At 44.7% G+C, this 57671-nt stretch carries 55 protein-coding genes and 4 tRNA genes (1 of these 59 cut by a window edge); 24 read left to right on the forward strand and 35 right to left on the reverse strand.

Annotated elements, in window-relative coordinates:
• The first annotated feature begins 188 nt into the window (after positions 1 to 188).
• Positions 189 to 647 (forward strand): META domain-containing protein, encoded by a 459-nt coding sequence (locus AB4405_RS08675; RefSeq protein ID WP_372060455.1) that lies wholly within the window; start codon positions 189 to 191, stop codon positions 645 to 647.
• 66 nt (positions 648 to 713) lie between these two features.
• Here AB4405_RS08675 and AB4405_RS08680 read toward each other — a convergent pair whose 3' ends face one another.
• From AB4405_RS08680 to AB4405_RS08690, 3 genes are all read right to left on the reverse strand, one after another.
• Positions 714 to 1661: a class I SAM-dependent methyltransferase gene (locus AB4405_RS08680; protein WP_102470699.1), complete on the reverse strand. Its 948-nt coding sequence runs from the start codon at positions 1659 to 1661 to the stop codon at positions 714 to 716.
• Positions 1662 to 1693: 32 nt separating this feature from the next.
• Positions 1694 to 2383, reverse strand: a complete 690-nt coding sequence (locus AB4405_RS08685; RefSeq protein ID WP_372060456.1) for a TIGR01621 family pseudouridine synthase — start codon at positions 2381 to 2383, stop codon at positions 1694 to 1696.
• Positions 2384 to 2581: 198 nt separating this feature from the next.
• Positions 2582 to 3925, reverse strand: coding sequence for a sodium-dependent transporter (locus AB4405_RS08690; protein ID WP_102470528.1), 1344 nt, complete (start codon positions 3923 to 3925; stop codon positions 2582 to 2584).
• 561 nt (positions 3926 to 4486) lie between these two features.
• Here AB4405_RS08690 and cls point away from each other — a divergent pair.
• The 4 genes from cls (at position 4487) to AB4405_RS08710 (ending at position 8654) form a co-directional block, all read left to right on the forward strand.
• A complete protein-coding gene (cls, locus tag AB4405_RS08695) occupies positions 4487 to 5941 on the forward strand; it encodes a cardiolipin synthase (protein ID WP_102470527.1) in 1455 nt (484 codons plus the stop codon).
• 339 nt (positions 5942 to 6280) lie between these two features.
• Positions 6281 to 7483: a cystathionine beta-lyase gene (locus AB4405_RS08700; RefSeq protein WP_372060457.1), complete on the forward strand. Its 1203-nt coding sequence runs from the start codon at positions 6281 to 6283 to the stop codon at positions 7481 to 7483.
• A 190-nt stretch (positions 7484 to 7673) separates the two neighbouring features.
• A complete protein-coding gene (locus AB4405_RS08705; RefSeq protein ID WP_372060458.1) occupies positions 7674 to 7988 on the forward strand; it encodes a DUF6693 family protein in 315 nt (104 codons plus the stop codon).
• A gap of 45 nt (positions 7989 to 8033) precedes the next feature.
• The gene (locus tag AB4405_RS08710) at positions 8034 to 8654 is read left to right on the forward strand and encodes a DsbA family protein (protein ID WP_372060459.1); all 621 of its coding nucleotides are present in this window, start codon (positions 8034 to 8036) and stop codon (positions 8652 to 8654) included.
• A 135-nt stretch (positions 8655 to 8789) separates the two neighbouring features.
• Here the strand turns inward: AB4405_RS08710 and AB4405_RS08715 are convergent, their stop codons facing one another.
• The 6 genes from AB4405_RS08715 to AB4405_RS08740 form a co-directional block, all read right to left on the reverse strand.
• On the reverse strand, positions 8790 to 9377 hold the full coding sequence (locus AB4405_RS08715; RefSeq protein WP_372060460.1) for a 4Fe-4S binding protein: 588 nt from the start codon (positions 9375 to 9377) through the stop codon (positions 8790 to 8792).
• Positions 9377 to 10024, reverse strand: a complete 648-nt coding sequence (locus AB4405_RS08720) for a molecular chaperone TorD family protein (RefSeq protein WP_372060461.1) — start codon at positions 10022 to 10024, stop codon at positions 9377 to 9379. The genes AB4405_RS08715 and AB4405_RS08720 overlap by 1 nt, the downstream gene beginning before the upstream one ends.
• Before the next feature lie 156 nt (positions 10025 to 10180).
• Positions 10181 to 11023 (reverse strand): dimethyl sulfoxide reductase anchor subunit family protein, encoded by an 843-nt coding sequence (locus AB4405_RS08725; RefSeq protein WP_372060462.1) that lies wholly within the window; start codon positions 11021 to 11023, stop codon positions 10181 to 10183.
• Between the two features lies 1 nt (position 11024).
• Positions 11025 to 11642 (reverse strand): DMSO/selenate family reductase complex B subunit, encoded by a 618-nt coding sequence (locus AB4405_RS08730; RefSeq protein WP_408063638.1) that lies wholly within the window; start codon positions 11640 to 11642, stop codon positions 11025 to 11027.
• A 7-nt stretch (positions 11643 to 11649) separates the two neighbouring features.
• Entirely contained in the window at positions 11650 to 14100 is a 2451-nt protein-coding gene (locus AB4405_RS08735; RefSeq protein ID WP_102470521.1) for a DmsA/YnfE/YnfF family dimethyl sulfoxide reductase, read from the reverse strand.
• Positions 14101 to 14402: 302 nt separating this feature from the next.
• The gene (locus AB4405_RS08740; protein WP_372060464.1) at positions 14403 to 15236 is read right to left on the reverse strand and encodes a LysR family transcriptional regulator; all 834 of its coding nucleotides are present in this window, start codon (positions 15234 to 15236) and stop codon (positions 14403 to 14405) included.
• A gap of 133 nt (positions 15237 to 15369) precedes the next feature.
• On the opposite strand from AB4405_RS08740, the gene AB4405_RS08745 reads away from it, so the two are divergent.
• From AB4405_RS08745 to AB4405_RS08770, 6 genes are all read left to right on the forward strand, one after another.
• Complete coding sequence (locus tag AB4405_RS08745; protein ID WP_372060465.1) at positions 15370 to 16017, forward strand: glutathione S-transferase family protein; 648 nt, start codon at positions 15370 to 15372, stop codon at positions 16015 to 16017.
• A gap of 325 nt (positions 16018 to 16342) precedes the next feature.
• Positions 16343 to 16762: a bleomycin resistance protein gene (locus AB4405_RS08750; RefSeq protein ID WP_372060466.1), complete on the forward strand. Its 420-nt coding sequence runs from the start codon at positions 16343 to 16345 to the stop codon at positions 16760 to 16762.
• A gap of 86 nt (positions 16763 to 16848) precedes the next feature.
• Positions 16849 to 17289, forward strand: coding sequence for a GNAT family N-acetyltransferase (locus AB4405_RS08755; RefSeq protein WP_372060467.1), 441 nt, complete (start codon positions 16849 to 16851; stop codon positions 17287 to 17289).
• A gap of 170 nt (positions 17290 to 17459) precedes the next feature.
• Positions 17460 to 17702 carry a hypothetical protein gene (locus AB4405_RS08760; RefSeq protein ID WP_372060468.1) on the forward strand — a complete coding sequence of 81 codons (243 nt, stop codon included), beginning with the start codon at positions 17460 to 17462 and terminating at the stop codon, positions 17700 to 17702.
• A 35-nt stretch (positions 17703 to 17737) separates the two neighbouring features.
• A complete protein-coding gene (locus tag AB4405_RS08765) occupies positions 17738 to 18268 on the forward strand; it encodes a GNAT family N-acetyltransferase (RefSeq protein ID WP_372060469.1) in 531 nt (176 codons plus the stop codon).
• Between the two features lie 140 nt (positions 18269 to 18408).
• Positions 18409 to 18759: a putative quinol monooxygenase gene (locus tag AB4405_RS08770; RefSeq protein WP_102470514.1), complete on the forward strand. Its 351-nt coding sequence runs from the start codon at positions 18409 to 18411 to the stop codon at positions 18757 to 18759.
• Positions 18760 to 18942: 183 nt separating this feature from the next.
• Here the strand turns inward: AB4405_RS08770 and AB4405_RS08775 are convergent, their stop codons facing one another.
• Positions 18943 to 19842, reverse strand: a complete 900-nt coding sequence (locus AB4405_RS08775; protein WP_372060470.1) for a LysR family transcriptional regulator — start codon at positions 19840 to 19842, stop codon at positions 18943 to 18945.
• Positions 19843 to 20000: 158 nt separating this feature from the next.
• On the opposite strand from AB4405_RS08775, the gene AB4405_RS08780 reads away from it, so the two are divergent.
• Positions 20001 to 20675 (forward strand): type 1 glutamine amidotransferase domain-containing protein, encoded by a 675-nt coding sequence (locus AB4405_RS08780; RefSeq protein ID WP_102532862.1) that lies wholly within the window; start codon positions 20001 to 20003, stop codon positions 20673 to 20675.
• Between the two features lie 41 nt (positions 20676 to 20716).
• Here the strand turns inward: AB4405_RS08780 and AB4405_RS08785 are convergent, their stop codons facing one another.
• The gene (locus tag AB4405_RS08785) at positions 20717 to 21214 is read right to left on the reverse strand and encodes a hypothetical protein (RefSeq protein ID WP_102470511.1); all 498 of its coding nucleotides are present in this window, start codon (positions 21212 to 21214) and stop codon (positions 20717 to 20719) included.
• Between the two features lie 204 nt (positions 21215 to 21418).
• Here AB4405_RS08785 and AB4405_RS08790 point away from each other — a divergent pair, with 204 nt between their 5' ends.
• Both AB4405_RS08790 and AB4405_RS08795 read left to right on the forward strand, forming a co-directional pair.
• Positions 21419 to 21925: a hypothetical protein gene (locus tag AB4405_RS08790; RefSeq protein WP_372060471.1), complete on the forward strand. Its 507-nt coding sequence runs from the start codon at positions 21419 to 21421 to the stop codon at positions 21923 to 21925.
• An 87-nt stretch (positions 21926 to 22012) separates the two neighbouring features.
• Positions 22013 to 22300, forward strand: a complete 288-nt coding sequence (locus AB4405_RS08795) for a Rho-binding antiterminator (RefSeq protein ID WP_102470509.1) — start codon at positions 22013 to 22015, stop codon at positions 22298 to 22300.
• 90 nt (positions 22301 to 22390) lie between these two features.
• Here the strand turns inward: AB4405_RS08795 and AB4405_RS08800 are convergent, their stop codons facing one another.
• The 12 genes from AB4405_RS08800 to uvrY form a co-directional block, all read right to left on the reverse strand.
• Positions 22391 to 22882 (reverse strand): peptidylprolyl isomerase, encoded by a 492-nt coding sequence (locus AB4405_RS08800; RefSeq protein WP_102470508.1) that lies wholly within the window; start codon positions 22880 to 22882, stop codon positions 22391 to 22393.
• A 121-nt stretch (positions 22883 to 23003) separates the two neighbouring features.
• Positions 23004 to 24137 (reverse strand): carboxynorspermidine decarboxylase, encoded by a 1134-nt coding sequence (gene nspC, locus AB4405_RS08805; protein WP_372060472.1) that lies wholly within the window; start codon positions 24135 to 24137, stop codon positions 23004 to 23006.
• Positions 24138 to 24269: 132 nt separating this feature from the next.
• Entirely contained in the window at positions 24270 to 25514 is a 1245-nt protein-coding gene (locus tag AB4405_RS08810) for a carboxynorspermidine synthase (RefSeq protein ID WP_372060473.1), read from the reverse strand.
• Positions 25514 to 28417, reverse strand: coding sequence for a pyridoxal phosphate-dependent class III aminotransferase (locus AB4405_RS08815; protein WP_372060474.1), 2904 nt, complete (start codon positions 28415 to 28417; stop codon positions 25514 to 25516). The genes AB4405_RS08810 and AB4405_RS08815 overlap by 1 nt, the downstream gene beginning before the upstream one ends.
• Before the next feature lie 512 nt (positions 28418 to 28929).
• Entirely contained in the window at positions 28930 to 29646 is a 717-nt protein-coding gene (locus tag AB4405_RS08820) for a riboflavin synthase subunit alpha (protein ID WP_102470504.1), read from the reverse strand.
• A gap of 144 nt (positions 29647 to 29790) precedes the next feature.
• A tRNA-Gly gene (locus tag AB4405_RS08825) sits at positions 29791 to 29866 on the reverse strand.
• A 32-nt stretch (positions 29867 to 29898) separates the two neighbouring features.
• A tRNA-Leu gene (locus tag AB4405_RS08830) sits at positions 29899 to 29985 on the reverse strand.
• A gap of 97 nt (positions 29986 to 30082) precedes the next feature.
• Positions 30083 to 30158, reverse strand: a tRNA-Gly gene (locus AB4405_RS08835).
• 37 nt (positions 30159 to 30195) lie between these two features.
• Positions 30196 to 30269 (reverse strand) — tRNA-Cys (locus AB4405_RS08840).
• A 314-nt stretch (positions 30270 to 30583) separates the two neighbouring features.
• On the reverse strand, positions 30584 to 31138 hold the full coding sequence (gene pgsA / locus AB4405_RS08845; RefSeq protein WP_102470503.1) for a CDP-diacylglycerol--glycerol-3-phosphate 3-phosphatidyltransferase: 555 nt from the start codon (positions 31136 to 31138) through the stop codon (positions 30584 to 30586).
• 48 nt (positions 31139 to 31186) lie between these two features.
• Positions 31187 to 33022, reverse strand: a complete 1836-nt coding sequence (gene uvrC, locus AB4405_RS08850; protein ID WP_372060475.1) for an excinuclease ABC subunit UvrC — start codon at positions 33020 to 33022, stop codon at positions 31187 to 31189.
• A complete protein-coding gene (gene uvrY, locus AB4405_RS08855; RefSeq protein ID WP_102470501.1) occupies positions 33022 to 33666 on the reverse strand; it encodes a UvrY/SirA/GacA family response regulator transcription factor in 645 nt (214 codons plus the stop codon). The genes uvrC and uvrY overlap by 1 nt, the downstream gene beginning before the upstream one ends.
• 474 nt (positions 33667 to 34140) lie before the next feature.
• Between uvrY and AB4405_RS08860 the strand changes: the two genes are divergently transcribed.
• Entirely contained in the window at positions 34141 to 36519 is a 2379-nt protein-coding gene (locus AB4405_RS08860) for a DNA polymerase II (protein ID WP_372060476.1), read from the forward strand.
• Between the two features lie 32 nt (positions 36520 to 36551).
• Here AB4405_RS08860 and AB4405_RS08865 read toward each other — a convergent pair whose 3' ends face one another.
• Positions 36552 to 37331, reverse strand: coding sequence for a nucleotidyltransferase domain-containing protein (locus tag AB4405_RS08865; protein ID WP_372060477.1), 780 nt, complete (start codon positions 37329 to 37331; stop codon positions 36552 to 36554).
• A gap of 205 nt (positions 37332 to 37536) precedes the next feature.
• On the opposite strand from AB4405_RS08865, the gene yeiP reads away from it, so the two are divergent.
• Both yeiP and AB4405_RS08875 read left to right on the forward strand, forming a co-directional pair.
• Positions 37537 to 38103, forward strand: coding sequence for an elongation factor P-like protein YeiP (yeiP, locus tag AB4405_RS08870; protein WP_372060478.1), 567 nt, complete (start codon positions 37537 to 37539; stop codon positions 38101 to 38103).
• Positions 38104 to 38107: 4 nt separating this feature from the next.
• Positions 38108 to 38425 (forward strand): HI1450 family dsDNA-mimic protein, encoded by a 318-nt coding sequence (locus tag AB4405_RS08875; protein ID WP_102470497.1) that lies wholly within the window; start codon positions 38108 to 38110, stop codon positions 38423 to 38425.
• A gap of 152 nt (positions 38426 to 38577) precedes the next feature.
• Here the strand turns inward: AB4405_RS08875 and AB4405_RS08880 are convergent, their stop codons facing one another.
• Both AB4405_RS08880 and AB4405_RS08885 read right to left on the reverse strand, forming a co-directional pair.
• Entirely contained in the window at positions 38578 to 38964 is a 387-nt protein-coding gene (locus tag AB4405_RS08880) for a DUF2750 domain-containing protein (RefSeq protein WP_102470496.1), read from the reverse strand.
• Positions 38965 to 39102: 138 nt separating this feature from the next.
• Positions 39103 to 40008: a manganese-dependent inorganic pyrophosphatase gene (locus AB4405_RS08885; RefSeq protein WP_372060479.1), complete on the reverse strand. Its 906-nt coding sequence runs from the start codon at positions 40006 to 40008 to the stop codon at positions 39103 to 39105.
• A 207-nt stretch (positions 40009 to 40215) separates the two neighbouring features.
• Here AB4405_RS08885 and AB4405_RS08890 point away from each other — a divergent pair, with 207 nt between their 5' ends.
• Positions 40216 to 41520 carry a putative manganese transporter gene (locus AB4405_RS08890; protein WP_372060480.1) on the forward strand — a complete coding sequence of 435 codons (1305 nt, stop codon included), beginning with the start codon at positions 40216 to 40218 and terminating at the stop codon, positions 41518 to 41520.
• A gap of 97 nt (positions 41521 to 41617) precedes the next feature.
• Here the strand turns inward: AB4405_RS08890 and AB4405_RS08895 are convergent, their stop codons facing one another.
• The 4 genes from AB4405_RS08895 to torE all read right to left on the reverse strand — a co-directional run bounded on the left by AB4405_RS08895 (position 41618) and on the right by torE (position 47373).
• A complete protein-coding gene (locus AB4405_RS08895) occupies positions 41618 to 43369 on the reverse strand; it encodes a glycoside hydrolase family 36 protein (RefSeq protein ID WP_372060481.1) in 1752 nt (583 codons plus the stop codon).
• Positions 43370 to 43484: 115 nt separating this feature from the next.
• A complete protein-coding gene (torA, locus tag AB4405_RS08900; RefSeq protein ID WP_102470492.1) occupies positions 43485 to 45947 on the reverse strand; it encodes a trimethylamine-N-oxide reductase TorA in 2463 nt (820 codons plus the stop codon).
• Between the two features lie 23 nt (positions 45948 to 45970).
• Positions 45971 to 47152: a pentaheme c-type cytochrome TorC gene (gene torC / locus AB4405_RS08905; RefSeq protein ID WP_372060482.1), complete on the reverse strand. Its 1182-nt coding sequence runs from the start codon at positions 47150 to 47152 to the stop codon at positions 45971 to 45973.
• 44 nt (positions 47153 to 47196) lie between these two features.
• Positions 47197 to 47373 carry a trimethylamine N-oxide reductase system protein TorE gene (gene torE / locus AB4405_RS08910; protein WP_372060483.1) on the reverse strand — a complete coding sequence of 59 codons (177 nt, stop codon included), beginning with the start codon at positions 47371 to 47373 and terminating at the stop codon, positions 47197 to 47199.
• Between the two features lie 445 nt (positions 47374 to 47818).
• Between torE and AB4405_RS08915 the strand changes: the two genes are divergently transcribed.
• A complete protein-coding gene (locus AB4405_RS08915; protein ID WP_372060484.1) occupies positions 47819 to 48613 on the forward strand; it encodes an ABC transporter permease in 795 nt (264 codons plus the stop codon).
• A 517-nt stretch (positions 48614 to 49130) separates the two neighbouring features.
• Here the strand turns inward: AB4405_RS08915 and focA are convergent.
• Together focA and AB4405_RS08925 are read right to left on the reverse strand one after the other, a co-directional pair.
• The gene (gene focA / locus AB4405_RS08920) at positions 49131 to 49973 is read right to left on the reverse strand and encodes a formate transporter FocA (RefSeq protein WP_102470488.1); all 843 of its coding nucleotides are present in this window, start codon (positions 49971 to 49973) and stop codon (positions 49131 to 49133) included.
• Positions 49974 to 50252: 279 nt separating this feature from the next.
• On the reverse strand, positions 50253 to 51443 hold the full coding sequence (locus tag AB4405_RS08925) for a hypothetical protein (protein WP_372060485.1): 1191 nt from the start codon (positions 51441 to 51443) through the stop codon (positions 50253 to 50255).
• Positions 51444 to 51706: 263 nt separating this feature from the next.
• Here AB4405_RS08925 and AB4405_RS08930 point away from each other — a divergent pair, with 263 nt between their 5' ends.
• Entirely contained in the window at positions 51707 to 51946 is a 240-nt protein-coding gene (locus AB4405_RS08930; protein ID WP_102470486.1) for a TIGR02647 family protein, read from the forward strand.
• 111 nt (positions 51947 to 52057) lie between these two features.
• Here AB4405_RS08930 and AB4405_RS08935 read toward each other — a convergent pair whose 3' ends face one another.
• Positions 52058 to 52474: a PACE efflux transporter gene (locus AB4405_RS08935; RefSeq protein WP_372060486.1), complete on the reverse strand. Its 417-nt coding sequence runs from the start codon at positions 52472 to 52474 to the stop codon at positions 52058 to 52060.
• 89 nt (positions 52475 to 52563) lie between these two features.
• On the opposite strand from AB4405_RS08935, the gene AB4405_RS08940 reads away from it, so the two are divergent.
• Together AB4405_RS08940 and AB4405_RS08945 are read left to right on the forward strand one after the other, a co-directional pair.
• On the forward strand, positions 52564 to 53448 hold the full coding sequence (locus AB4405_RS08940; protein WP_102470485.1) for a LysR family transcriptional regulator: 885 nt from the start codon (positions 52564 to 52566) through the stop codon (positions 53446 to 53448).
• Between the two features lies 1 nt (position 53449).
• Positions 53450 to 54307, forward strand: coding sequence for an NAD-dependent epimerase/dehydratase family protein (locus AB4405_RS08945; RefSeq protein ID WP_372060487.1), 858 nt, complete (start codon positions 53450 to 53452; stop codon positions 54305 to 54307).
• A gap of 88 nt (positions 54308 to 54395) precedes the next feature.
• On the opposite strand, the gene AB4405_RS08950 is transcribed toward AB4405_RS08945, so the two are convergent.
• Together AB4405_RS08950 and cysS are read right to left on the reverse strand one after the other, a co-directional pair.
• Complete coding sequence (locus tag AB4405_RS08950) at positions 54396 to 54974, reverse strand: thymidine kinase (RefSeq protein ID WP_102470483.1); 579 nt, start codon at positions 54972 to 54974, stop codon at positions 54396 to 54398.
• Positions 54975 to 55057: 83 nt separating this feature from the next.
• Positions 55058 to 56440: a cysteine--tRNA ligase gene (gene cysS, locus AB4405_RS08955; protein WP_372060488.1), complete on the reverse strand. Its 1383-nt coding sequence runs from the start codon at positions 56438 to 56440 to the stop codon at positions 55058 to 55060.
• A gap of 241 nt (positions 56441 to 56681) precedes the next feature.
• On the opposite strand from cysS, the gene AB4405_RS08960 reads away from it, so the two are divergent.
• The gene (locus tag AB4405_RS08960) at positions 56682 to 57176 is read left to right on the forward strand and encodes a peptidylprolyl isomerase (protein ID WP_102470481.1); all 495 of its coding nucleotides are present in this window, start codon (positions 56682 to 56684) and stop codon (positions 57174 to 57176) included.
• Positions 57177 to 57213: 37 nt separating this feature from the next.
• A protein-coding gene (lpxH, locus tag AB4405_RS08965; protein ID WP_372060489.1) for a UDP-2,3-diacylglucosamine diphosphatase crosses the window boundary here: on the forward strand, positions 57214 to 57671 show its 5' portion. Its footprint extends 289 nt past the window's final position; the window shows 458 of its 747 coding nt (coding positions 1-458); the start codon lies at positions 57214 to 57216; its stop codon lies off the right edge, out of view.

Raw genomic sequence — 57671 nt, forward strand, 5'->3', positions numbered from 1 at the left:
CTTTCCAATAAACTCAAGTAAGAATAGTCTTAAATTAGACTATTTTCGTATTCATACCCGTTAAATCCATCGCATATCATTTATGCCCATCAAAAAACCACTATACTAAAGCTAACGTACACTTGACAAAAAACAGTGTTTTATTAATTAAACTTATCAATAATTTCATTCAGTTGGAGATACATAATATGAAGATTTTTTCAAAGACGCTACTTGCTGCACTTGCGGTTCCTGTTTTGATGACAGCTTGTACGACTGCTAACAACAGCGCAGAAGAACCAATGGCAGCCGTAACGGCTCAGGATCTTCAACACCATAACTGGAACCTAGTCCAAATCGATGGCAAAGCGATTCAAGTCGACGAGCAAGTACAGCAGCCTCGCTTGGAAATTGGCGAGAAAATGACTGCAAATGGTAGCGCTGGATGCAACAACTTTTTTGGGCAAGGCGAGCTTAAAGACGGACAATTTCGTATCGAGAAAATGGGCATGACCATGAAAATGTGTGGTGACAATGCGATGAATATTGAAATGACCATGTCAAAATCACTTTCTGATTGGAGTGATATTCAACTGACAAAAGAAAACTTGGTACTGAAAGGTGCTGAACATACACTGACGTTTGAGTTGAAAGATTGGGTCAACTAATTCTTGCATAATCTGATCGACATCTATGACTTAAAAACGGCACTTTACGTGCCGTTTTTTTATCGTTTATTGTTGCTGTTTGGTTCTAAACAACAACACCTTTAAGCTTGCGTCGTGATCAACGTCTGCAAACTCAGCGGGATTAGCCAAACGTTCCACAAACTCAAAACCTGGTGCTTCTTCTGCCATGCTATCGATCAAGAAATCAGGTGTCACCATTGGTGAGTTCACACATGCGATGACTTCCCCGTTCTCCGTCATTAATTCGGGTAATCGGCGGAGTATCTTTTTATAGTCTTTCGTTAGAGCGAAGCTACCCTTTTGAAATGATGGCGGGTCAATGATAACCAGTTCATAAGGGCCACACTTTTTGATTTTTCCCCATGACTTAAAAATATCGTATCCTAAGAAAGTAACCTTGGAAAGATCATGAGCGTTTTCTCGATGATTTTCTCGTCCTTTATTTAATGACGAGCGAGCCATGTCCACGTTGACGACGGCGGCTGCACCGCCTTCCATTGCCGCGACTGAAAACCCGCAGGTATAGGCAAAAAGATTCAGTACACGTTTATTATTGGCATTGGCTTTGACCCAGTCTCGACCTAAGCGCATATCAAGAAACAGACCAAAATTTTGATTACGCCCGATATCTAACTGATATTTACACCCTGACTCCATAACAACCGGGCGGGCATCAAGCTCTCCCCAAACGACCGTCATAGGGGCGCCATCAAGATAACGGTGTTGCAGCGCCACACATTGTCCATCCTTGGTACGCCACAACTCACTCTCAACCAACTGATTGAGTCCATTCGTCAGTTCAACAATAAATTCATCATCAACCTGCTTAAAAATATTCACAAGTAATTGGCTATTTACCCAATCGCAAGTCAACTGTTCAAGCCCAGGCCAGCGCTTACCTCGGCCATGGAATAAACGACGCACTTCGTTTGGTGCTAGAGTTAGCTGCTGAGTCACTTCTTTGAAAAAACTCGGCAAATGATCTTTTTGCATAGATTCACCTTCGCGACACATCGCGCTTTCTTTTATTTTTTCGGCCATAACAATGCCCACGGCGTAGACCAACCATCAATAACTTGACCTATCGTTTCTGTGTGCCATTTAGCACCAAAAATAGGATTGATACGAGGATCGCAGACAAACTCATAAGGCACACCCGACAACTCAAAGCGAATGGCAAAGGCGTGCAAGTAACCACGATCAGACGCTGAACTAGAGTGATAGATTGGATCGCCTAAAATCGCAGAACCCAAGGATTTTAACGCGACGCGGATCTGGTGTGTCTTGCCCGTTAGCGGACGACATAAAAAGACACGTTCTCCATTGTCGCCGGCCTTCGAAAAAAACTGCGTGGTTGCTGGGTTCATTTTAGTTGGCATCAACTTCCACATAGAACGGCGAGAGCGCTCCATGTCACCAGAGATAAGGCCTTGTTTCTTTTTTGGTTTTTTGTCGCCAATCGCGAGGTAAAATTTTTCAATATTTTTATCAGCAAACAATTGCGACAGACTCGCCGCCGTGGTGGCATTTTTAGCAAGCAATAATATCCCAGATGTCATCTTATCAAGACGATGCACTAGGTAGAGCTTTGTTGATTGGCTCGCTTTGGCAACCTCTTCGACTAACATCGTATCGCCATCGTCTTTATGGACACTGACGCCAGGATGTTTATTGATGACCAAAAATTCATCATTTTCAAACTGAATATCAAACATATGGATCACAGGGTGCAGAATTATTGTGGCTGATCATACACAAACACACGGCGATGGGTAGCGATTATGACGGTTTCCCTTCTCCTAGACTGCGCGGTTCACAGCATTGATTGCCTTTTCAAAACCATAATGCCAATCGGAGTAAACCCGACTGGCATTATGGTTGTCATAGAACGACATTATGTTCGTTATCCGTTTTTACAAAAACGGGTAGGCAAATACCGTCAAAATAGCCACTGGGCACACAAATTTAACGTACCAAGGCCAGATTTTCCAAAACCACGTTGTTTCAATCTCAGGGTGGCCCTGCTTAATCTCTTGCAATAAGGCATTACGATGCCATACCCAACCAATGACCACCGCCCACACCACACCAAGTAATGGTTGCATGTACATCGTTGAGGCCGTGGCAACCCAATCGAACAATTGACCAAAGTTAGCCGCGATAATGACACTGAAGATCAGAATTACGCCACCTAATATGAGTGCGGCTTTGTCTCGTTTGATGTTCAACTCTTCGTGCAAGCATGATACTGGCACTTCCAGCATTGCGATCGAAGAGGTCAACGCCGCTATAACCATTAGGGAGAAAAAAGCGACACTCAACACTTCTCCTGTCAAACCCATCGTATCGAATAGGCTCGGTAACACTATAAATACAAGATTGCCTGAACTGATCAGTTCCCCGACTTCATTAAAGATTTGCACGCCATTGGCTTTCGCTACAAACATGGCAGGAATAATAAGCAAGCCCGCCGATAACGCAACACCGGTATCAATGATGGCCACTTGCCCTGCTGTCTTAGGAATATTGACATCTTTCTTCAGATAAGAGCCATAAACCATCATGGCTCCAACCCCTAGCGAAAGAGAAAAGAACGCCTGCCCCATGGCATTGACCACAAGTCCGGCATTGACATGGCTCCAATCTGGGATTAGGTACATTTTCAGACCTGTCATCGCACCATCTTGAGTCAGAATGTAGATGATTAGTAGTAAAAACAAGCCGAAAAGCAATGGCATCAATCTTGACGACCATTTCTCAATACCGTCCGACACGCCTCGACGAACCACATAGACAGTCAATGACATAAAGATAACTGTCAGCAACACATTGCGTCCTATGCCAAACGTCACCAACCACTCAGCGACGGTATTTAATCCGATCAACTGCAAAATAGGCTCTGCGCCAAACCCTATTAGCCATCCAGCTAAAATGGCATAAAAACTGAGGATCATGGAAGCGGTAAGCAAAGCGATACTGCCAAACGCCACCGCTAGAAATTTGCTTTTGGACCAGATTTTACGCAATGAAGCAATCGGATTTGACTGGCCAAATCGACCAATTGTCAATTCAGCGACCAACATCGGATACGCTAAGAGCGCCATCATTAACAAATAAATAAGAAGGAAGGCGGCACCGCCATTGCTAGCAGTTTGAGTAGGAAAACCCCACACATTACCTAGGCCAACAGCAGAGCCTGCTGCTGCCATGATAAAACCAAAGCGTGAAGAAAATTGTCCGCGGGTAGAGCTTGTCATTATTGATACCAATCTCGCCATACACGGCGATATTATGGTGGCTTTCCATGTAACGAATCACAACACGATTGCCTATCCAAACGTCAGTTTAGGCATGTCCATATGTTGCTCATTGAATTTAATTTGGATCTAACACGATTATTATCGCGTTGCTTATCTAGAACCCCTCTGGGCTCGTATGCAGAATGGCAGCCCAATAGGTTGTAAACTAATTATTACAACCTAGATAAATATTACTGCTTAATCATGGGTAGCAATTAAAACACCTCAACATTATAATTGAAAGCCCCGACGCTATAAACACCTAATATAAGCCATGTTGTAGCAACTGTTCGCCTACTAAATAATCAATTATTGGTCTGTTGTTTTATTATTTTGAAAATAATAAAACTATCAACTGCTGTTCAATACTGCTCTACAACAACACGTCTACTTAAAAGTGTGACCAATAACGTATCATTGACATCTTTCCATGCAGTTAACACATTGACAGTACCGCAAGTATTCCAAATACTTGATTCTGAGATTGTTTCTAATTTACCAATTGTCTATCGAGGCTCAATGGATAAGCTCTATCACTTTCTAACACTAGCAGGCATTGGCCTGTACTGGGTGCTGGTCGCCGGTGTCACGCTGCGTGTAGTGCTGAAGCGCCGAGCGGTCAGCGTTTCGCTAGCATGGCTAATGGTTATCTACATTATCCCTGTTGTTGGCGTCATTTGTTATTTCATGTTTGGCGAGCTCAATCTTGGTCGTAAACGGGCGGAACGAGCACGAGACATGTTCCATCCATTTGGAGACTGGTTTCACCAACTCAATGATTGCAAAGCGCACACCCAAGATGGTTTGGGGACCCAAATTTCAAAGATAGACAACCTTTGTAACAATAGAATGGGTATTCCCGCTCTATGTGGCAATACACTCCAACTTCACAAGACCCCTGAAGACAGCTTACTGTCGGTCATCAAAGATATCGAACAGGCTAAACACAGTATTCGTATGGTGTTTTATATTTGGCACCCTGGCGGACTAGCCGATTCGGTTGCCGCTGCTCTTATACAAGCAGCCAAACGCGGTGTTGATGTAAAAGTGCTGTTAGACTCTGCAGGCAGTTCAACGTTCTTTCGTAGTCACTGGGCGAAAATGCTAAGGGACGGGGGCATTGAGCTGGTTGAAGGGCTTGAGGTTTCTCCTTGGCGGATTTTCTTACGACGCCTTGATCTCAGACAACATCGCAAGATCATCGCGATCGATGATGAAGTGGCATACACTGGCTCGATGAACATGGTTGATCCTGCGTTCTTCAAACAAAACTCTGGTGTGGGTCAATGGATCGATATCATGGTTCGTATTGAAGGCCCTACCGTGAATGTCTTATCCGCCATCCATTGTTGGGACTGGGAAGTGGAAACCGGCGATCGTGAACTTCCCGTTCACCCAGATTGCCAAATTGATATCCCTCAGGATTCAAAGCCAATCCAAGTGGTGCCGTCGGGGCCCGGCATGCCCGATCAGTTAATTGGTCAAGTTTTGACGCTAGCGATGCATCAAGCCGAACGCTCAGTGACCATCACGACGCCTTATTTCGTACCGAGCGCCGATTTGCTTGAGACCATAAAAACAACGGCGCAACGTGGTGTGACCGTAGAGCTTATCATTCCTAAAAAGAATGACTCCATGATGGTACAGTGGGCGTCGCGTGCGTTCTACACCGATTTACTTAGCTCAGGGGTTAATATTTATGAGTTTGACGGCGGATTATTGCATACTAAATCAGTCGTAATTGATGAGCTTTTTTGCCTAGTTGGCACGGTCAACATGGATATGCGAAGCTTGTGGCTCAACTTTGAGGTCACACTGGCGGTCGAAGATCCTATTTTTACCGAAGAAATGCACCAACTCCAAAACAGCTACATCTCAAAATCTGAGATGATTGATTATTCTGTCTGGAAACAACGCAGTTTATATCACCGCTTTTTCGAACGATTGTTCTACCTGTTCAATCCATTGCTATAACGCATTCCAAGGCTAACGGGCCGTAAGATTTTGCTTCCAACCGGCTTATCCTAGGTTATTCATCCCCTGCTTCGTTTCTAATCGTAAAAACCGAAGGCTAAAGACTTGAAACTCTTTAGCCTTCGTGTTTTATTGCTAAGTAAACTCATCTCCGTTCACTGTACTGATCACAGAACAAACCTTCGCTCCCTTGGAGCGTATGTTCATGATTCAATAGTCGTTGATTCGTATCCATGTGGATTTTGATATGCGTAAACTTGCGTGTAAAAAAATTCTAATACGTAATAAAAGGCAAACAAACCAGTGGGCGAGCGATAAATAATCAGACAGGGATTCTTGATGTCAGAAAGTAAAACCACCAAATTCGTCACCGCTGGACGTGATAAAAAATGGACCAACGGCGTGGTCAACCCACCAGTGCAACGCGCATCAACGGTTGTATTTAACACGGTTGCTGAGAAAACTCACGCCACCGTCAATCGAGCGAAGCAAACGCTATTTTATGGCCGCCGAGGCACCAATACACACTTTGCTTTCCAAGATGCCATGACTGAAATAGAAGGTGGCGCGGGTTGCGCGCTCTTCCCTTGCGGCACCGCAGCCATCTCTAATGCGATCCTGTCCTTTGTTGAAACGGGCGATCACATCCTGATGGTCGACACCTGTTACGAGCCCACTCGAGATTTTTGTGACAAGATCATGAAAAAGATGGGCGTAGACACCACCTACTACGATCCGATGATTGGTGCAGGTATTCGAGATCTTATTCAACCGAATACCAAAATTTTGTTCTTGGAATCACCGGGCTCTATCACGATGGAAGTACAAGACGTACCAACCATGGCTGAGATTGCTCACGAGCAAGACATCATCGTAATGCTTGATAACACCTGGGGTGCAGGGGTTAACTTTGCCCCTTTCGAATTCGGTGTCGACATTTCTATCCAAGCCGCAACCAAATATATTGTTGGTCATTCCGACGTCATGATGGGGACCGCGGTCGCCTCAGAAAAATATTGGGATCAATTACGCGAACAAAGTTATTTGATGGGGCAATGCGTGTCTCCCGATGATGCCTATCTAGCGTTGCGAGGTATTCGTACACTTGATGTGCGTTTGCGTCAGCACGCCGTCAACAGTATCAAGGTTGCTCAATGGTTAGCACAACGTCCAGAGGTTGATCATGTTCGCCATCCCGCCCTAGAAACTTGTCCAGGGAGCGAGTTTTTTCACCGTGACTTTACCGGGGGTAATGGCTTATTCTCGTTCGTACTTACTACTTCATACCCACGCGCCACCACCGCCTTTCTTGATGGAATGACTCATTTTAGTATGGGTTACTCATGGGGTGGTTTTGAGAGCCTAGTGTTAGCCAACGAACCAAAAAGCTTCAATGCATTACGCACTGTCGCTAACCCTAACTTTTCCGGTACCTTGATACGTCTACACATTGGCCTAGAAGACGTCGATGATCTTATTGCCGATCTGGATGCCGCTTTCAAGCGCTATAATACCGTGATACAAGAAGCACCCATGAGTTAGCTTCGTATCTAGGTCGCACAAGCTCCAATATTATGTTGATAATGGTAGGTTGTGCGCCTATTTTTGCCTACGTTTTCTACAAGCATTTTGTGTATGTATCGCGCCCCCATATAAGCCTATGCTCGCGCAAGCTTCTATATACTGAAAGTCTATATACAGAAAGTCCATCAACACCATAAGGAGTATCACTATGAGATTAAAAGCGGACGTTGCCATATTTGATATTATTGGTCACTTAGTACTTTGGCTGCTCTTGTGCATTGTGACCTTCGGCATCGCAATGTTCTTTTTCCCCTATTCTTTCTCAAAATTCATCATTAACCGTACATACCTCGTCGACGAGCACGGTGTCGAAAGAAAAATGCGATGTGATATCGACCTTTTCAGCGATCTTGGTCATGTATTGCTCTGGTTTGTTATTTCGATCCTCACACTAGGCATCGGCTACATCTTCTACTTCTATCGTGTATGGAATTACGCCCTAAATCACACTCAAGTCGACTAACTATTCTTATCGACTTTATACGAGACCGCCACAGGAAGGCTTATTTTGACAACCACTACAACAGCAACGCTTTACTACGTCTATGACCCAATGTGCTCATGGTGCTGGGGCTTTAAACCGACATGGGATTTGATTCAAGAGTCATTGGCCGACGAGATCACTATTGAATTCGTGCTTGGAGGGCTGGCCCCCGATACAGACCAACCGATGCCTGATGCCATGCAACAACAAATTGCTTCTTATTGGCAGAAAATCGAACACCAGTTAGGGACTCAATTTAACTATGATTTTTGGACCCAGAATACCCCAAGAAGGGCAACCTACCCGGCTTGTCGAGCCATTTTAGCCGCGCGGGTGCAAGGCGCTGAAGTCGCGATGAATAATGCCATCCAAAAAGGGTATTATTTAGAAGCCAAGAACCCGAGTGACAACGACCGTCTGCTCGAATTTGCTCACGACATTGGGTTAGATATGACTCGGTTTGAGCGTGACTTAGTGGCGGCCGAAACACAATCACAATTACTCAACGAGCTTCAGTTTGCACGCTCTATAGGCGGAAACAGCTTCCCGTCATTATTTCTTGCTAAACAAGGGCGTATCACTGAACTGCCCATTGATTACAAAAATGCAGCCGCTACTATTCAGCGCGTACGTGAGCTGTACTAACAAGCAAATAAATGGGGGATTTTGCCAGCGGACACCATGCCTCTATACATCTATGCATCTATACATCTATGCATCTATGCATCTATGCATCTATGCATCTATGCTAGTGCACTCCATTGTTAATGCGCATCATTGTTAATGCTCAACATTAAGGTTGAGCTCAATGGATGCAAAAGGACAGGCTTGTTTACATCGGCCACACCCATCACAGCTTTTCTCATCTACAACAGGGCTCGTATTAGGTACGATAGAAATTGAGCTGGAAGGACATTGCTCGGCACATAATGTGCACTCTCCAAATAGGGCATTTTGACAGGCGCTCAAAAATTTAGGTCGCAACTGTATATCGTTGTTTTGTGCGTGCAATGCTCCGGTCGGACAAGCCTGCTGGCATACTCCACATTGAGCGCAGTAGCCATAATCGAGGTTCAACTCGGCAAGCCCATTGTTCATCAATATCACTTGTTCAGGACATTTCGCCGCACAATCACCGCATTCATTACAAATTTGTTGAAATAAAAACTCTTCCACAGCGCCTGGAGGGCGTGCTACTGAGCGAATGACCACCGATGAATCAAGTTCATGGTGTGATGACCTTATTGCACGTGAGCTCTGTGACGTTGAACGCTTGGCGCCACCAGATAGCGCACGGAACAACCCACGGCGACTGATCGTGTTATGTTCCATGTAGGCCTTGTAATAGCGTTCATCCTTGTCTGGCATTATCGATAAAGCTTCTTATCTGTTGGCTGTATCGCTAACAGCTCTTGAACCGCTGCACACCATGAACTGGCCACTAATGCGAGCTGTTTGTAGCTTTCCGTTTGAGCATGCTCTACCACCAGCTCTAAGTAGCGATAGCACCAGGTGAGTAAATGCTCAGACAACAAACACTGTATTGACGAAAGCGGCAGACCTTCTTCAATAAATTGACTCACTGCAAATAACATCAATCCAAATTGGTCTTCCGGCTCTCGCATTCCCGTATCGAGCTCAACACCATTTTCACGTAAAAACTGACGGTAAGCGACGGTTGTTGCACCGAAAATCACTTCTTCTTTATCTAGGTACACTGACCCCCAAGGCGGTGCGTACATAGCTTCGCCCCCCTCAAACAGAAGAAAGAAATCTTGATTTAGTACGTCACTGCCTTCACTTTTAACGACTTGAGCCCATTGGTAAAACGCCGAATCATCGCCTTGTTGTTCACTTGCCAACGCTGTGATTAGTGCCTGATTGTTTTCATCCGTCAGCGGAAAATAAAACAAAGAACCCAATACTTTAGCCAAAGCATTTAGGTTCTCAAGATCAATGCTATCTTGTGGCTCAACCTTTTTGTTTGCGACGTCTTGTGGTGATCTATCTTGCATACAACGATCTCTAATCGATTGTGAATAAATAGGGGCAAGTGACTCACTTGCCCCGTTGTGCCTAGCAATCAAAGCCAGGTCATACTCATGGTTTTCTGTATGAGCCATTTTGGCATTGATTGAGCTAGCGACTAAGTGGTTATATCAACTCAGTCATTACATACCAGACGTCATATGTAGACCGAAAAATACACTTCGGCCTATCAACTCAGCGACAACAACTAATGCCAAGCCAGATACAGCAAACGGCAAGGCGTTGCTTTGTTTACGCAATGACAATACCCAAAGTGCAACACCGACAAAAATCAACGCAAAGCGTGAGTTTTGAACCATCGCCATGTTAGGCACCAGGTCACTCGCCGCAACAATAGACGATTCAATACCGCTCAACGACGTCACCATTGCCATTGTTGTGAGCACCGCTGCTGCTGTAGCGATAATCACAATGCCTCCAGCTACTCGGTTATAACCAGAACACTCGAAACGTGCTCCTTTGAGCAATACATGTGACAACATTACGCCACATAGCACAGCCGTAATCGCAAACGAATATGTGGTGAACGGCGTATCCCATGTTGGTACCGTATTGATCAGGTAAACATTTGTCATGGCAAACATGAAGACAACGCCCATGATCATGCCAGCGACCAATACCCCTTTGCGGATTGCCAAAGTGCCTTTATTAAGGACGTCTAACAACCAGAACAGGCCACCAAAGGCGAAGAACGCAGAGCCAAACAGGATCTCACGCGAGAGCCAAGAGGTGCCCACTTGATTTAAGGCGTTCATGGCACGCATAGGACTGCCTAAGTGTGCGGTAGAAGCCATAAAGCCCAGAGCCATAAAGACCCAAATGAAAAACATATTACGATTGATGCGTGCCTTCACATCATCACTTGCTTTGCCAAATAGATTAAGACAACCCAATACAATAAACGCACCGACTGCGGTCTGTGCAAAGACTGTAAAGATAATCAGAGGCCATTCATGCCATCCCATGTTAAACCTCCTTAGGGTTTGCTAGGTGACCAGTAGTGTCATTCGTTGGACGAGCATGACGGTTTGGTTTGATCACAATATTTGGTTTCGTCAATGAAGATGAAGGCAACGGCGCGACGTCCGCGTTTGTGCCATACTTTTCTCTCAGTTCAGAAATTGGGCCAAACTCAAGTGCGCGTAATGGACATGAGCCCACACAGATAGGTTCAAATCCATCGGCAACACGCTCAAAACAACCATCACACTTGGTCATGTGACCTTTTTCAGCGTTGTATTGCGGCGCACCATAAGGACACGCGTTAGCACAATGCTTACACCCAATGCAGACTTTTTCGTCCACGACAACAAAGCCATCTTCACGTTTGTGCATCGCACCTGATGGGCACACTTTCGCACAGGCAGGTTCATCGCAATGATTACAGGCAATAGACGTGTAATAAGCAAAGACGTCTTGACGGTAAGTGCCATTTTCTTCTACCCAATTGCCACCGGCATACTCGTACACTCGACGGTAGCTTCTATCAACACCTAAATCTTTAAAATCTTTGCACGATAACTGACATGTCTTGCAGCCAGTGCATTTGCTTGAATCGATATAAAAACCGTATTGCTTCATGATTCAGTCCTTACGCCTTGGTTGCTAGTTGAACTTCAACCAGATTGGTATGTTGAGGGTTACCTTTCGCCAATGGGCTTGGGCGTTGAGAAGTCAGTACGTTAATCGAACCGTTATGATCCACTTTGTTACCGTCCGGTGCGTACCACGCACCTTCGCCGAGCGCAACAACACCTGGCATCATACGCGGCGTAACTTTGGCATAAATGCGCACCTCACCTCGGTCATTGAAGATACGAATACGGTCACCGTTCTTAATGTCACGACGCTTGGCGTCGATAGGGTTGATCCACATTTCTTGTTGAGCAGCTTGCTTCAACACGTCAACATTGCCGTATGTTGAGTGGCAACGTGCTTTGTAGTGGAAACCGGTAAGTTGAAGTGGGTATTTATCACGTAGCGGTGAGTCCCACCCTTCCGATGTACTCGCGTAGATAGGCAATGGATGGATAATATCGCCTTCCGGCAATTCCCATTCTGCTGCAATTTTTGCCAGCGCTTCAGAATAAATCTCAACCTTACCCGATGGCGTATTCAAAGGGTTGTTCACGGGATCTTCACGGAATGTTTGATACGCCACATAATGACCATTTGGATCGCTGCGTTTAACAATGCCTTGCTTACGGACCGTTTCGAAATCTGGCAATGTTGGGTCGAGCTTAAGTGTTTCAGCATATAGATGGCGAAGCCAACCTTCTTGATCTCGACCTTCAGTAAAGGCTTGGCCAACGCCAAGACGTTCTGCAAGATCAGCACAAATTTGGTAAATGCCACGCGCTTCAAACTGAGGTTCAATCGCCTTGTCAGCAAAGATGAAATACGGCATGTTCGCCGCCTTACCATCCATACAGAAATCCGCCTGCTCTGAGGTCGTTAAATCAGGTAGGATGATATCGGCATACTTCGCAGATGACGTCATGTGGTTGTCTATGACCACAATCATTTCGCAGGCTTTGTCATCTTGCAAAATATCATGGGTACGGTTGATATCTGAGTGTTGGTTAATCAGACAGTTGCCTGCATAGTTCCAGATAAATTTAATTGGCACATCCAGCTTATCTTTGCCTCGCACACCGTCTCGTGTTGCCGTCATCTCTGGACCACGAACAATCGCATCGGTCCATAAAAACATAGAGATAGAGGTATCTACTGGATTTTTCAGTGTAGGGAAACGAACAAACGGAATATTGTAATCTGACTCGCGCGCACCAGAGCCTCCACCGTGAATACCTAAATTACCGGTTAGCAGCGCCAACATGGCGATAGCACGGGAGGCAATTTCACCGTTTTGTGTACGCTGCAAACCCCAGCCTTGGTAGATCGCACACGGTTTTGTTGAGCCAATTTCGCGCGCTGTTTGGATAATAATATCCGTTGGGATGCCCGTGATGGTCGATGCCCATGCAGGCGTTTTCTCCACGCCATCGTCACCCAATCCTAGAATGTAAGATTTATAGTCACTGTTTGCTGGCGCAGAGGCAGGCAATGTTTTTTCATCATAGCCCACACAATATTTATCTAGAAATGGCTGGTCAACCAAGTCTTCTTTGATCATGACATGCGCCATCGCAGAGATAAATGCCGCATCAGTACCCGGTTTGATTGGGATCCACTGGTCTTCTCGTCCTGCAGCCGTATCGTTGTAGCGAGGATCGATCATGATCATTCGAGCATTCGACTTGGCTTTGCTCTCTATAAGGTGATGAATCAAACCACCACCTGACATGCGTGTTTCTGCCGGGTTATTACCAAACTGAACAATCAACTTACTATTTTCAGTATCAGAAAATGAATTACCGTTTGCCCAACCACCGTAGGTGTAGCTCAATCCTTTGGCGATCTGCGCTGTCGAATAATCGCCGTAATGATTCAGATAACCACCGGTCAGGTTCATCAAACGTGCAATTAAGGTTGAACCAGGGGGCCATGATTTGGTGACCGTACCACCCAGCGTACCTGTCCCGTAGTTCAAATAAAACGCTTCATTGCCATATTCTTCTTTGATTGACGTAATGCTGTTTGCGATCTCGCTATACGCTTCATCCCAAGAAATGCGTTTGAATTTCCCTTCACCGCGCTTACCTACCCGTTTCATTGGGTATTTTAGACGGTCTGGGTTATAGACACGACGACGCATTGAACGACCACGTAAACACGCGCGTACTTGTACGTCTTTATTAGCGTAGTTATCCGTACCGGTATTGTCGGCATCTACCCACTTAATTTCACCGTCTGATACATGCATTCTCAGAGGACAGCGGCTACCGCAGTTAACTGTGCATGCACTCCACACGACTTTTTCTTCCGTCGGAATAACGTCGCTGGCGTTGGCTTTAGAGGATTTGAATGGAAGAGAAATTGCACTCGTCGCAGCTGCAAGACCACCCATCACCGAAGAGGTTTTGAGGAAGCCCCTTCGAGTGAGCGATGGCGTCAATAATTGCTTCAGTTTATTAGTCATGGCGAATTGCTCATTTATATTTATGTTTTTACTGTGCTACATAATACAAACGAACCTATTCTTCACTTTGATTCGAATCAAAGATACTACTTAAGGGGTAATAACTTTACACTGCTCGGTTATTTGTTCTTCTACAAATAAATATTCTGCCAAACAAACTCATAAAATGTGATTGTTTTGAATAAATAAAAGATAACGATATATATTATCATTGCGATAATAGTTGTCACTTCACTATGATAATGGTTATCACCTCGCCAAGATTATTGCATCAAGCGGAACGATGACTTTGAGAGTAACGGCTATTTATTCATAGCCTGCGTTAATTTCTGCAGCAAACTTTGATTTAGCAATGGGTGAGGTTTAGCGCCAACAGATAAGACAATATCAACCGTAGGGAGCGCAGGCATCTCATCAAGAATAGCGACTCCGTCCATTACGCTTAATTGCCCCATCGCGCCAATTGCCAGCCCTGCACGGACTAAGCCAAGTTGAGCGGATGCCGTGTTGCAACACGCTAAAAGCTGAAACGCTTGTCCTTGTTTAGTTAAGCCATCGATGGCAGCCGCATGGTATTTGCAATCGGCCTGGAATAACGCAAGCGGCAATGGTTGTGCGGCAGCAATGGCATAATTCGGAGACGCAATCCAAACGCCTTGATCGGCGGTTAACCAGTGTCCCTCTTCACTATCAGGAGCGCGAGTCAAAATGGCCGCATCGATTTTTCCAGTATCTAACCAATCCCTCAAGGTCGCACTTGGCTCACTAAAAACCTGTATAGAGCACGTTGGAGAAGAAGCCTGTAGGCATGAAATCAATATAGGTAGCAACGATTGATTGTAGTCTTCTGGGCAGCCTAATTTTAAGGAGCGTTTATTTTGATAGCTTTTTAGCTGGCTCACCGCATGGTCATGCATCGTGACCAGCTGATTGGCATGGACGTGTAAACTCAGCCCCGCTTCGCTCAAGCCAAGGTTGCGACCTTCTTTTACGAATAGACTTTCTCCCAATTCTGATTCCAATTTTCTCATTTGGGCGCTAAACGCTGACTGGGTTCTATTTATTTGGCGAGCGGCTCTAGTGAAACTGCCGGTTTCAACAAAAGCTAAAAAGCTGCGTAGTGCGTCAATATCCATATGTCATGCCTTATGCTGCTTAAACGAATAACGATCCCATCGCTTTCATTAATGGTAGGTATCAAAACTATCCGTTAGTTGCCCACAAAACAATCCTTTATTATAGATAGCACTTCAAACAAGGAGGTCCCGAATGAAGCTTTATATTGGAAATCAAAACTATTCGAGTTGGTCATTACGAGCGTGGCTCATTTTTGCTCAGCAAGATGTCTCCGCAGACATCATTAAACTACCATTGTTCAGCGAGACATTTTATCAAACGCTCCGTCCTCTGACACCGACGGCCAAGGTCCCTTTACTGGTTGATAAAGAGGTCACGGTTTGGGATTCATTGGCAATACTCGAATACATCAATGAACGCTATCTTCATAATACCTGTTGGCCTCAAGATAGTGCGACACGAGCGAAAGCTCGAGCTGTCGCTGCTGAAATGCATTCCGGTTTTATGGCATTACGCAATGAGATGCCAATGAACTGTCGTGCTATTCGAAATATCAACTTGTCCACGGAGGCACATCGAGATATTGAGCGCATCGATCAATTGTGGTCAGAACAAATGAAACACAATCCCGGTCAATGGTTATTCGGCGAATGGTCAATTGCCGATGCTATGTTTGCGCCTGTTGCTTTGCGTTTTATGACCTACCAAATACCATTATCCAAGGCAGCAAAGCAATATCAGAACACCGTCTTAGAAAGTGCAGCTATCAAGCAATGGATTGGACAAGCTCTTACCGAATCAGACATCGTTGAGGAAGACGAAGCCGGCACCCCTGTATAACCGACACGAGTGATGGGCGACGCGAGTGATGGACAGGTACCATAATTGGTATTTGATTTAACTGCCCTTTCACACTCAGTCATATGAGCAGAGCCCTCTTTTGCTCATATGACGAACCTAATCTCGATGGATCATAAACAAATTGTCTTAAACACACTGGCTCATCCTATTATCCAGTATGAATAAAATGAGATATGCCCCATATATTCGCATTCTTCCTCGCCATAAAACGCAACAATTTAGATCAAATCTCATCAACATCACAATACTTACCGCCCATATTTTGTAACATAACTTTCATATTATTAAAGGCTTGGATGAAAAAATGAGAGTAGTTCCAGAGTTGTATTGCTTTGACATTCAGCGCAGCAAAGACTTTTACGTCAATATACTTGGTTTTCGAGTCAAATATGAACGCCCGAGTGAAGCGTTTGTGTTTCTTACGCGCTATGGCGTAGATCTCATGCTGGAGGGCCTAAATAGTGACGGGAGACGATGGATAACCGGAGCTCTAGAATACCCGTTAGGACGAGGAGTAAACTTGCAATGGGACACCAGCGATATTGATTTGTTGTTTTCCCACGTTAAGTCGCATGCCCCTGATAGTATTTATCTCACTATCGAGCGCAAAGAATATGCTTGCGATGGAGAGAGCGTCATACAGAAACAGTTCGTCGTACAAGACCCAAACGGTTATCTGATTCGTTTTTGTGAAAATGAGACCGAAAGCCTAACCCCTGCCTAGCGGCCTAAATGGTTGGCTTTACTCATACGCCTTTGTGTCTTAACAAGAAGGTCACCACATCCGTAACGTAATACAGTCAAACTCATATGTTGAATTTAACTCAGTCGAAATCTGATCACTCTTTTCACATTGCAGAACTATATCAATGGTTTAACCATGAGTGGCAAGACGTTGAGCCACTCATCACCATGAAGAGCGGACTCATTGTGCCCACGCCAATTCTGGCGCTGGAAAATGAGTGCCTGCTTGGTGGATTAGTGTTCACCCGCTTTTTATCACCATTGACGAATGCCCACGCACTTTGGATAAACGCCGTGTTCGTTAAACCTGAGTATCGCCATCGTGGCATTGGCTCACGCTTAATCCGTTTTGCGGAAACGGTTATGTTAAAACAGCAAGAGCCAGAATTGCTCGTTTACACACACATCCCAGCACTTTATGAAAAACTCGGCTGGACACACGTAGAAAAGAATGACGATCATGTGGTTATGCAAAGCGCGCGTCTAGCTCTAAGCTCTAAGCTCTAAGCTCTAAGGAAAATATACATCTTAAACTGACAACCGCTTATATACATTAAGTTGCATTAGTAAGTTAAGAATAGCTCACACCAAAGTCATACAACTTATCGAATCAATAGACCGATTTCATCTACTCTGTAAGTATCGGTGAAATTAATCCTTAAGATAAGTGTTGGTATATGCGTAAACTGACCATAGAAACATTCAACGTTCGCGACGATACGATAGAAGAAACCATTAGTTTTCCGCTCGGTATCGCTCGCTCATTATTGTCGTTGCTTCCAAAAGACTTCATTGCGCGATTTGATGAGAATGGCGTACAGCTGGACGCGCTTTTAGAAGCCGCCCTCGATCCTGAGACCCAAGGCATTATCATGGAAGTGGCAGACCAACATGAGAGAATCGTTATATCGGTTGTATAAAAGCCCCACCTTCCCGTTCTTAAAAAGAGAGACCTATGTTCCAACTTGTAATCGACAATGAAATTAGCCTTGCGCTCGTGCAACCTTCTTTTGCTTCTTGTTATTTAGCTCTGGTTGCAGAAGAACGAACAGAGCTGAGTCAGTGGCTAGCGTGGCCACCTCATGCGACTAACGATGCCTTTTTCCTTTCGTTCATAAAGCATTCCCTTCACGACTATGCCGATAACAAGTCTATGACGTGTGCCATTCTCTACAAAGGCTCCATCTCGGGTAACATAAGCTTCAACGCTATAAATCATGACACAAAATGTGCCGAAATTGGTTATTGGCTAAGTAAACACTATCGCGGTAATGGCATTGTTACCCGCTCAGTTAAAGCTCTCACGGAGTACGCGTTTTGTCATTTAGATATGCACAAAGTGCAGATTTCAGCAGCCGTAGACAATCACCAAAGCCGAGCCGTGTGTGAAAGACTCGGAATGTCACTTGAAGGAATAATTACGAATAAAGAAAGCCTGAACGGTCGTATTCTCGATCATGCGATCTACGGCTATTACCGTTCTTAACATTGATGAACGGATAATGACAATAATGTAAATAGTTCTCTCGCATCTCTGATGAGTTTAGTTTATTGTGCTTGCGCCTCGACCTATCAATGGCAACCAAGGCATTCACACCAGCTATAACTCAACACAGAGGATTTACGATGACAAGTCGAGTTTATGTATTAGCGCAATTCAAACCCAAGACAGGCAAAGAAGCTGAGTTATTCGAAGTATTAAAAGCACTAGAGCCCGATTCATACCGTGAGGAGGGTTGTATTCAGTATACGGTCACTCGTCAGATCAAGCACCCAAGTGCCACTAACAACGATTTCTCAATCGTATTCAATGAAGTCTGGCGAGATGCTGAAGCATGGGCGGCACATGGGCGCAGACAGCAAATTCAACACTTCTTTGAAAGCCAAGTTCAAAGTGAAACAGGATTAGTCGCCGACGTGATGGTCACTGCATACAGCGACGAAGGTCATAACTTCGACCAACCTATTTTCAAATAAGGCGTAGAGTCAAGTTTGATCACATCCAAGGGCAGTACTCATCAGTCTGCCTTTGTTCCATTCCTAAGCTTCCGTTACCCACATTTATGTTAAGTTCATTGCATTATTTATCTCACTGCACGGCCTTTACAACCGCCTCGCTAGCCTTGCCAAATTCTGCTATTAAACTCCACCTTGCCGGTTTTAACGCTTTGGTTCGAGTTCTTGCCATTGCGAAAAATGCTCGAGTAGGTAATCAATCGCTAAACGCGCTCGCATTGGCAAGAACCGTCGATTTTGATAAACAATCCAACTGCTTAATCCCTTGCCCCAATAGGGTTGTAACACCGGGACTAACAAACCGTCATCGATCGAGTTGGTAAATGTACTTTTCGGCATGTAGGCGATGCCTAATCCTTGCTCACAGGCTTTTACCACCGCCTCTGCATTATTGCTTTTCCACCTTCCCTGTACTCGAATCGCCTCTAACGGCTCGCCTTCATGTGTGAAAGTCCAATGATCATTGTTAGCCACAATACAACTGTGTCGTTTAAGTTGTTGAGGGTGTTGTGGGATACCATGCGCCGCTAAGTAAGCGGGACTTGCGACAGAAGCCATTGGGCGGTCGAGCAGTTTTCGCGCGACCAAACCGGAGTCAGAGAGCTTGCCATAACGAATAGCAAAATCGATCCCATCTTCGATAAAGTTCACCATCCGGCTGTTAAAGTCCATATCTATGGTTAGATCGGGATATTGTTTAGCAAATTCCATTAACGCTGGGGCCACATATTTTTCAGCAAATGCACCAGCCGCGCTAACACGCAGTGTGCCATTGAGTTGGATCTGCTGTGAGCTCACTTGTTCATTCGCTTGCTGCAGCCCTACGACCAGGTCTTTACAGTGTTGATAATACGCCTGTCCTGTTTGTGTCAGACTGACCAACCTAGTAGAGCGAGCAAACAATGCCGTACCCAATCGCTCTTCTAGTCGCGATACTTGCCTACTGACATGACTAGTACTGCACCCCAATTGTTTTGCCGCGGCAGAAAAACCCTGGCTTTCCGCGACTGCAACAAACTCGTTAATCCCCTCAAAACTGTCCATCGTTCTCTACCAACTTGCTTTAGCCCATATCAACGTAATCGATATTATTGCTAAATAGCAATAATATTTTTCCATTAACAGATATTATCATTAAAGCGACTTACTATTAGTATTAACTCAACGGCAAAAGACCGACCCAAAGTCAAAAGGACAATAAAATGAAGAAAGTACTTATACCAGTAACGAACCATGCCACACTTGGCGATACTCAGGACGCGAACGGTACCTATGCACCAGAGCTGACTCATGCGCTACATGTGTTGCTGGAAGCAGGCTTTGATTACGACATCGCTTCAATTCATGGTGGCAAAGCGCCACTTTATGGTACCGATATGGAAGGTGATGACGTCAATACTGCAATGCTTAACAATGACGATCTTCAAAACAGCATCAACAACACCATCCCTGTAGGACAGATTAACGTTGCTGATTATGACGCTATTTTCTATCCTGGCGGGTTTGGTTTGCTTTCAGACCTTGCAAGCAATGATGATTTTGCTCGTATCGCAGCCACGCATTATGAAAATGGTGGCCTCTTAGCGGCAGTATGTCATGGCCCTGCTGCACTCTTGCCTATCACTTTGAGTAACGGCGAAAAGCTGCTTGCGTCAAAATCTGTGACTGGATTTACTCGTGAAGAAGAAGTCGATTTTGGCACTATCGATAAAATTCCGTTCTTGCTTGAAGACTCCCTAGCACGTACTGCGGCTCGCTATTCAAAAGTTCAGCCTTGGGGTGAACTCGTATTGACCGATAACCGAGTGATTACCGGCCAGAACCCAACGAGCGCGCACGCTGTGGGTAAAGCTATCGTTGAGGCGCTCGCAAAGTAAGCAATAACGAATCCGCTTACTGAACAAGATATTAAGCGGAGTTAAAAACCACCAGCCCACGCATCGAAGCTATTGATATTGTCTATCTCAGCTTTAGTTCGCGGGGCTGGATAATAAGGCAAAGCAAGCAGCTTGTCCGACGGAAGCAACTGCCAAGTTGCCTCAATTTTTAAGCGTTTCAACTCCCCGTGAGCGCGAACGTACATATAGTATCCGCCTTGGTGCGTGTTGGCGTAGCTAGCAATGGTCACTACCTCGTTAGTGGGTAATTTCACCTTGCGCCCTAAGGGAAATAGCTGATGAAGCGAAAAGCTCACTTTTTCATCTTCCAGCACACCTTGCTGAAAGCGTTCAAGCCCAATAGCGGTTGAGGTTTGTCTCACACTCCAGCCAGCAAGGAATAACCCTGATAAACGATCGGAAAACGGTTTTCCTTTCGCTACTCCCTCATTTGAAATGAACTGAACACGGACATGATCGTCTGTCTGTTGCAAAATACTAAGAAATTGCTCACCGGTTCTATCTACCAATAATTGCATACGTACTCAACTGCGAAACATGACATCTATAGCGATGACTTTAAATGAGACGGTACTGAACCGCAATAGACAACAGAGATTCGCCCCCAGCTGTTACGTCCAAGTTTGTCAGCTTTGTTACTGTTAAGGTAACACTTGGTCAGCCTGACTATTTATTGATATTTTCTTGCGGCATACTCAATTTTTCTTCACAGGAATCACCCTATGATGCGTGCATTCATTATCGGAATGAGTTTGTTGTCCCTTGCTGGTTGCGTGGCTTACCCTACCCAGAGAACTTACTTTAAACCCATTAAAGACAATCATGAATTAGTCAAAAGCCGAAGTTGTGGATACCATAAAACCGAATTGGATGGCCTGTCGGCATACACCGCTCGCTATCGTTTACAGGTTTTCCCTAATACGCCAACCGCCCAAAACCTTGTCGTTGTGGTGACGTTAGAGTCAAAAGATCTCGCTCCAGCCTCGTCTGAATGGCAACACCTTGGTCAAGTTCAGCTATCGACACCAAACGCACCAACACCACAGTCACCGACTTCATTTAAGATCACTCAACGATATCAGCAGACCCTGTGGTATCGCATTGAGTTTGATACAATGCCGACCAAACAATTTTCTTTAGACATCAACGTCGAAAAGTCAAAGCCGCTTCGGTTCAATTTTCATTTCGCAAACGAATCTGACTTTTACTACGCTTCTATAAACTGTTGATGTTCCAAGCACTAAATCCATAGCGCTACACCCATAGCGCTACACCCATAGCGATAAATAAGTGGTACACTAAACGGAGTTCACATCATGTTGTCTTGCGCGCACTACGACCAAATTGAGTTATTGTGTTTGTATCGTTTCCCGATTCGTATTGCTCTCAACATACAAACACAAAATAGTAGTCACTTTAGTGGCAATGAACCAAGCAAGGATGTTATTGAAGGCATCGCGATAGATACCCAAAGAAATGAAGGTAAAGAAGAGTGCCTGAGGTTACAGTGCGATGAAGAGATGCGCCTTATTGTTTTGACTGACATTAAAACAATCGACGTGCTCATTGATAATCCACACGTCATGACCGTCGTCATGACGTAACGGCCACGTCGTCAAAGTAATATAGTCATCGCAGTATAAGTAACATGAAGCACTATGACTTAAATTAAGGCGTAAGAAATAATTGATGAGTTACTGAACGGAGACGCGCTCGATGACAATCACGTCTTGCGGAACGTCATCGTGGCCAAGCTTCGAGGTCGTTTTGACCTTAGCAATAGCATTCACTACATCCATCCCCGCAGTCACCTTTCCAAATACCGCATAACCCCAACCGTTGTTTGTGGTCGCAGTATGGTCGAGAAAATCGTTGTCATCCAAATTGATGAAGAATTGAGCCGTCGCAGAATGTGGCGCATCTGTTCTTGCCATCGCGATGCTACCGATTACATTCTTTAAGCCTCGATTCGCTTCATTAACAATTGGTGCTCGAGTCGATTTTTCTGTCATTTTGTCATCAAGGCCGCCGCCTTGAATCATAAATCCATCGATGACACGATGGAAAATAGTGCCGTCATAAAAGCCTTCTTGGCAATATCTTAAGAAGTTTTTAGCACTCACTGGTGCCTTTTCAAGATTGAGTTCGATCTCGATATCACCGACATTGGTTGAGATAATTACCATGTTCATCACTCTAAATTAGGTTAAGTTGCAGCATTCGTACAGTCTCGCGACTGTAACGAATGTGCTTAATGATCTCAATCACTTGGGCAACTAAGGCCAAAAGATATGGACTACGCCGTCGCTAATTGATACGCCATTGAGATAGAGAGCGCTTAAAATCACCATAATCAAATTCATTGAGCTTTTGAATCCGTCCATCCGTTCGTTGACAGAAGATAGACGGCATTTTTAAGCCATTAAACCAATTGAGTTTGACCATGGTATAACCGGCGCTGTCCATAATATGAAGCTTCTGACCAACATGTAGTGGTTCATCAAAATTGGCGACACAAAATTGATCTCCCGCTAAACATGAACACGATCCAATCACATACTCATGTTCACCATCGACACTTGCTTCTCGAATAGACGCAGGTTCATCATAGATTAAGGTATCGAGTCGATGCGCTTCTGTTGCTGAATTGACGATCGCCGTTTTCAACCCATTTTCAACAATATCAACCACCGTCACGACAAGATCGGTCGTTTGAGTGATAATGGCTTCACCGGGCTCAAGGTACATCTGTACTCCATGCTTGTCAGCAAATGCTTTCAATGCCGCACTGAGTTTATCGATGTCATAATCAGGCCATGTAAAGAAGACTCCGCCGCCCATGCTCACCCAGTCGAGTTTGTCTAAGTGCGTACCAAATTGCTCAGAAATCGCCGCTAACAATCCAATAAATGCATCAACATCTTTGTTTTCGCAATTCATGTGGAACATCACACCGTCGATCGAATCGAAGACATTAAGATCGATGTGATCAGCTTGAACACCAAGGCGAGAATATTGTCTCGCTGGGTTGGCTAAGTCTTGACCGGCATAACTCACGCCTGGATTAAGACGCAAGCCAATCGATGCTTTACCTTCAACAATATGGCAATAAGCCGCAAGTTGAGACTGCGAGTTAAAGATCATCTTGTCACAAATATCGACAACCTCACGAACGTCATCTTCCGTGTAGCCTACGCTATAAGCATGAGTTTCACCGCCAAAGGTTTCATTGCCGAGCCTGACTTCATAAGGTCCGCTGCTTGTCGTGCCATCTAAATAGGGCTTGATCACATCAAACACGCCCCAAGTGGAAAAACACTTGAGCGCAAGTACTAGCTTCACGCCTGATTGTTCTTTCAGGTACTTGGCTTTCTCAAGATTCGCGATCAACTTTTCTTCGTTGATCATAAAATACGGCGTTTTTGGTTCACTGTTTTGCATCGTTTTATCACTCAAAAAGAACTCACTAAGCCGATGCTAAAAGCATCGGCTTAGTGTTTTTACTGAATCCTTACCGCAAAATGCGCCAGCTCATCATCGATGAGTCACGCATTTTTCGATCAGCAACCCTGATTATTTTAGGATATGAATATCCGGCTGACCGACTTCAAGCTCTTGAACGTGCCAATCAAGACCAATCTCAGGCATTGTTGCCAAGAATGGGTCCGGATTCAGTTGCTCCATATTAAATACGCCAGCATCCGCCCATTCACCACGGAAGTATTGAAGTGCAGCCGTTATAGCCGGTACACCGGTGGTGTAAGAAATCGCCTGATGTTCAACATCTTCATACGCGACTTCGTGGTCGGCATTATTGTAGATAAAGACACTGCGCGCCTTACCGTCTTTGGTCCCTTGCACCCAAGTACCAATACAAGTCTTGCCAGTGTAGCCTGGAGCCAGTGACGTCGGATCAGGTAGCAGGGCTTTTAATACGTGCAACGGGTGAACTTCCGTACCATCATGCAGCGTAACAGGATCAGGGCTAAGCAATCCAATATCACGCATACAGTTAAAGTAATTGAGATAGCTATCACCAAAACCCATCCAAAATTCGATACGTTTTGCTGGGATGAATTCCTGCATAGAGCGAACTTCATCGTGCGCCATTGAATAGACTTTATGCTTACCTACTAATGGGAAATCAAACTCAAGCATACGAGAATGACAGCCAACTTGTTTCCACTCGCCATTTTCCCAGTAGAAAGAATCCCCTTGAATCTCAAGCATGTTCGTTTCAGGATCAAAGTTGGTAGCAAATTTCTTACCATGATCGCCTGCATTCACATCCATCACATCAATAGTATCTATCTCATCGAACAGATGCTTGACAGCGTAAGCGGCAAATACACTCACGACGCCTGGATCAAAACCAGCACCGAGAATGCCGGTAATACCCGCGTCTTTGAATTTGTCGCGGAAGCCCCACTGCCAATCATAGGCTTGTGGTACTTGCTGGCCTTCTGAGCACAGATCAACCGCTACCGACGTATCAAGATAGGAGACCTTCGCTTGCAAGCAGGCTTCCATAATGGTGATGTTTACCCACGGAGGGCCCGCATTAATAACAAGATCAGGTTGTACGTCTTTAATTAGTGCAACTAAAGCCTCAACGTCATCAGCGTTGACAGAGCGCGCTACCAGCTTTTTACTCGCATCTTGAAGGTTATTTTTGCCCTTGATGGATTCAATGATTTTTTCACACTTCGCGACCGTGCGTGATGCAATCGTAATATCACCCAACACCTGGTTGTTTTGCGCGGCTTTATGAGCAATAACCCATCCAACACCACCTGCGCCGATTTGTAAAACTGCCATTATTTGTTTCCTTTTGTCACTAGCTCAAGGGCTAATTGATTAATATTATTGAGTAACGTTTCAAAATGAGAAAGGGTTAAACACGGGTTAAGTATTGTGAACTTAAGGGCTGATTGCCCCTTTACAACGGTTTCCCCTAGAACCACAACACCTCGAGTGAGCGCTTCTAATCTGATGATTTTATTCAGTTGGTCAAGATCCTCGACCTCATGATGTGCCGCTCGGAACAAAACCGTCGACAACGATGGCGTCGCAAGCAGTTCAAAGTTCCCATGCTGTTTAACAAGTTGAGCAACGTCTTGAGCCTGCTCAATGAGATGATCAACCATCTCACCTAACGCTGCGGGACCGACGCTTTGCATGGTCATAAAGACCTTCAATGCATCAAAGCGCTTAGTTGTCGTGATCGATTTATCGACAAGGTTAGGTAACTCATCATGCTCTCGGTTAAGGTAATCAGCATGGTGCAAAAGATACTTAAAGTTGCTTCGATCTTTGATCAAAAGCGAACCACAACTGATGGTTTGATAAAATAGTTTATGGAAATCAACGCTGACCGAATCTGCTTTTTCAATGCCTAGCAATTTGGCTTTGTGTCCACTTAAAATCAGCGCGCCGCCGTAAGCACCATCAACATGAAACCACATATCGTGAGCGGTCGAGATCTGCGACAACGCTTCAAGGTCATCAATCGCCCCATGATCCGTGGTGCCTGCCGTTCCAACTAACGCAAAGGGGATTAGTCCTTGTGTGATCAGCTGCTCGATATCCGCTTTCAACGCATCAACTTGAATCGTACCATCTTCGTTGGTCGCAACGCAGTGCACCGCCTTTTCACCCAAGCCAAGCAAAGATGCCGACTTTTGTACCGTAAAATGGGATTTGTCTGAACAGACGATACGCAGCTTATCCGCATAGTGCGGTAAGCCTTGTTTTTGTATCGAGTGATCATTGATCACATCAGTAATACGGTCGCGCGCGAGCAGCAAGCCCATAAGGTTACTTTGCGTCCCGCCACTTGTGAAGATACCGTCGGCTTGCTCGCCCAGCGAGTATCGTTCACAGAGCCAGTTCAATACCTTCTGCTCGACATAGGTTGCCGAAGACGCTTGATCCCAAGAGTCCATAGATTGATTCAACGCCGCAATCATAGATTCAGCGGCAATCGCCGGCATCAAGGGTGGGGTGTGAAGGTGAGCGATACAATCAGGGTGCTGGGTAAAAATAGAATGGCGAGCAACAAGATCGGCCGTATCATCGACAACGGCTTGAAGGTTGTGATTATAGCCATCCAAATTGACGGCGTTGATCGCCGCTTCCAATTGCTGAGGGTCAAGCGCTGAATACGGGGCGTGAGTTTGCTCAAAGACTTCTTTCATTGCCTGAGTAGTATGATTCATCACTTGAGAAAACTCAGTGCTGCCATTTGACCCGGTATGAACAAAGTGTTTCTTCCAAGTTTGGCGCTTGGCTTCTTGCTCACTCTTTTGTCCGCCGCCTGCAACAATGATCGCTTCTTCAATCACCCGCAAAGCAAAATCTATCTGTTCGTAACTGATAATTAAAGGAGGGAGCAATCGAATGACCGATCCATCACGGCCGCCCTTCTCTACCATCAAGCCTCGCTCTAGCGCCGCACGTTGAATGGCTAGAGTCAATTCGCCATCCGCACACGGCTCATCAAATTTATTGCGCTCACCCGTTGGTCGAACAATCTCCAAGCCAAGCATCAGGCCTTTACCGCGAACCTCTGCTATACAGTTGACGCGACTTTGAATGCGCTCTAGGCCCATACGTAAGTATTCGCCGGCGACATTGGCATGTTCAACCAAGTTGTCTCGCTCAATGATCTCAAGTGCCTTCGCGCCCGATACCATCGCGAGTTGATTACCTCGAAATGTCCCGGTGTGTTCACCCGCTTGCCACGTATCAATCTTTTTATTAAAGACCAAAAGTGACATAGGCAGACCACCACCAATCGCCTTAGAGAGACATAATATATCAGGCGAAATACCGGATTCTTCAAACGCGAACCGATAGCCTGTTTTGCCCACACCGCATTGGATCTCATCGAGAATCAATAAAATATCGTGTTCATCACAAATGCGTCGTAGCGCTTTAAGCCAAAACGCAGGCGCTGGAATCACACCACCCTCACCTTGCACAGGTTCAACAATGATCGCAGCAGGCTTCATGATACCGGCTTCGTCATCGTTAAGAAGTCGCTCAATATAGCGAATGCTCTGCTTCGCTCCAGCATCCCCTCCCAAACCAAACGGACAGCGTAAGTTGTATGGGAATGGCATAAAATGTACATCCGACATTAAGCCAGTGCGGCGGGCCTTTGTCCCCAAGTTCCCCATCATTCCCATCGTACCGTTGGTCATACCATGATAAGCCCCTCTAAAGGCAAACATGGTGTTTCGGCCTGTGGTTTGCTTTGCCAGTTTTATTGCCGCCTCAACGGCGTCTGCGCCAGAGGGGCCGCAAAACTGAATCACTGAATTGTGAGCAAAATCAGAAGGAAGGAAGGATTTCACCCGCTTAATAAACGTGTCTTTCGCGACGGTGGTAATGTCGAGCGTTTGGTATGGAAGGCCAGAATCAAGCTGCGCCTTAAGCGCCTGGTTGATCTCTGGATGGTTATATCCCATTGCTAAGGTGCCCGCACCCGCTAGGCAGTCGAGAAAGATTTGTCCTCGAGTATCTTCAACGAGCGCACCATGTGCACGTTTAATGGCAATGGGAAGACGTCTCGGATATGAACGAACATCAGACTCATGCTCGGCCTGATCAAGTAATACCTGATCAGGGGAGAGATCATAAAGGCCGTCAAGATGGGGCACGTGCGCTAATATTGACGCGGCGAATTCTGTAGATTCGATTTCGAATGCTGTACTCATTTGTGTAACCTTGATATTGCGTGGGTTCTATTCCCAACAAAATAGATAGCAAAATACGCCCCATCTGAACCTTCAGATGTGACAAAGCGCTAAACGGATAATTCGGTTTAGGCGAATTTTTACTCTATAAGATCAAGGCTCTGTAATATTGCTGTTTGCGCGTACGACACAAATAGGAAACAAACACTGTACGAATACAGTATGAGAGAAGGAGTGAGAGTTAATAAGTTTCAATGTTGGGTTTCCCTTAAACATGCCGCTTGGCGACAACAGTATCCCGTCTATTGATTGTATGGATAATCAATACCTACCCTACGTAATCCCGTTATTTGAACGGCACGACGCGTATCCCCCAGAATCGCTCCGAGATTGCGCAGAAAAATACCATAAAACTGATTCTGCTCGCAACCGTTTATTGATGTATTGAATAGTTAGCAGTCCAGGAAATGAAACCGATAGAATAACGCCGTAACCTGCTTGTTACGGCGTTATTGGTAACACGATGCATTGGTTTATTTTTTGTTAGAAAGGCTTTGCGTAGTATGTTGGCCAATTACGTCAACGTCGACGCCTTGTTGTTCAAGAAATTGTTCAAACATCGGCAATAGTGGCCCAAGCGTTTCTTTAATGGTATCCCGAACGGTGTCGACAATCACCTGAGTGCCACGCTCAATCTCGATGTTAACGCAGTCATTGGCTCCTTTATGTCCAAACGTCGTCATTCGCAATGTTTCAGGGATCAACCAAACGTCAAACCAGTTGTCTTTCTTATCCACCTCAGACACCGTCAAACTAGCGCCATTAATGGCAATATAACCTTTAGGAAACACATAAGGCTTCCATTGCTCGGGCAAGCCAAAGCGAATGCGATAGTTGTCTTCTTGCTTAAGTATGTCTACAAGCTCCGTTTTAAAATCAACGTGACCAGATAAAGGATGACCGCCAATTTCTGCCCCATCTTTTGCTGCACGCTCAACATTAATACGCTGCCCTTGCGTGAAATCACTCAAGGTCGTGATTGCCAAGCTTTGTAGCATCACATCGAAACTTGCTCTGTTCTCATTAATTAACTGCGTCACCGTTAAACAGACTCCATCTACCGCAACACTAGCTCCAATTTCCAGATCAATGCAAAAGCCGGGCGCAAAGCCAATCTCAAACGTGCGGATACCGTTGAGGTCTGTAATTTTTTCGATAGTGGCGACAGATTGAATGATACCTGTAAACATGGATACTCCCTGGCGAATAAAAAGCGGATTGGTGCGGGACATAATTGCAAAAAGAATCGAGAAGATAAAGAAAGATTTAGACGTAGATTCAGATGATAATTAAAAACCAAAAAGCCCTAGCATTTCTGCTAGGGCTTTTTAAAATGGAGCGATACATCGGGTTCGAACCGATGACCTCAACCTTGGCAAGGTTGCGCTCTACCAACTGAGCTAGTATCGCATTGCTGTAATCACTATACAGACTTTAATAGATGGTGCCCCGGGCCGGACTTGAACCGGCACAACGCGAACGTCGAGGGATTTTAAATCCCTTGTGTCTACCAATTCCACCACCAGGGCACGCAATTTCTTGCGATGCGCCAACCAATGTACTCTTTTAATAAAGAGTGGTTAAACACCATCTGTGTCTTATCGCTTTCGCCATAAGATTTTAATTTGGAGCGATACATCGGGTTCGAACCGATGACCTCAACCTTGGCAAGGTTGCGCTCTACCAACTGAGCTAGTATCGCTTTTTCATTCTTCTAGCTCATCAACTGAGAAAGAGAATGGAGGCGCCTCCCGGAGTCGAACCGAGGTCCACGGATTTGCAATCCGCTGCATAGCCACTCTGCCAAGGCGCCTTTTTAACTTCTACTCTTAAGGTTGCTTTGAGCAGTTCCTCTTGAGTACGGGATGCATTTTACGTAATCGGACAAATGAGTCAATAGTATTTTTTTATATTTTGAATCGTTTGCCTAATAAACATTCAAAAAAGGTCGATTTGCTCAATTTAGTAGCATAAACATGCAGATTATTTACTATTTAACTTTGATTTCAATTGAGACAAAGTAAGAGCCTGCAAGGTATCGCTTACTTAAAATCCAAATTAGTTGATGCTCATCGCTTCTACGTATATTTCAGGCATGAAAAAGGCGAGCACTTGGCTCGCCTTTTTCTAATCTTCGGAATTCAACAAATCATCTTTTGCAGCAGACAGGTATTGCATCATTGACCAGTAGGTAAGAATCGTTGCAATGTACAACGCAACATAACCGACCCAAATCATCCAGTCATCATAACGCCAAACCAACACCCACAACGCAAACATCTGCATCACTGTTTTTACCTTACCGACCCAAGACACTGCGACACTTGCACGCTTGCCTATTTCAGCCATCCACTCTCTTAATGCTGAGATGATAATTTCTCGTGCAATCATGGTCACCGCGGGAATGGTAATCCAAATGCTATGATAATGCTCAGTGATCAATATCAGGGCCGTCGCCACGAGAACTTTATCCGCAACGGGGTCGATAAAGGCACCAAAACGAGACGTTTGGTTTAGTTTCCTCGCCAGCATCCCATCCAACCAGTCAGTAAAACCAGCGACCCAAAATATCATAGCGGCGGCAAAAGGCGCCCAACTATAGGGCAAGTAAAACGCCACGACGAATACAGGGATGAGAAACAATCTCAACAAAGACAAAATGTTAGGTATATTTAAACGCATATAATTATCAGCTCTTTTCTACTGCATCTTTATGTTGCGGGATTTTTACTAGTGTTTCAATGCTTGATGAATGTTTTCTGCCAAAGAAATGCTAATTCCCGGTACTTTGGCGATTTCTTCAACAGTTGCTCGCTTCAATTCTTGTAATCCCCCCATATACTTAAGCAGGGCTTGCCGACGTTTAGGTCCAACCCCTTCAATTCCTTCAAGTGGGCTGGTTCTTCTCGCTTTTCCGCGTTTAGCGCGATGACCTGCAATGGCATGATTATGGCTTTCATCACGAATGTGTTGAATCAAATGCAGCGCTGGCGCATCACTTGGTAGATTAAATTCGTTACCTTGCGGTGTAATTAGGGTTTCTAAACCTGGCTTACGGGTGACGCCTTTCGCGATACCAATCAGCAATGGTAGCTTCGGCCACTCCCCCCAATATTTAGAGACAATATCCACGGCTCGATTGAGTTGTCCTTTGCCACCATCAATAAAAATAATATCCGGTATCTTATCGACATCTATTTGCTTTGAATAGCGACGTTCTAGCACTTGCCCCATAGCAGCATAGTCATCACCTCCGGTGATGCCAGTAATATTGTAACGGCGATACTCTTGCTTTACCGGCCCTTCTTGATTAAAGACAACGCACGAAGCAATGGTGTTTTCTCCCATCGTATGGCTGATATCAAAACATTCCATGCGGGTAATACTGTCGAGTTTAAAGACTTTTTGCAGCGCTTTAAAACGCTGGTTGATCGTCATTTTATGGTTAATTTTGGTGGTAATAGCGGTTAATGCATTGGTATTGGAAAGTTTTAAATACTGACCTCGAGATCCTGATGGTTCAATATTGAAGGTGACTTTTCTACCGGCTATTTCTGATAATGCACGTTGCAGTTCATTTACCTCTTCCACTAACCCATCATTTAGGATGATCCGAGTTGGGATGGTGCGAGATTCACTTTGATTCAGGTAGTACTGACTCAAGAAGCTATAAAAGACCTCTCGCTTGTCAGTGTTATTCGGTATTTTAGGAAAATGGCTGCGACTGCCTAGAATTTTTCCTTGTCGAATCATTAAAATATGAATACAAGCGACGCCATTTTCTTGAGCATAACCCAGCACATCCATATCATCGTCACTGTCTTCAGATACAAATTGCTGCTCTTGCACGCGACGAATAGCTTGGATCTGATCGCGATATTTAGCCGCATCTTCAAATTTGAGCGCACGGCTGGCTTCATCCATTTTATCAACCAAAATTTGAAGCACATGCTTGTCTTTCCCTTTGAGGAATAAACGGACATATTCAACAAGCTCTTGATACTCTTCATCAGAAATAATGCTACTGACACAGGGCGCAGCACAACGGCCAATCTGATACATCAAACACGGCCTGCTCCGGTTCGCATAGACCGAATCCTCACACTGACGTACCGGAAATATCTTTTGGATAAGATGTAGCGTCTGTCTGACTGCCCCAGAATCTGGATAAGGGCCAAAGTACTCTCCCTTTCGTCGCCGAGCACCACGGTGAAGCGACAATCTGGGATGTTTGTGATTTGAGATGAGGATGTAAGGATAAGACTTATCATCACGCAGTAATACATTGTATTTGGGTAAATACTGCTTGATATAATTGTGTTCGAGGATGAGGGCTTCTGTTTCTGTATGCGTTACCGTCACATCAATTTTGGCGATATGGCTCACCAAGGCTCGCGTTTTTTCGCGATCGACCTTTTTGCGAAAATAGCTCGCGAGGCGCTTTTTAAGGTCTTTTGCCTTACCCACATAGATCACAACCGACTCAGCGTCGTACATACGGTAGACGCCGGGTTGGTTAGTGACTGTTTTTAGAAAAGATGCTGAATCAAAAATGGGTTCTGACACTACAAGGTCTCAGTATCTAACATTCCATGTCGAATCGCTAAGTGAGTCAGTTCAACATCACCAGTGATATCAAGCTTACTAAACAAACGATATCGGTAGCTGTTAACAGTCTTTGGGCTTAAGCTGAGCTGTTCAGAAATATCCGTTACTTTTTGTCCTTTAGTGATCATCATCATGATCTGGAGCTCTCGCTCGGATAAGTCTTTAAACGGGTTTTCTGAAGCTGACGAGAATTGGCTCAACGCCATTTGCTGTGCAATTTCAGGTGAGATATAACGCTGACCGCTGTTGACCAAACGGATAGCATTAACCATTTCATCAGGTGCTGCGCCTTTGGTTAGATAACCCGCTGCGCCCGCCTGCATAACTTTCGTCGGAAATGGATTTTCTGTATGTACAGTTAGTACGATGATCTTAACATCTGGATTGTGGCGTAGAATTTTTTTTGTTGCTTCTAACCCACCGATTCCAGGCATGTTCATATCCATTAAAATAACGTCGACATGGTTACTTCGACACCACTTTACAGACTCTTCACCACTGTCAGCTTCCCCTGCTACATTCATACCACGGACGTCTTCAATAATACGTCGTATCCCTGTGCGAACCAGTTCGTGATCATCTACAAGGAAAATATTAATCAAACTTGTATCTCCACACTTATCAAATTGGCTCTGCGACCACTCAAGGTTAGTGGATAGCAGCTAAGCTGCGTATCATATCGCAAATTATACAAAAAAGCTTTCGCGCATATCGTGCACGACCGCAAACTTTAGCCAACACATTACGATGAAGTTGTCAGATCGTCAATCATAAAAACTTAAAAATCATTAGGTTACAAAACATACAAAGGAAGCCATTACCGGCGTAAGCTCACGTTTTATCACAACAAATTAATGGCTTTCACTATGAAACCACAACCACATGATTATCTGTTAATTGACAAAAACTCGACACAAGTCACTATTCAAAAATGCCCATCATTTTTGTAGCTGAGTGTCTTCATTGTGATTTTCGCTCTTCCTTGAGCTTTGATACACTAAAATAAAATGGCTTTTATCAGCCACTGATTATTTTACAATATTCAGTTAAATCGTGATTGCGTAGGAAATACCTCATTGGATATACAAACTGGCTTTCTCCTTACCCGCCAAGCGAGGGATACCCGTTCCGGACCTCAAATTGAACTTTGGCTCGCCACAGAACAAGGCCCAACGCAGTTATTAATTCACGACCAACGTCCACTGTTTTTTGTTCTACAAGAAAGTGCATTGGCTGTCTCCGAGCGCGCGTGCGCTCTGGCTATAGCGGTATCCAACAACCCAGTTGCACTTATGAGCTTTGCCAGTGAGCCACTTAACGTTGTTTATTGCGATTCTATTGCAGAATCTCGTAAGCTCGTAGAAACATTAAAAGCCCAAGATATTCTGGTACTTGAAAGCGATATTAAACTCGCCGACCGATTCCTAATGGAACGATTTATTCAAGGCAGCATGGCGTTTACCGGGCGCCGTAAAGTCATCAACTCAGGGCAACCCAATCAATTTGTTCAAATCACAGATGCCAAATGTAAAGCCGCAGATAACGCACCGAACCTCAACGTATTATCTCTTGATATTGAGTGTTCTGATAAGGGGCAACTCTATTCTATCGGCCTAGATGCAGCCAATGACAGCCGAGTGATCATGGTGGGACAGCCTCAAGACTCGACAACAACAATCCAATGGGTAACTGACGAAAAAGCCTTGCTCATTGCGCTAAACCAATGGTTTAAGCGTTTTGACCCCGATGTGATTGTAGGCTGGAGTGTTATCGATTTTGATTTTAAGCTCTTAACCAAACGCGCGGAATACCATCATATCGCACTCAATCTCGGCAGAAATGAACAGCGTGTATACTTCCGCACACTGACCTCTAGCCAACAAAGTTTTATCACGATTCCTGGACGCGTCGTACTGGACGGCATCGATACACTTAAAACCGCTACTTATCACTTTCGCTCATGGGCATTGGAAGCCGTTTCGCAAGCACTTCTCGGGGAAGGAAAAGCCATCCATAACGTTCACGACCGCATGGATGAAATTAATAGAATGTTTCGTGAAGATAAACCTGCCTTGGCAAAATATAACCTGCAAGACTGTGTGCTGGTAAATCGCATCTTTCAAACCACACATTTACTTGATTTTGCCATTGAGCGCAGTCGACTCACTGGCGTAGAGCTTGATCGCATTGGGGGCTCTGTTGCCGCTTTTACCAACCTTTACCTGCCACGCTTACATCGTGCCAACTACGCGGCTCCAAACCTACACCCAGAAAATTGGGTCGCGAGCCCTGGAGGCTACGTGATGGACTCAATACCTGGTCTATACGACTCTGTATTAGTTCTCGATTTTAAAAGCTTATACCCCTCTATCATCCGTTCTTTTTTAATTGACCCTATGGGACTGATTGAAGGATTAAAGATCGATGTTGGCAAAGACAACAATCAAGCCGTAGCAGGATTTCGTGGTGGTCAATTTCATAGAACTCAGCATTTTCTTCCAAACTTGATTGAAGAACTATGGAAAGCTCGAGATGTCGCTAAAGCCAATAATGAAAAAGCGTTTTCTCAAGCAATAAAAATAATCATGAACTCTTTTTACGGCGTTTTGGGTTCATCAGGCTGTCGCTTCTTCGATACTCGCCTCGCCTCTTCGATTACCATGCGCGGTCATGAAATAATGAAGACAACTAAATGGCTGATTGAACAACGAGGGTATCAGGTCATCTACGGAGACACTGACTCCATTTTTGTTTCACTTAATGACCGTTTTGCCAACGACAAGGCCGATGCCATCGGAGGCGAGCTTGTTGAACAGATTAATGAGTGGTGGACAAAGCATTTGCGTGATGAGTTCCAACTCACCTCTATTCTCGAGTTGGAATATGAAACGCATTATGGAAAGTTTCTCATGCCTACGATTCGTGGCTCAGAAATGGGCTCAAAGAAACGCTATGCCGGGTTGCGACGAACCGCACAGGGCGAGTCTTTAATATTTAAAGGGTTAGAAAGTGCGCGTACCGATTGGACACCGCTTGCGCAAGAGTTTCAAAAGCAGCTCTACCAAATGGTATTTTCAGACCAAGACCCAGACGCTTACATTCGTGCTTTTGTCGAATCCACCGCAAATGGTGAATATGATCACAAGCTAGTGTACCAAAAACGTTTGAGACGAAAGCTTCATGAGTACGTTAAAAACATACCGCCGCAAGTCAGAGCAGCTCGAATGGCTGACCAAATTAATCAACAACTTGGTCGACCATTGCAATACCAAAATAAAGGACGTATTGAATATGTGTTCACGGTCAATGGTCCTGAGCCGAAAGAGTACATTACCTCGCCCATTGACTATCAACATTACATCGATAAGCAGTTACGCCCTGTCGCCGAGGCCATTTTGCCTTTCATTGGCAAAAATTTTGATGATCTTAGTGCACCTCAAATGGGGCTCTTTTAAATACTGAAGAAACCCGCTTTCCCTGTGTTTCTTCAACCAATCCTAAACTCGGTTCTCTTGTACTCTTTAATGAGCCAAGCCCCGAAGTCATCAAGTAGCCCAACCACCGAACGTTTTGGAATAGCTCGTGGTCCGAGTAATATCTGGAGCCGCTCCACAACCACTTTTTGGTCTGGGTAGTAGCGAAGAAAGTGCTCTCCGCATTGCTTCGGTTCATCGCGCCAGATTTTTGTTTTGTGCATCACCACGCCATAAGCGGCTCTAAGCAGCTTTTTAGACATAAAACGCTGCGCTTTCAGCAATTCCTTTTGGGTTTGAGCGGTCGCAACACGATGGCGAACTATAGGCAGTGCCTGCGCTATGTCCATATTCCATTGTTTGGCAATTTCCCAACTGGGCACATAATCACCAAAACATTCCGATAGGTCATCCCCTAGTACACACACACAACATTGCTTAATCAAAAAGCCCCAGGTAAACAATGCCTCTAAAGAGGCGACTTCACTGACCACCGTCCGCCGAATTAGCACGCCATCGATAAAAGGGAAATCTTTTTGAAAACGCCAGTTAATCGTATTGAGCAGTTTGAGCTCACTACTTGAAAATGGCTGATGAGTGACCACTACAACATCAAGGTTTGAGAGACCAGGAACCGCCCTTCCGTATGCCACCGAACCATAGATATACACGCTGTGAAGGTTGCCACGTAACCCACTCTTCAAGCACGAGAGAAGATCGTTGATAGCGGGCTGATAATGCGCCTGAGGGATAGACTGAGCGTCGTTGTTAATTGCTGGCACTGACTGTTTCATTTCAACTTGAGAATATGGCCAGTGTACGTTCGCATCGACTCAGATTCAAATAACTTCAAAGATCTAATCGACCACGTCGTCGTGAGGACTTTCTCACGCCACCCCTTTATTGAGCAATCTAACGGGTCGAACGAACTTGGTTCTTGAGCAAAGATAGTATTCGGTCGTATAATCAGCTGTCTAATTAAAACGAAGGAAAAATTTCATGCCAAAGGCAAGTGAGCTTAAAAAAGGTTTTGCGATTGAGTCAAATGGTAAGACGTTGCTAATTAAAGATATCGAGATTACGACCCCTGGCGGTCGCGGTGGTGCAAAAATCTATAAACTGCGCTGCACAGATTTAGCAACTGGCTCAAAAATCGAAGAACGATATAAGTCTGATGAACTTGTTGATACCGTTGAAATGAACAAACGAAACGTAACGTTTTCTTATGTAGATGGTGATGAGTACATCTTTATGGATAACGAAGACTACACTCAGTTTACGTTTAAACAAGACGAAATTGCGGATGATTTGTTATTCATCAACGAAGATACGCAGGGCGTACAAGTTGTCTTGATTGATGGCAGAACTGCAGGTTTAGAGTTACCTTCATCCGTCGAATTAGTTATTGAAGAGACAGACCCATCAATCAAAGGGGCTTCTGCTTCTGCTCGCTCTAAGCCAGCACGCTTTGCGACAGGTCTTACTATTCAAGTACCTGAATACATTGCAACAGGCGATCGCGTTGTGATTAACACCACTGAACGCAAATACATGAACCGAGCTTAATATTATGTCAGAACTCATTTCATACGACGACGTGATCGATGCCGCCTACGACATTTTTTTAGAGATGGCACCGGACAACCTAGAAGCAGTAGACGTTATTCTGTTTACTGCTCAATTTGAAGACCGTGGCGCTGCTGAACTCGTGGAGACCGGTAGCGATTGGCCTGAGCACGTTGGCTTCGCTGTGGACGAAACCTTTGCCGAAGTCCGTATTGGCCTTGTCAACGAAGAAGATGATGCGCTGGATGATGTCTTTGCTCGCCTTCTCGTCAGCCGTGATCCAGACAATAAATTCTGCCATATCTTATGGAAGCGCGACTAAACCGTTTTAGTACTTCTTCATCTTAGGTATTGAAGGTAAGGTACACGATTAAAATCGCCGTCTCATTAGAATGCAAAAAGCTCAGCCTAGGCTGAGCTTTTTTCTAAATGGGGTTTGGCGACCGCAGGGTGTACTACCGTTTGACCGTCAACCTAGCGTGTTTTTGACGCTTGTTTTTTGAGTTCAAAATCAAACTCATCAGGGAACATTACTACCCCTTCTTCATTTTGATTTGGAAATACCACGACAGCCAGTTCATCGTCTTCCAAGCCTGTCGTCCAGCGACTGTGCCATTTGTTCAACGAGATAGACTCAGCTTTACACTCTGACCACTCACCTGTTGCCCACTGCTCAGCAAACTCTTGATTTGGCCAAACTGGCACACAGTCTTCTTCTTCTGTGTTTAACATCACGCAGCCATGCTCGTCGGTAAGAATCCAGATTTGACGCTCTTGCGTCATTGTCTTCACGCTATATTTAAAGCGCTTTTCTTCGTCGTAACGCACAATTTCTTCGATTTGATTTTGCTCTAGTGCCATGGTTTCATGCCTTATATAGAGTGTTACTATTGGTACAAGCTTATACCTAATAAAAAGCCCTAGCACTAATAATTGTATTCAAAGGCCATTGGCGACAAAATACAAACAGTGCTAGGGCTTACTTAATCTTGGGGATGATTAAACAAGTTCACCTTGAAGCCAAGGCCAACCTTGCTTCTTACGGCTCAACGTATTTTCCATCATCAACATGCCTTCAACTTCATGCTTCACCAATTTATCTGCCCACTCACCCTTATAAATCAAGCGTGTTTGTGCTGTCGTAATATCGGTTAACATCACAGCGGCAAACGCTAAAGCATCGTCATCACAGCGACGAACAAGATCTTGCTCAAGCGCTTCAATCATTCCGTCTACTTGTTCTAATGTCGCAAGCTCAACTTGGCCAACAACCACATCACGTCCATTGAATGGGTATGCTTTCAGATCTTTTTCAACCAGTTCTGCAGCAGTGAGGCCTTCGATGTTTGTTTTTGCGATCAACAGGTCTTTGATGAATGAGTCTAGGTCTGTAACGCCTGCGATAGTCGCTAATGCTTCTACTGCATCTTTATCTTTTTGCGTACAAGTAGGAGACGCAAAGCCAACCGTGTCTGACAAGATGGCAGACATCATCAGAATCGCTAGCGGGCGAGTGATCTCAGCATCTTCCATTTTGAATAGGTTGAACAAAATAGTACAAGTACAGCCTACAGGCCAAATCCACGCTTCAAGTGGATTCACTGTCATCACGTCACCAAGACGGTGATGGTCAACAATACCTAGAATTTCGGCTTCGTTAATATCGTCTGGCGCCTGAGCCAAATCGGTATAGTCTACTAACCAAACTTTTTCACCCGCTACGCTGGTACGCAATTCAGGCTGCTCAACACCAGCGGTTGCAAGAATGTGCTGAGTTTCACGATTGATTTCGCCTTGGCGAATAGGTTTAGCTTCAAGACCACGTGCTTTTAGTAGTTCTGTCGCTACTAGTGCACCGCAAATGCTATCACTATCTGGGTTTTTATGACCGACAACTAGAATCATTATACTTCCTAACTATGTTTAATCTTGTGGGTATGTGCCCCACGACAACTGCTCACAAGGGCGATACTTTACCTGATTTTGCGAATTTGTCATCGCCTGTAAGTGCTTTAAATGAATTTCTTGACGGACAAAACATTCAAATTGCTATTGATAATCATTATCAAGAATATATAATGATAACGGCTCTCATTTGCATTGGCGGAATTTATGGAACACGTTAAGAATATTGGAAGCTTGAATGGATTGTCATTAGAGCAATTCAAATCCGCATACAAACGCTTATTACTTCCGGTAACCTTGATCGCATTGCTGGTTAGCGAACCAACTCGAAGCCTTGGGGTTGCCGCACTTTCTGATGCGTACTGGGCCGTCGCATGTTATGTGGTATTCACCCTTGCCGTGTATCACCATATTTCTCGATTTTTTTCCAGCAAACACGCGCTTGTCGAGCTCTATCAACACTCTCCTAAACATCAAGTGGTCTTTTCCTCTTTGTTAGGCGCTCTGCCAGGTTGTGGTGGCGCTATTATCGTCACCACTCAATTTGTTTCAGGAAAAGTTGGATTTGGATCGATCGTTGCCGTACTAACCGCAACGATGGGCGATGCCGCATTTTTAATCTTGGCTAGTCGTCCAAGTACTGGTCTCGGATTAGTCGCAGCAGGTGTCGTCGTCGGTATCGTGAGCGGACTGGTCGTCAATGCTATTCATAAACCAGACTTTCTACGTCCCAAAGTCACTCAACTTGTTGATGCTGTTAGGTCAACTAGAGCTATTACGCCAACGGGAGCTATTACGTCAACTAAAGCTATCACACCAACGAAGCCAGCATGCGGTTGTGATTCTCACGATCCGAATACTCGTCAGCAAGACGAGCTTTCCAGTCCGATACAAATCATGGCAATCAATCTTCAAGGGTTATTTTGGAAATGGATGATACTTCCTTCACTTATCGTGGCTTTTACGATGTCGTTCCAAATTGACGTTAATACACTGCTTGGGTTAAGTCCAAATACCATTGAGTGGCTTGGTGCCGTTTTAGCGGTAGTAATTATGTCTTTATGGGCATTTACCAAAGAGATTGAAGACTATCAGAGCACGGTCGCTGAAGATGACAAATTGCCCACCTCGCATCCAATGCAAAAAGCAGCGCAGGACACCCACTTCGTGAGTGCTTGGGTGATCGTTGCGTTTTTAGCATTTGAACTCACCCTACATTTTGCACACATTGACCTTAGCACTTCATTTTCAGGTTGGGGGGTCTACATGCCTTTGATGGGAGTCGCCATCGGATTATTGCCCGGTTGCGGGCCTCAAATTCTGGTGACAAGCCTTTATCTTACCGGTGCGGTGCCGATGTCTACGCAGCTTTCTAACGCAATTTCAAATGACGGCGATGCACTTTTCCCAGCGATCGCAATGGCACCGAAAGCGGCATTAGTGGCTACCGTTTATTCGGCTATTCCAGCCTTGGTTGTTGGCTATAGCTACTATTGGTTATTTGAGATTTAATCTTACCCGCTAAAGCACGACTTAAGGCTTTAACGGGTAAAAGGTCTACGTTCCTACTCCCCTAGCGACGAGATTCGATCAGACATCAAACATGCCATCACTCTCCACTAGCAAACACGGCAACCACAGCGCGACTTTCACGAGCTCGATTGAGAGGGACCACTTGTATGTGTGTAGGGTCAGCGTTAAGCTTTTCTCTTGTCCAGAAGTCGAACCAATCGCATGGGTATTCTGATGTTAGGGTATAGTCAGTACCAATTTCATCGTAATGAAACAAACAGTGCAGCCAGCGCTGCTCGGTCAGCTTTAAGGTTGAGTGATTCATTGTCAATGATTGAAAGATAGAGGTATGATCGGTTTGTTTCTGACGACTTACTAAGCTTGCCAATGTTTCTTTTGCAAACGGTGTCAATTCTGGTAGTGGGTCACCCGATAACAACACCCCCCCCGATGCCAAGAGCACATTGCGATGAAATTCATAACTCGCTCGGTCTGTGCCTTGATTAGGCAATGAAGTAAAAGTGGCACAGTCGGGATCAATTAACCACAGTCGTTGATGCTGCCAGCTGCGCAAAAAGGTCTCTTTTGCTATTTGTTCGAAGCGAGCCGGATCGCGCTCAACATCATCCGATACACGCATGGCATCCACAAGCCCAAGCGACGGCCACATAGGCGCATTGCAACCTAATACTAACGCCTCTCCAGCACCTTCCGTAATGGCCTCCATCCCTAAGCGATAGGCTTCTACACCGGTCACTCCCGGTTTACAGCGTTGCCCTGGCAGTGTTCCCCAATAGTTAGCATCCAGCTTAAACAGCTCAACACCCCATTCTTCACGCATCGTTTTTACTACGTGAGTCAGGTGAGCGAGTACGTCTGGGTTCGAGCAGTCAAGAATATACCAAGGCGTGCATCGCCAGCCGCCGTAGGTCACGTCTTCCGCCTTGAGTAATGACCCATCCGCATGTTTAAGAAACCAATCTGGATGTTGCTTAAACACGTCTGATTCTGCTTGGGCGATAAATGGTGCCATCCAAATTGCAGGTCTTTTTCCACTGCGACGAATACTCGCAATCAGCGTCTTTATCCCGCCGTCAAATTTCTCTGAAGGCGTCAACCAGTCACCCATAAAAGCCTGATAACCATCATCAAGTAACACCCATTCAAGATCGGCTTGGTCTTGCTCCATCACCTGAACGTTATCAATTACATTTTGACGGTTCACATCGGCATAATAGGCATACCATGAACACCACCCTATCGGGCTTGGTTTCAATACGCCGGGTTTCACTGGATGATGACAAGCAATCAGGCGAGAAAATTGTTCAAATACGCTGTCCATCGCCTCACCATGTAGCACGACTAACGACTCTAATTGGTTATCTTGCCAATGCTGAGGCTCACTATGCTCACCATCGAGAAATGCCACCACATCAATACCATGAACGCCAGCTTGCAATTCAAAGTAACCGGCAAACCGGTGACAGGAGGTAAAGCCAAATAGCGTAAAGCCTGCAGACTGCTCAACCAACAGATAATTGTAAAAACGCTTGGGAGCATGTTCATCGTAAATACGATAGCTGGCACTGTTGTCAGGGCAGCGACCAATATCGATGAGCTGATTGACAGTACCGGAGGTTTGACACAGCATTTGAAAGCCATCTCCGAGCAACCTTGCGTCTGTCTCAACTTGGTTTTCAAATCGTGCTAATGCTGTTCGGGAAGAAAGCGGGGTAAAATTTAGGCTCGTGTAAGTGAAGTTCAACTCACCAGAGGATGTTGTAATACAAATATCAGGGTTAATTGCAAGCGCATCAACCTCTTTGGAGAAAGGTATATATTCGGTCATACGTCCTCGACCTAGTTAATAGATTACATGATAAGTATATTCTCAAGCACAAAAAAACCCATTCCGAAGAATGGGTTTTGTGTGCTAGTTAAAACTCTGTAGAAGACCTTGCTCGCTAAGCGACTTCAATCGGTCCACCGAAGGCGGTTACTGGTGGCACTTTACCCTTGAACTTCTCGAAATCAACCAAGCAGGTGTTTGCTGACGTTGCTTGAGCAAGCTCTGAAGACGGAATATCTTGCGTCAACGTGTTTGGATCGCCATAAGTATCAAGCGCACCTATTTTTTCGTTAAGAGGCCCATACCAAGCACCTTCTTCGATACGCACAACACCAGGAGCATAACTGTCCGTCACGACGGCACCAGCTAATAATTGACCACGGTCGTTAAACACACGGACTAAGTCACCATCATTAATACCCTTTGCTTTCGCATCTTTAGGGTTAATGTAGATTGGCTCGCGACCTTGTACTGCATAAGTCGCTCGGAAATCTTCTGATTCACACATTTGAGAGTGCAAACGCTTGTCCGGGTGACATGATTGCAGCCAGTACGGATGCTGTTCAGAACCTGGTCCACCATGAGAACGCTCTGATTTTTCAAACCACATTGGGTGTTCTTGGCAGTGCTCATAGCCCATGTTGCCGATAGTACGGCTCGTGATCTCGATAAAACCAGATGGCGTACCAAGTGCATTAATCTCCGGATCTTCTCGGAAATCAGCATGACGAACCCAAGGCTTGCCGGTACCAAAATCGAGGAAGCCTTTCTCCCAGAACTCTGTAAATTCAGGAAGGTCAAACTTGCCTTTGTTGGCTTCTTTACAGTTATCGTAAAGTGATTTAACCCATTGCATCTCTGACATGCCACGAGTGTAATCATCAGACACACCCCAACGACGTGTTAGCTCAGTCATAATGTCAAAGTCAGTCTTAGACTGGAACAAAGGATCAACGAGCTTATGCATCGCTATAAGACCACGACCTGAGTATGCCCCGTAGCCATCGATATCGTTACGCTCCCACTGAGTACATGCAGGTAATACGATATCGGCATGGCGACACGTCGCTGTCCAAGCAAAGTCAATTGAAACCACGGTGTGCAAATTTCTGAAGGCTTTCTTCATTCGGTTACGATCTTGGTGGTGATGCCAAGGGTTGTTACCACTAAATACCATCATTTTTACATCCGGTAGCGTAACAACCGAACCATTGGAGTTAATCTTTTTGCCCGGCTCTAATAAGGCATCCACCCAACGCGCAACCGGAATAACACGACTGTAGCCATTAAAATCTTGGTTGGTATGTTTTGGCGTTTGGCCCTGATCAATATTCAGCGGGAATGAACCAGGCGCGGCAAAACCCGTCGACGGTACACCAATACCAGAATAATGATGTCCGTAAGATACACCACCACCAGGAAGACCAATCTGACCAATCATCGATGCCAATACAGCACCCATCCAGTAAGGTTGCTCACCGTGCTCTTGACGCTGAATACACCAGCCAAACAAGAATTGAGTACGACCTTGCACCAGCATACGGGCAAACTCACGAATCTTGTCCGCAGATACACCACAGATCTCTGCAGCCCATTCAGGTGTCTTCTCAATCTTGTCCTTTGACTCACCCTGAAGATAGCTAACGAAATCTTCAAATCCGAGACAGTAAGTATCGATGAATTTTTGATCGTGCAAATCTTCATTATAAAGGGTATGCGCCATACCAAGCATAAACGCCACATCGGTTTGAGGGTTCACATACAAGTGCTCATTCTCAAGGTAACGTTGCGTTTTGTTCTTCACAGGGTCAACAGAGATAACGTTAATCTCTTTTTTCGCGACCTTTTCTTTCAGTTGCTCTAGATAAGCAAACGACTCGTGAGTTTCACATGTCCAACCGACTTGCAGGTTTTTCACAGGATCGTTTGCCCAAAGAATAATGTTATCACTATTCTCTAGGATCAACTCCCAAGATGTACCTTGTGCATACACCTCAGTAGAACCCAGGACATAAGGTAAGATCGTTTGACCAGCACCAGTAGAGTAATCACCTACTTTTTTTACAGAGTAGCCATGTAGACCCATTGCACGCTGCATATGGTTGTTACAGCTGTGCATCTGACCGGTTTGTCGCCAACCCGTTTGACCGGTATGCAGCGCCCAAGGACCGTAATCTTTTTGTACGCGTTCAAGCTCACGGTAGAAAAGGTCAAGCGCCTCATCCCATGTAACACGAACAAAGCGGTTGTTGCCGCGCGTCTCAGCCGCATATTTATGTTTCTTTAACCAATCTAGGCGTACCATTGGGTAACGTACACGTGATGGGCTATAGATGATTCCCTTGATGCCGTTAAGCATCTCAGTTGGGTATTTGTCGACTTCTAGTGGTTTAATTTCCTGAACCTTACCGCCCCACACTCGGGCACGAAACGCACCCCAGTGTGAACCTGATGTTTTCCAGGTTCCGTCTACTTCAGCTGCACTAGCAGACGCCGAAGCTAACAAGCTAGGACCGATTAGAGATGCAGCACTTGTGCCGGCCACACCCTTAAGGAAGCTTCTTCGTGTAATTGCCATTTTGTTACTCCAATTAACGTCTATTAGTGGTGGCCTTCAGAGAAATCTGATGAGTGCTTCTGTAGATACTTAAGAACCAATGCCTCAGTATCTCTATCGAAGTTCACAAATGCGATCATACCGTCCAGCATGCCGACCCAACCGTTCGCGCTAAAGTGTGCAACATCTGGTTGTGTGTGACACGTAGAACAGTTCGTTTGATACGCTTGACCTGCCGCGTTCCAAATTGGAGTGTAATCAGGCAACATGGACTCTTTTTTCATCCAAAGGTTAACTGTAACTTCTTCCCAAGGTAGACCTGTAAGCTCGTCTTCTTTTTTCTCACCAACCGTTACGTCAGCGCTTTGCGATACTTCTTTATTTAGGATCGCTGTCGAGATATTCATACCAAAGTCTTCTTGGATTACTCGCCCAAAGCCCTTCGCTTTACGCCAGCCATCGATTTGGACTTCGATCATGTCACCCTTGGTGTCAACGATTGCCACTTCACTTGCTGGGCTTAATAGACCCGCTTCCGTTGCACCTGTCTCGTCGGTATACAGCGGTAAATGACGAATAGAAACGACATCGTTACCTTTCGAGTAAGACGTGCTGCTTGCGACTTGTTCTAGTTCACCAACAATACCAGACGCTTGCGCCATATCTTTTGGTAGGTGGTGGGCAATGCCTTTATGGCAGTCGACACAACTCTGGTCACGCTCTGCCGCAGATTTCATTTGAATACGAGCAGTCGGAGACATGGTTTCAAAATCCATCGACTCATAAGCGTGGCAGTTTTTACACTCCAAAGACCCATTGGCAGAAAAACGGTCCCACTCGTGACGAGCTAGCGCGAAGCGGCGCGCTTCAAATTTTTCTGGTGTATCTAAATCACCAAAGATTTGCGCAAACACTTCTTTAGAAGCTTGCATCTTACGGGCAATTTTATCGGTCCAGTTATGGGGTACGTGACAATCGGGACAAGTCGCACGAACACCAGAATTATTTTTCCAGTGAACCGTTTCTTGAAGTTCAACGTATACATTCTCACTCATAGTGTGACAACCAATACAGAACTCTTCGGTGTTGGTTGCCTCTAGAGCGGTATTAAAGCCACCCCAAAAGATCACGCCGGCTAAAAAACCACCAGCGGTGAGTACACCTAAACTGATGTGGACAGCTGGCTTACTGATGGTACGCCAAAGTTTGGTTAAAAAGGATTTCATGACTTACTCTCTCGAAACTCGTAATAGATTGAATTGGCGGTTAATTAGCCGTGCATACCTGGAGGACCAAATACAAATATTTGAAGCATCCACACCGTAAAGCCGTAACCACCGACGATCGCTACACTCAAGAGAGGAAAGAAAACTGCGCAGATGAAAAAGAATGACTTCCATTCCATACCATGTTTTTCAGCACTCTCAACTTTGTTAACATCACTCATACATTTGCCTATTTTGTATCGTGTTAAAGCTGCGATTTATTCTGATGAATAAACCAATTATTAAAACTATCTGCCGAAAATGCTAAACCATACCTTATGTAAGGTTCAACCGTTTCCGCCCCCTCACGCCTTGTTAATCCACACTTTTTTGAGGTCATCCTGAGTTGTAATCAATTAAATGCCAATATGAAAAATTATGAATGGATGTGAAGAATTAATGTTTTTATAAGTATGTAAACAACACAGCAAATATGCAACATTTCAACCAAATTTACGTGGTAGACAGTGAGATTCACGTGGTAGATATTGACGAATTCAGCGCTATTTACCGAGTAAAAGACACCAGAATGTTATAAAAATGATAAGAAACCGCCCCAAATAAACGGTGTGAGGCATACGCGAGTCAAGTAGAATAGTGGCAATTTTGTTTTATAAACGGTCGAATATGCAAGACGTTATAGATATCAGCTGGTGGCAACTGTTGGCTTTTTCAGTGGTATTGTTGATCCCTTTTTCAATCAGTCATTATTACAAGCTTAACCTCAATAAAGATGCTTGCTTTAGCATCCTTCGAATGTCACTTCAGCTTGCGCTTGTCGGCCTCTATCTCGAATATTTGTTCTTTTTAAATAGTATCGTGGTCAATATCATCTGGCTTGCTGTCATGATTGTGGTTGGTGCCAGCGCTGTTTTAAGTAAGGCAAAACTCCCTAAACGTCATTTGTTACCTTATGTAGTCGCTTCGCTATCATTTGGGTTGTTTCCCGTCGTTGCTATCCTTTGTATCGCCATTATCCAACCCACTCCTTTTTACAGTGCACAATATGTCATTCCTCTCGCGGGGATGCTTTTGGGGAACAGTATTAGTGGCAATATCGTTGCACTGCAGAACTTTTTTGGGGCGTTACAAGATCGCTGGGCTGAGTATGAAGCCGCCATCTCTTTGGGGGCGTCAGTCTCCATTGCGACATTGCCGTTCGTGCGTGTTGCGTTGCAAAAATCTCTAGCACCGATCCTCGCGACAATGGCTACAACCGGCTTAGTCTCATTGCCGGGAATGATGACTGGTCAGATTTTAGGCGGTGCTAATCCACTGGTTGCGATAAAATATCAACTGCTTATTATGCTGGCCATATTTGTGATGATGACCGTATCGATTACCATCAACTTGAACCTAATTATTAGGGGCAACTTTACGTCCTCCGGCAAGCCACTCATCCTCCCCACTAGTGAGCAGTAATTGAACAAATAATCAGCAAACCGGACGTTACACACCTAGTTTAAACTTGGTTATCCACAGTATATGTGGATAACCAAGCTACTGACTTGTCGATATTTTTTTAACCACACCCTGCATTCCACATCATCAGCTTCATTAAATCGTCATAAGAGAGGGATACGGTAATGAAAGTAAGCGATGACACGCACTATGGATTGAGTAGCGATATTGTATTGATAACTTAGGAGACGGAAGAATGGTGGGTGAAGAAATGCGGCCTATATCAAGTACGCCGCTAGACGATTCAAAAAACTGGTTGATTCAGACACCAAGGGCAGTTGATGCGAATCCCCCACTAAAGAGGGATGGAAGGGACTCTACAGAACCCAAAGATTGGAGACAAACAACAAAAAATATACTTTGGTTTTAGTGTCGAGATTCCTGACACTGAGCAATAAGCAATAAGCAATAAGCAATAAGCGATGTTCAGTATCAGGTAACGTATTAATCAACCACCTTAAACGGCGGTCGAACCATGTTAATCACGCAAATAGATTAGCCAGTACAACATTCCAACAAATATGCCGCCACCGATGATATTACCAAGGGTGACAGGGATCAGGTTATTTGTGACGAACCCGATTAGATTTAAATCGACAAAGTCAGCCGGTGTTGCGCCTATGTTTTGCCAGAATTCAGCCGGTGCAAAATACTTAATACCAATGGCCATTGGGACTTGAAACATATTGGCAATACAGTGTTCAAACCCAGCGGATACGAACATGGCAACAGGGAGAACCATAACGATAATCTTATCCGTTAATGTGCGACCGCTAAATGTCATCCATACGGCAACGCAAACCAAAACGTTACACATAATACCCAACGCTACCGCTTGCCAAAATCCATGGTGAAGCTTGTGTTGCGCGATGTGCATCGTATTTAACCCAACCTGGCCATCATCGAACAAGTATTGTTTCGCGGTGAGCATGATGGCAACAAGGAACAGCGCACCCAGCATGTTGCCAAAGTAGACCACCGCCCAATTCTTAAATAATGCGCCCCAGCTGATCTTGCCGCTTGCTCTTGCGACTAAGGTTAAGACTGAGCTAGTAAACAGCTCACCGCCGGTAATAATCACTAGTACAAGCCCAAGACTAAATGCAAGGCCGCCCATAAACCGAGTTAAACCCCAAGGCAGGTCTCCAGCCCCAGTTGTAATCGTTGTGTAAAAGATAAAAGCAATGCCAATATGCAAACCTGCTGTAATTGCGAGTAAGAAAGATTTCATTGGGTCTTTCGTTGCTTTACCTACACCAGCTTCAGCGGCGCGTTCAGCCATTTGTGGTGGTAACAAAGAATCGAACTGGTTCATTTCCATTTTTTAAACACATATTTAGTTACAATTTGATGGTGGCGGATAATGCGCCCAATCAATTGATATGGCAAGTGACATTTTCAGCGCTAATCAATATAAAACACACATCACGCCATCACTATGGAAAATAGTCATAAGAAAACAATAAGTAATATATAGGTATGTATTTTTGCAGCCTTATTTTTCATCCTTAGAAAACCTAAAAAACACCGCTTTAGGCAGTGTTTTTTAGGTTTGTTTTTAATGTTTTTTGCCGTAGTTAAATAGGCATGAGTTGACTCGTTAGTCCGTCGTTTTTTCTTGCAACGCACTCACCAACTTCTTTAGGTTTTCTATCTCAAGTCGATTGTAAGCGGCTTTGTCCATCACTTCTGTTACCACTTGTTCAGTATTACCTTGGTCACTACTATTTTGTAATTCAAGCAGTGCGATTTTTTGTCTCAACTGCGCATTTTCTTTACGCAAGGCAGAAGACTGTTCTGCTTTATTCAACATCTCCACATCATGAGCAATTCGCTCAGATTGCGTGGTAAGATCTTGATCTCGATAATCATTCCCTTTGGCTACAGTGGAAATTTTATGTAGTCGCGACTCAGCAGCAAGAACCAGTGGCTCAAAATTAGATTTTTCTACATCATTCAGCTTTGTTACTTCAGTCACAACGGCTTCTAATCGGCGAAATTGAAAATTAATGCTATCAACATCGCGTTCGATAGTTTCAAAATCTCGAGGTGATTGACTAACAAATTTTCTTAGCTCGATGATGCCTTGATCGACATAACTAAAGCTGATTGGCGCCAATATATTGTAGCGCGCACTTGAAAGATTAGACAACTTACTCGCAAGCGGATCTACATACATAGCGTCAATAACACGAACTTCTAACGCCGTTGCTTTTTCAAGGAAGATCGCTTGGTAATTTTCAGCTCGATCCACTTCCGACACCACTAGATACTGAAACAATTGTTCGTATTCTCGCGTAACGGTTGTATTTGCATGTCTAAAGTATTTTGCGGCATCAAGCTTTCTCAGGTAGGCCATCTGAGTCATTGCCGGGGCAAGCAGTTCGTCGGCTTGTTTTTTTAGACGCTGGATAGCGGTAAAATTGTATTCGACAGTATTCACTCTATCTCGAAATGCAATCGCGTAAGTTTCACTGGAAAACACAGAGTGCTTAACATCTACTTGCGCTGGGTTTTTTCTCATTTCGATAAAAAGCTCATGAGCATCTTTCCAAGAAGACATCATATCGCGGTAATTTTCGGGCGCATAAATTCGCAGAGACTCTGCGTCTTCTAAACGTTTAGTCCACAATGAATGAGTCGCCAAAATTTCGTTATATTCTTGTTTTTGCGCTGTCTGGATTTGCTCAGCGCTAAGGTTTGGGTCTCGATCAACCGCGGTAGGCGTTGAAGCACAAGAAGCAATGCCCAAAACACACGTCAGTACTACTATCGCTTTGCGTGTAGACATTTTTTCTCCCGTAGACTCAGACTGCTTATCAATCTAAGTGAAGTAAAGGCACAACAATATAATGGACCATGAACTATATTCAAAGTTCACGATAAAAGACATGACTTAGTGTTCCAACTGATTACAATTCATCCACTTAGCATAAAATATTCACCCTTCTCTCTGAGAACACGGGGTTAGCTAACAAATTATTCACTATATGATTGTCAATGAACTCAAATCGCACTATGTTGATCGAACAATCTAAATGAAAAGGCACCTCTATGAAATTAACGTTAGAACACCTTGCCGAACTTAACTTGCTCCTGCAATTTGACCTAAGCAGTTCAGCCACAGGAATCAAAGTTCATACCGACGCCAACGAAGAGACACAAAAAGCGGTTCAAGCGCTCTATGCGAAAGGTTTGTGTACTATGCCAGATGGTGGATACTTAACAGGTGAAGGCATTGAAGTCGCAGAGCATGCCGACAAAGTGCTACGCGTACTAAACGCTCGACTGTAAAACACCTCGATAACACATAGGCGACCGTTTGAAGCCGTCTATGTGATATCCCCTATCCGTTTTCACAACTTCGCTTTTTCCATCTTTATAGCACCACAGCCAGCGAGTTCATCAACACATGAATAGACGTTGATAAGGCTGCCATTTGTCATATGCCCAGTTGAATAACGTTGTATAAAAGAAGAAGAAAACAAGAAACCCAGCCTCGATCAACAATGCCGCGAATAACGAAACCTGCAAGAACCATGCGATAACTGGAATAGTAAATCCTATAAGCCCAGCCTCAAAGCCCAACGCATGCATGACCCTGACTGTCATAGTGCGAGTTTCGCGATTCTCCCCCATGTATTTATCAAACACAATATTGTAGAAATAATTCCAGATCACCGTGAATACGCTCATTCCAACCCCAACAATGACCAACGACCCAGAACTTGTCCCGGAAACCCAAGAAACCACAGGTATAATGATAGCTAACGCCAATACTTCAAACATGATAGCGTGGAATACTCTTTCTTTATTATTCATATAGATAACCATAAATCACATTCAACATGGTAACGATTATGGTCTATGCTTATCACTAGTGAAAGTTAGGTAACATCAGGATTACTGATATGTTAAGTATCGAGCAAATTGAAGCATTTATTACGACGGTAGAAACGGGCTCATTTTCAGCTGCAGCAAGGCAACTTGGAAAGGTTCAATCTGCCATTAGTCAAAATATTGGAAATCTAGAGATAGATTGTGGTGTGAGCGTATTCGACCGGAGAGGCCGATACCCTGTATTAACTGAGGCTGGTCACACGTTACTCCCGTACGCCAAGGCTGTGATGGTTCAACACAATAGGCTCAGTGAACAAGTCGCCAATCTAGCACAAACTAAGGTTCACCCCATAGTTTTAGCCGTTGATGAAGGTATTCCTCTTGAACAAATTACCCCTATTTTGCAAACTCTAGATACAGAATTTCCTACTCTAAAGGTTGAATGCTTGCTCGCTTCCAGTGTCGATATTATTGATATGGTACAGTCTGGTCGAGCGACATCTGGGTTGCTTTACGGCGAACACCTCATTCCTTTCTCCCTCGATTTTGAACATGTTTGCACAATCGCCTTTGATATTTATGTTTCTTCAAAACACCCGCTCGCACAGACACGCTCTCCTCATATCGAAATGTTAAGTTTGCATAGGCAGCTTGTCATCAGCGCGCGCAATTCCCAAGCGAGCAGCTTCCATCAAGTTCTCAGCCCAGATGTGTGGCACTCTGATAGCTATAGTATGATTATAGATTGGTGCATCGCGGGCTGTGGTTGGACATTTGCTCCTAGCTATCTGGCAAAAGAAGCATTGAGACAGGGGCAATTGGTTACTGTGCCCTTAGCATTTGAAAAACTTTCCGCTGTCGTCAATATCGACATTATTCAGCATTCAAGCAAAAGTAACGATGCCGCTCATAAGCGACTTCGTGAGCTAACTAGGCATTTGTTTAAGGACTCGTAGCATGCAAGATTCTTCTGTATTAATCGTCGGCGCAGGCTGGCTAGGCCGCCCACTCGCTGAGCACTTAATGAACCAAGGCTACAACGTAACGGCGACTAAGACATCAGAACAAGGTGTTGCGGCACTAGAAGGTGATGGGATCGATGCTTTGCAGTGTAATCTCACCGCTATTAACGATGACAATCAAAACACATTCGTTAAGGCGTTACAGCAGAAAAAAATCACCACTATCATCGGTTGTTTTCCACCAGGATTTCGACAAGGTCGTGGCACAATGTACGCGACACAATGGGCTCGACTGGTCGACCTCGCGAAACAAGCTAATGTCCGCAAAGTCATTATGATTAGCTCAACCTCCGTCTATCCCGACCGGCCAACATTGATGACCGAAGATATGGCAAGCTTATCATTAAGCCAAACACAAGCTGACTTTAGTGATAAATCCGTTGTTATGCTTACCGCAGAAGAGCATGTTGTTCGTTCTCAGCTTGATTACGCGATCGTGCGCTGCAGTGGACTTTTTGGTCCCAATCGGCATCCTTCTCGCTTTGCGCTTAAGATTAAATCGGTCAGTGATAGAGCGCCTGCAAATATGCTCCATCTTCATGATGCAATTGCTGCAGTCAGCTTTGTATTAAAAGAAATCAAAAACGAAGTGCTCAATGTGACGACGCCAGACACCTGTGATAAAGCCACTTTTTATCGCTCTGCATTGAAAGCGGCAGGGGTAGACTCGTCACTAAACGCGGTAAACTCTACCCCAGACAAGGCCATATCAAGCGGTAAACTACAGGCTTTTGGTTTCACATTTAAATACCAACATACGCTCGATGCACTCGACATCGATATGACTGAGTAATAAATCAACCTAATAGCGCCAGATAAAAAAAGGAAGCGACTCGCTTCCTTTTTTTGTGCCTGACTCCGCGTAGGGTCCGTAACTCTTATTACTTACCTAGGGCGCTTTTATAGTGTTGGCGGCAAACGGAAACATACTTATCATTTCCCCCGATCGACACTTGGTCACCTTGTGCAATCGCCACACCATGCTCATCGGTACGGATAACCATATTCGCCTTGCGGCCACAATGACAAATCGTTTTGAGCTCAACCAGTTTATCGGCCCATGCTAATAGCTGTCGGCTTCCTTCAAACAACTCACCTAAAAAATCGGTGCGTAGACCGTAACACAGTACTGGGATATGAAGTTTATCAACCACTTCTGTCAGCTGATACACTTGTTCTTTGGATAAGAACTGGCATTCATCGACCAAGATACAGTGTCGAGTCGCCTCGTTATGAAGCTCAGAGATAGCAGTATAAAGGTCAGTGTCTGGTTTAAATAACTGTGCATCCGATTGCAAACCAATTCTCGAACTCACCTTACCAGTACCATAACGGTCATCAAGCGCTGCCGTATAGATAAGCGGGTTCATACCTCGCTCTTGATAATTAAATGACGACTGAAGCAGTGTGGTCGATTTACCCGCATTCATTGCAGAGTAATAAAAATACATTTGAGCCAAAACATTACACCAAAGCTAAAACTTAAAAATAAACCCTTGCAAGCAAGGGCTGAGATTATTCTTATAAAAGGAAAACGCTTACGCTATTTACGGCGCCACGTTGTGCCTTCTGAACTGTCTTCAAGAACGATGCCCATTTCAGTCAATTTCGTTCTAGCTAAATCAGCATTTGCCCAATCTTTTGACGCGCGAGAGTCATTACGAAGTTTAATTAGTGCTTCAATTTCGGCTACTTCATCATTGTTGCCTGCGTCACCTTTAAGGAATGCATCAGGATCTTGATGTAAAATACCAATAACATCAGCAAGTTCGCGCATCACTGCACCTAATTGACTTGCTTGAGCTAACTCAACCGTTTTAAGGCGATTAATCTCACGAGCCATATCAAATAAAACGGAATAAGCTTCTGGCGTATTAAAGTCATCATTCATTGCCGTTGAGAAGCGAGTTACATACTCCTCGCCACCCGTCGGTTCAGCTTGGATATCTAACCCACGCAGTGAAGTATACAAACGCTCTAGCGCTGACTTCGCCATATTCAGGTTGTCTTCATTGTAATTCAGCTGGCTGCGATAATGACCAGACATTAAGAAGTAGCGCACCGTTTCAGCATCATAATGAGATAATACGTCACGAATGGTAAAAAAGTTGCCCAATGACTTAGACATTTTTTCTTTATCAATCATGACCATGCCGCTGTGCATCCATGTGTTTACATAAGGCGTATCATGTGCGCAGCAAGACTGAGCAATTTCATTCTCATGATGCGGGAACTGTAGGTCCGAACCGCCGCCATGAATATCAAAATGATCACCAAGAATCGATGAGTTCATTGCTGAACACTCGATATGCCAACCTGGACGACCCGGCCCCCAAGGTGATTCCCATGTTGGCTCGCCAGGCTTAGACATTTTCCATAATACAAAATCAAGTGGGCTGCGCTTTGCCGTTTCAATATCAACACGAGCGCCTGCTTGAAGCTGGTCGAGATCTTGTTTAGACAAACGACCATAATCCTCAAATTTACTCACCTCAAACATCACATCGCCATTCGTTGCCACATAAGCAAAACCACGCTCAATGAGGCGTTCTACAAGTGCAATGATTTCAGCAATAAATTGCGTCGCACGAGGCTCGACATCTGGGCGTTTCATATTCAGCGCATCGAAATCAGCGTGCATTTCGCCTATCAATCGTTCAGTGAGCGAGTCACACGTCTCACCGTTTTCATTCGCACGCTTAATAATTTTGTCATCGATATCAGTAATGTTGCGAACGAACGTCAGGTCATAACCTACATAGCGAAGGTAGCGAGAAACCACATCAAAAGATACAAAGGTGCGGCCATGGCCAATATGACAGAGATCGTAAATGGTGACCCCACACACATACATACCTACTTTGCCAGCATGGATAGGTTTGAATTCCTCTTTTTGTCTCGTCAGCGTATTGTATATTTTTAGCATGATCTCTATCTGGATAATTACGTGTAAAGTTATGTGAGATTATAACCATAATCGCCGACATAATGGAGCGCTTAAACAAAGAAAACTCACAATTACTCCGGTACTTTATGGTTGATCTTTCCAATATCGTGTAAAAACCACGCACCAATTAGATATTCTGCGAATTTGACCGTTTGCTTGTCTTGTCACTTAAGCTAGAATCGGTGGTTCAACATAAAAACACGTTAAATAGGTATTCATCATGATCACCCTTCATACTAATTTCGGCGACATCAAGGTTCAATTAAACGAAGAGAAAGCACCAGAAACAAGTGCAAACTTCCTACAGTACTGCCGTGATGGTTTTTACGACAACACTTTGTTCCACCGTGTTATCGATGGTTTCATGATTCAAGGCGGCGGCATGACGTCTGGCTTAAAAGAAAAAACAACACGTGCAACGATCAAAAACGAAGCAAACAATGGCCTGAGCAACAAAGTTGGCACACTGGCAATGGCTCGTACAATGGAACCACATTCTGCTAGCTCTCAGTTCTTCATTAACGTTAACGACAACAAATTCCTAGATTTCCGCTCAGAAAGTCTTGATGGTTGGGGTTACTGCGTGTTTGCTGAAGTAGTTGAAGGTCTAGATATCGTAGAAAAAATCAAAGGCGTTAGCACTGGCTCTATGGGTATGCACCAAGATGTACCACTAGAAGAAGTGCTTATTACTAGCACAACTATCCACGAGTAATGGTTAGGGAGAGCGTGGCTCTCCTTTTCCTCATATTATGACGACTTTATTCATATCTGACCTGCACCTCTCGCCTTCTCTCCCCGATACGACAGAATGCTTCATCCAGTTCATGCGCAACGAAGCGACTCACGCTGATGCACTCTATGTGCTGGGTGACCTATTTGAATTTTGGATCGGAGACGATGATCCCTCTGACTTTGCTCACACGATTCGAGACGAATTCAAAACACTGACATCATCGGGTATCCCATGCTATTTCTTACAGGGTAATCGTGACTTCTTACTTGGAAAAAGATTCTGTCGCGACACGGGCATCACCTTGTTGAATGAACAAACCGTCATTGACTTATACGGGCAACGCGCTGTCGTCATGCACGGAGATACCCTTTGTACCGATGACGTTAAATACCTCGCCTATCGAGCAAAAGTTAACCAACCATGGCTTCAATGGTTATTTAATCGACTTCCCTTCTTTACAAGACGTCGTATTGT

It is taken from the genome of Vibrio sp. 10N.261.51.F12 (assembly GCF_041471725.1).
In the GTDB taxonomy this organism is placed as follows: domain Bacteria; phylum Pseudomonadota; class Gammaproteobacteria; order Enterobacterales; family Vibrionaceae; genus Vibrio.

Bases quoted from the DNA above. Each gene is read 5' to 3' on its own strand.
- AB4405_RS08940 (WP_102470485.1), top strand. From the start codon at position 52,564: ATGTTAAGTATCGAGCAAATTGAAGCATTTATTACGACGGTAGAAACG.
- AB4405_RS08770 (WP_102470514.1), top strand. From the start codon at position 18,409: ATGACAAGTCGAGTTTATGTATTAGCGCAATTCAAACCCAAGACAGGC.
- AB4405_RS08895 (WP_372060481.1), bottom strand. From the start codon at position 43,369: ATGACCGAATATATACCTTTCTCCAAAGAGGTTGATGCGCTTGCAATT.
- AB4405_RS08775 (WP_372060470.1), bottom strand. From the start codon at position 19,842: ATGGACAGTTTTGAGGGGATTAACGAGTTTGTTGCAGTCGCGGAAAGC.
- AB4405_RS08880 (WP_102470496.1), bottom strand. From the start codon at position 38,964: ATGGCACTAGAGCAAAATCAAATCGAAGAAATTGTGCGTTACGACGAA.
- yeiP (WP_372060478.1), top strand. From the start codon at position 37,537: ATGCCAAAGGCAAGTGAGCTTAAAAAAGGTTTTGCGATTGAGTCAAAT.
- AB4405_RS08820 (WP_102470504.1), bottom strand. From the start codon at position 29,646: ATGTTTACAGGTATCATTCAATCTGTCGCCACTATCGAAAAAATTACA.
- AB4405_RS08945 (WP_372060487.1), top strand. From the start codon at position 53,450: ATGCAAGATTCTTCTGTATTAATCGTCGGCGCAGGCTGGCTAGGCCGC.
- AB4405_RS08875 (WP_102470497.1), top strand. From the start codon at position 38,108: ATGTCAGAACTCATTTCATACGACGACGTGATCGATGCCGCCTACGAC.
- AB4405_RS08740 (WP_372060464.1), bottom strand. From the start codon at position 15,236: ATGGATATTGACGCACTACGCAGCTTTTTAGCTTTTGTTGAAACCGGC.
- AB4405_RS08780 (WP_102532862.1), top strand. From the start codon at position 20,001: ATGAAGAAAGTACTTATACCAGTAACGAACCATGCCACACTTGGCGAT.
- AB4405_RS08815 (WP_372060474.1), bottom strand. From the start codon at position 28,417: ATGAGTACAGCATTCGAAATCGAATCTACAGAATTCGCCGCGTCAATA.
- cls (WP_102470527.1), top strand. From the start codon at position 4,487: ATGGATAAGCTCTATCACTTTCTAACACTAGCAGGCATTGGCCTGTAC.
- AB4405_RS08800 (WP_102470508.1), bottom strand. From the start codon at position 22,882: ATGGTAATTATCTCAACCAATGTCGGTGATATCGAGATCGAACTCAAT.
- AB4405_RS08930 (WP_102470486.1), top strand. From the start codon at position 51,707: ATGAAATTAACGTTAGAACACCTTGCCGAACTTAACTTGCTCCTGCAA.
- cysS (WP_372060488.1), bottom strand. From the start codon at position 56,440: ATGCTAAAAATATACAATACGCTGACGAGACAAAAAGAGGAATTCAAA.
- AB4405_RS08735 (WP_102470521.1), bottom strand. From the start codon at position 14,100: ATGACTAATAAACTGAAGCAATTATTGACGCCATCGCTCACTCGAAGG.
- AB4405_RS08685 (WP_372060456.1), bottom strand. From the start codon at position 2,383: ATGTTTGATATTCAGTTTGAAAATGATGAATTTTTGGTCATCAATAAA.
- AB4405_RS08700 (WP_372060457.1), top strand. From the start codon at position 6,281: ATGTCAGAAAGTAAAACCACCAAATTCGTCACCGCTGGACGTGATAAA.
- AB4405_RS08795 (WP_102470509.1), top strand. From the start codon at position 22,013: ATGTTGTCTTGCGCGCACTACGACCAAATTGAGTTATTGTGTTTGTAT.
- AB4405_RS08760 (WP_372060468.1), top strand. From the start codon at position 17,460: ATGCGTAAACTGACCATAGAAACATTCAACGTTCGCGACGATACGATA.
- torC (WP_372060482.1), bottom strand. From the start codon at position 47,152: ATGAAATCCTTTTTAACCAAACTTTGGCGTACCATCAGTAAGCCAGCT.
- AB4405_RS08915 (WP_372060484.1), top strand. From the start codon at position 47,819: ATGCAAGACGTTATAGATATCAGCTGGTGGCAACTGTTGGCTTTTTCA.
- AB4405_RS08720 (WP_372060461.1), bottom strand. From the start codon at position 10,024: ATGCAAGATAGATCACCACAAGACGTCGCAAACAAAAAGGTTGAGCCA.
- AB4405_RS08865 (WP_372060477.1), bottom strand. From the start codon at position 37,331: ATGAAACAGTCAGTGCCAGCAATTAACAACGACGCTCAGTCTATCCCT.
- AB4405_RS08715 (WP_372060460.1), bottom strand. From the start codon at position 9,377: ATGCCAGACAAGGATGAACGCTATTACAAGGCCTACATGGAACATAAC.
- AB4405_RS08705 (WP_372060458.1), top strand. From the start codon at position 7,674: ATGAGATTAAAAGCGGACGTTGCCATATTTGATATTATTGGTCACTTA.
- AB4405_RS08785 (WP_102470511.1), bottom strand. From the start codon at position 21,214: ATGCAATTATTGGTAGATAGAACCGGTGAGCAATTTCTTAGTATTTTG.
- AB4405_RS08885 (WP_372060479.1), bottom strand. From the start codon at position 40,008: ATGATTCTAGTTGTCGGTCATAAAAACCCAGATAGTGATAGCATTTGC.
- pgsA (WP_102470503.1), bottom strand. From the start codon at position 31,138: ATGCGTTTAAATATACCTAACATTTTGTCTTTGTTGAGATTGTTTCTC.
- AB4405_RS08675 (WP_372060455.1), top strand. From the start codon at position 189: ATGAAGATTTTTTCAAAGACGCTACTTGCTGCACTTGCGGTTCCTGTT.
- nspC (WP_372060472.1), bottom strand. From the start codon at position 24,137: ATGCAAAACAGTGAACCAAAAACGCCGTATTTTATGATCAACGAAGAA.
- AB4405_RS08690 (WP_102470528.1), bottom strand. From the start codon at position 3,925: ATGACAAGCTCTACCCGCGGACAATTTTCTTCACGCTTTGGTTTTATC.
- AB4405_RS08745 (WP_372060465.1), top strand. From the start codon at position 15,370: ATGAAGCTTTATATTGGAAATCAAAACTATTCGAGTTGGTCATTACGA.
- AB4405_RS08810 (WP_372060473.1), bottom strand. From the start codon at position 25,514: ATGGCAGTTTTACAAATCGGCGCAGGTGGTGTTGGATGGGTTATTGCT.
- focA (WP_102470488.1), bottom strand. From the start codon at position 49,973: ATGGAAATGAACCAGTTCGATTCTTTGTTACCACCACAAATGGCTGAA.
- AB4405_RS08925 (WP_372060485.1), bottom strand. From the start codon at position 51,443: ATGTCTACACGCAAAGCGATAGTAGTACTGACGTGTGTTTTGGGCATT.
- AB4405_RS08960 (WP_102470481.1), top strand. From the start codon at position 56,682: ATGATCACCCTTCATACTAATTTCGGCGACATCAAGGTTCAATTAAAC.
- AB4405_RS08750 (WP_372060466.1), top strand. From the start codon at position 16,343: ATGAGAGTAGTTCCAGAGTTGTATTGCTTTGACATTCAGCGCAGCAAA.
- torA (WP_102470492.1), bottom strand. From the start codon at position 45,947: ATGGCAATTACACGAAGAAGCTTCCTTAAGGGTGTGGCCGGCACAAGT.
- AB4405_RS08680 (WP_102470699.1), bottom strand. From the start codon at position 1,661: ATGCAAAAAGATCATTTGCCGAGTTTTTTCAAAGAAGTGACTCAGCAG.
- AB4405_RS08790 (WP_372060471.1), top strand. From the start codon at position 21,419: ATGATGCGTGCATTCATTATCGGAATGAGTTTGTTGTCCCTTGCTGGT.
- AB4405_RS08890 (WP_372060480.1), top strand. From the start codon at position 40,216: ATGGAACACGTTAAGAATATTGGAAGCTTGAATGGATTGTCATTAGAG.
- AB4405_RS08935 (WP_372060486.1), bottom strand. From the start codon at position 52,474: ATGAATAATAAAGAAAGAGTATTCCACGCTATCATGTTTGAAGTATTG.
- AB4405_RS08725 (WP_372060462.1), bottom strand. From the start codon at position 11,023: ATGGGATGGCATGAATGGCCTCTGATTATCTTTACAGTCTTTGCACAG.
- AB4405_RS08755 (WP_372060467.1), top strand. From the start codon at position 16,849: ATGTTGAATTTAACTCAGTCGAAATCTGATCACTCTTTTCACATTGCA.
- torE (WP_372060483.1), bottom strand. From the start codon at position 47,373: ATGAGTGATGTTAACAAAGTTGAGAGTGCTGAAAAACATGGTATGGAA.
- AB4405_RS08765 (WP_372060469.1), top strand. From the start codon at position 17,738: ATGTTCCAACTTGTAATCGACAATGAAATTAGCCTTGCGCTCGTGCAA.